Annotated in this window: 52 protein-coding genes (2 of these 52 only partly in view); 32 read left to right on the plus strand and 20 right to left on the minus strand. The window is 72.5% G+C overall.

The window, feature by feature from the left end; all coding sequences use genetic code 11:
* The 3 genes from ABZ490_RS23145 to ABZ490_RS23155 all read left to right on the plus strand — a co-directional run.
* A protein-coding gene (locus ABZ490_RS23145; RefSeq protein WP_358992886.1) for a tetratricopeptide repeat protein crosses the window boundary here: on the plus strand, nt 1–3960 show its 3' portion. Its footprint begins 300 nt before the window's first position; only the last 3960 of its 4260 coding nucleotides appear in the window; its start codon lies beyond the left edge, outside the window; its stop codon occupies nt 3958–3960.
* 620 nt (nt 3961–4580) lie between these two features.
* Nucleotides 4581–5000, plus strand: coding sequence for an aspartate 1-decarboxylase (gene panD, locus ABZ490_RS23150; protein WP_358992888.1), 420 nt, complete (start codon nt 4581–4583; stop codon nt 4998–5000).
* 47 nt (nt 5001–5047) lie between these two features.
* Nucleotides 5048–5395: a GNAT family N-acetyltransferase gene (locus ABZ490_RS23155; protein WP_358992890.1), complete on the plus strand. Its 348-nt coding sequence runs from the start codon at nt 5048–5050 to the stop codon at nt 5393–5395.
* 414 nt (nt 5396–5809) lie between these two features.
* On the opposite strand, the gene gndA is transcribed toward ABZ490_RS23155, so the two are convergent.
* Nucleotides 5810–7249, minus strand: a complete 1440-nt coding sequence (gene gndA, locus ABZ490_RS23160) for an NADP-dependent phosphogluconate dehydrogenase (RefSeq protein WP_358992892.1) — start codon at nt 7247–7249, stop codon at nt 5810–5812.
* A 164-nt stretch (nt 7250–7413) separates the two neighbouring features.
* Here gndA and ABZ490_RS23165 point away from each other — a divergent pair, with 164 nt between their 5' ends.
* The gene (locus ABZ490_RS23165) at nt 7414–8607 is read left to right on the plus strand and encodes a transglycosylase family protein (protein WP_358992894.1); all 1194 of its coding nucleotides are present in this window, start codon (nt 7414–7416) and stop codon (nt 8605–8607) included.
* Here ABZ490_RS23165 and ABZ490_RS23170 read toward each other — a convergent pair.
* The gene (locus ABZ490_RS23170) at nt 8597–9817 is read right to left on the minus strand and encodes a DMT family transporter (protein ID WP_358992896.1); all 1221 of its coding nucleotides are present in this window, start codon (nt 9815–9817) and stop codon (nt 8597–8599) included. The two genes, ABZ490_RS23165 and ABZ490_RS23170, sit on opposite strands and share 11 nt — an antisense overlap.
* 227 nt (nt 9818–10044) lie before the next feature.
* Here ABZ490_RS23170 and ABZ490_RS23175 point away from each other — a divergent pair, with 227 nt between their 5' ends.
* The 5 genes from ABZ490_RS23175 (at nt 10045) to ABZ490_RS23195 (ending at nt 16338) form a co-directional block, all read left to right on the plus strand.
* Nucleotides 10045–10794, plus strand: a complete 750-nt coding sequence (locus ABZ490_RS23175) for a (2Fe-2S)-binding protein (protein ID WP_358992898.1) — start codon at nt 10045–10047, stop codon at nt 10792–10794.
* A 39-nt stretch (nt 10795–10833) separates the two neighbouring features.
* Complete coding sequence (glgA, locus tag ABZ490_RS23180; RefSeq protein WP_358992900.1) at nt 10834–12006, plus strand: glycogen synthase; 1173 nt, start codon at nt 10834–10836, stop codon at nt 12004–12006.
* 54 nt (nt 12007–12060) lie between these two features.
* Entirely contained in the window at nt 12061–13281 is a 1221-nt protein-coding gene (gene glgC / locus ABZ490_RS23185; RefSeq protein ID WP_358992902.1) for a glucose-1-phosphate adenylyltransferase, read from the plus strand.
* Nucleotides 13282–13383: 102 nt separating this feature from the next.
* Complete coding sequence (locus ABZ490_RS23190; RefSeq protein ID WP_358992904.1) at nt 13384–14742, plus strand: wax ester/triacylglycerol synthase family O-acyltransferase; 1359 nt, start codon at nt 13384–13386, stop codon at nt 14740–14742.
* A 102-nt stretch (nt 14743–14844) separates the two neighbouring features.
* A complete protein-coding gene (locus ABZ490_RS23195; RefSeq protein WP_358992906.1) occupies nt 14845–16338 on the plus strand; it encodes an SDR family NAD(P)-dependent oxidoreductase in 1494 nt (497 codons plus the stop codon).
* Here the strand turns inward: ABZ490_RS23195 and ABZ490_RS23200 are convergent.
* On the minus strand, nt 16317–17147 hold the full coding sequence (locus ABZ490_RS23200) for an SDR family oxidoreductase (RefSeq protein WP_358992908.1): 831 nt from the start codon (nt 17145–17147) through the stop codon (nt 16317–16319). The two genes, ABZ490_RS23195 and ABZ490_RS23200, sit on opposite strands and share 22 nt — an antisense overlap.
* A 25-nt stretch (nt 17148–17172) precedes the next feature.
* Entirely contained in the window at nt 17173–17625 is a 453-nt protein-coding gene (locus ABZ490_RS23205; RefSeq protein ID WP_358992910.1) for a hypothetical protein, read from the minus strand.
* Nucleotides 17626–18080: 455 nt separating this feature from the next.
* Here ABZ490_RS23205 and ABZ490_RS23210 point away from each other — a divergent pair, with 455 nt between their 5' ends.
* Complete coding sequence (locus ABZ490_RS23210; protein ID WP_107103433.1) at nt 18081–18254, plus strand: hypothetical protein; 174 nt, start codon at nt 18081–18083, stop codon at nt 18252–18254.
* 87 nt (nt 18255–18341) lie between these two features.
* Here ABZ490_RS23210 and ABZ490_RS23215 read toward each other — a convergent pair whose 3' ends face one another.
* Complete coding sequence (locus ABZ490_RS23215; RefSeq protein ID WP_358992912.1) at nt 18342–19691, minus strand: amidase family protein; 1350 nt, start codon at nt 19689–19691, stop codon at nt 18342–18344.
* Nucleotides 19692–19779: 88 nt separating this feature from the next.
* The gene (locus ABZ490_RS23220) at nt 19780–20496 is read right to left on the minus strand and encodes an FCD domain-containing protein (protein ID WP_358992914.1); all 717 of its coding nucleotides are present in this window, start codon (nt 20494–20496) and stop codon (nt 19780–19782) included.
* A gap of 202 nt (nt 20497–20698) precedes the next feature.
* Between ABZ490_RS23220 and ABZ490_RS23225 the strand changes: the two genes are divergently transcribed.
* Genes ABZ490_RS23225 through ABZ490_RS23245 form a run of 5 tightly spaced genes read left to right on the plus strand, consistent with a single transcriptional unit; the run spans nt 20699 to nt 24894 of the window.
* Nucleotides 20699–22042, plus strand: coding sequence for an enolase C-terminal domain-like protein (locus tag ABZ490_RS23225; protein ID WP_358992916.1), 1344 nt, complete (start codon nt 20699–20701; stop codon nt 22040–22042).
* Nucleotides 22039–22797, plus strand: coding sequence for an SDR family oxidoreductase (locus ABZ490_RS23230; protein ID WP_358992918.1), 759 nt, complete (start codon nt 22039–22041; stop codon nt 22795–22797). The genes ABZ490_RS23225 and ABZ490_RS23230 overlap by 4 nt, the downstream gene beginning before the upstream one ends.
* A complete protein-coding gene (locus ABZ490_RS23235; RefSeq protein WP_358992920.1) occupies nt 22794–23762 on the plus strand; it encodes an aldo/keto reductase in 969 nt (322 codons plus the stop codon). The genes ABZ490_RS23230 and ABZ490_RS23235 overlap by 4 nt, the downstream gene beginning before the upstream one ends.
* On the plus strand, nt 23759–24073 hold the full coding sequence (locus ABZ490_RS23240; RefSeq protein ID WP_358992922.1) for an L-rhamnose mutarotase: 315 nt from the start codon (nt 23759–23761) through the stop codon (nt 24071–24073). Before ABZ490_RS23235 ends, ABZ490_RS23240 begins: the two co-directional genes overlap by 4 nt.
* Nucleotides 24070–24894, plus strand: a complete 825-nt coding sequence (locus ABZ490_RS23245; protein ID WP_358992924.1) for an amidohydrolase family protein — start codon at nt 24070–24072, stop codon at nt 24892–24894. Before ABZ490_RS23240 ends, ABZ490_RS23245 begins: the two co-directional genes overlap by 4 nt.
* On the opposite strand, the gene ABZ490_RS23250 is transcribed toward ABZ490_RS23245, so the two are convergent.
* A complete protein-coding gene (locus tag ABZ490_RS23250) occupies nt 24882–26303 on the minus strand; it encodes a lipase maturation factor family protein (protein ID WP_358993079.1) in 1422 nt (473 codons plus the stop codon). The two genes, ABZ490_RS23245 and ABZ490_RS23250, sit on opposite strands and share 13 nt — an antisense overlap.
* Before the next feature lie 127 nt (nt 26304–26430).
* Between ABZ490_RS23250 and ABZ490_RS23255 the strand changes: the two genes are divergently transcribed.
* The 3 genes from ABZ490_RS23255 (at nt 26431) to ABZ490_RS23265 (ending at nt 29752) form a co-directional block, all read left to right on the plus strand.
* Complete coding sequence (locus tag ABZ490_RS23255; RefSeq protein WP_358992926.1) at nt 26431–26694, plus strand: hypothetical protein; 264 nt, start codon at nt 26431–26433, stop codon at nt 26692–26694.
* 63 nt (nt 26695–26757) lie between these two features.
* Nucleotides 26758–28866, plus strand: coding sequence for a SpoIIE family protein phosphatase (locus tag ABZ490_RS23260; protein WP_358992928.1), 2109 nt, complete (start codon nt 26758–26760; stop codon nt 28864–28866).
* 22 nt (nt 28867–28888) lie between these two features.
* Nucleotides 28889–29752, plus strand: a complete 864-nt coding sequence (locus ABZ490_RS23265) for a DNA-formamidopyrimidine glycosylase family protein (protein WP_358992930.1) — start codon at nt 28889–28891, stop codon at nt 29750–29752.
* 359 nt (nt 29753–30111) lie between these two features.
* Here ABZ490_RS23265 and ABZ490_RS23270 read toward each other — a convergent pair whose 3' ends face one another.
* The 5 genes from ABZ490_RS23270 to ABZ490_RS23290 all read right to left on the minus strand — a co-directional run bounded on the left by ABZ490_RS23270 (nt 30112) and on the right by ABZ490_RS23290 (nt 32651).
* Complete coding sequence (locus tag ABZ490_RS23270) at nt 30112–30273, minus strand: hypothetical protein (RefSeq protein WP_358992932.1); 162 nt, start codon at nt 30271–30273, stop codon at nt 30112–30114.
* 70 nt (nt 30274–30343) lie between these two features.
* On the minus strand, nt 30344–30481 hold the full coding sequence (locus ABZ490_RS23275; RefSeq protein WP_358992934.1) for a hypothetical protein: 138 nt from the start codon (nt 30479–30481) through the stop codon (nt 30344–30346).
* Nucleotides 30482–30629: 148 nt separating this feature from the next.
* Nucleotides 30630–31289, minus strand: a complete 660-nt coding sequence (locus tag ABZ490_RS23280) for a zf-HC2 domain-containing protein (protein ID WP_358992936.1) — start codon at nt 31287–31289, stop codon at nt 30630–30632.
* Between the two features lie 140 nt (nt 31290–31429).
* Entirely contained in the window at nt 31430–31945 is a 516-nt protein-coding gene (locus ABZ490_RS23285) for a hypothetical protein (protein WP_358992938.1), read from the minus strand.
* Between the two features lie 157 nt (nt 31946–32102).
* Complete coding sequence (locus tag ABZ490_RS23290) at nt 32103–32651, minus strand: sigma-70 family RNA polymerase sigma factor (protein WP_358992940.1); 549 nt, start codon at nt 32649–32651, stop codon at nt 32103–32105.
* 215 nt (nt 32652–32866) lie between these two features.
* On the opposite strand from ABZ490_RS23290, the gene ABZ490_RS23295 reads away from it, so the two are divergent.
* Nucleotides 32867–34021, plus strand: a complete 1155-nt coding sequence (locus ABZ490_RS23295; RefSeq protein ID WP_358993081.1) for a CapA family protein — start codon at nt 32867–32869, stop codon at nt 34019–34021.
* Nucleotides 34022–34066: 45 nt separating this feature from the next.
* Here ABZ490_RS23295 and ABZ490_RS23300 read toward each other — a convergent pair whose 3' ends face one another.
* Nucleotides 34067–34543: a MarR family winged helix-turn-helix transcriptional regulator gene (locus tag ABZ490_RS23300; RefSeq protein WP_358993083.1), complete on the minus strand. Its 477-nt coding sequence runs from the start codon at nt 34541–34543 to the stop codon at nt 34067–34069.
* An 80-nt stretch (nt 34544–34623) separates the two neighbouring features.
* Between ABZ490_RS23300 and ABZ490_RS23305 the strand changes: the two genes are divergently transcribed.
* Nucleotides 34624–35439: an alpha/beta hydrolase gene (locus ABZ490_RS23305; protein ID WP_358992942.1), complete on the plus strand. Its 816-nt coding sequence runs from the start codon at nt 34624–34626 to the stop codon at nt 35437–35439.
* A 10-nt stretch (nt 35440–35449) separates the two neighbouring features.
* Here ABZ490_RS23305 and ABZ490_RS23310 read toward each other — a convergent pair whose 3' ends face one another.
* Nucleotides 35450–35935, minus strand: a complete 486-nt coding sequence (locus tag ABZ490_RS23310) for a universal stress protein (protein ID WP_358992944.1) — start codon at nt 35933–35935, stop codon at nt 35450–35452.
* Between the two features lie 513 nt (nt 35936–36448).
* Between ABZ490_RS23310 and lysX the strand changes: the two genes are divergently transcribed.
* Entirely contained in the window at nt 36449–39733 is a 3285-nt protein-coding gene (lysX, locus tag ABZ490_RS23315; RefSeq protein ID WP_358992946.1) for a bifunctional lysylphosphatidylglycerol synthetase/lysine--tRNA ligase LysX, read from the plus strand.
* A gap of 76 nt (nt 39734–39809) precedes the next feature.
* The gene (locus ABZ490_RS23320; protein WP_358992948.1) at nt 39810–40649 is read left to right on the plus strand and encodes a polysaccharide deacetylase family protein; all 840 of its coding nucleotides are present in this window, start codon (nt 39810–39812) and stop codon (nt 40647–40649) included.
* A gap of 28 nt (nt 40650–40677) precedes the next feature.
* Here ABZ490_RS23320 and ABZ490_RS23325 read toward each other — a convergent pair whose 3' ends face one another.
* Nucleotides 40678–41349 carry a class F sortase gene (locus ABZ490_RS23325; protein WP_358992950.1) on the minus strand — a complete coding sequence of 224 codons (672 nt, stop codon included), beginning with the start codon at nt 41347–41349 and terminating at the stop codon, nt 40678–40680.
* Between the two features lie 334 nt (nt 41350–41683).
* On the opposite strand from ABZ490_RS23325, the gene ABZ490_RS23330 reads away from it, so the two are divergent.
* Nucleotides 41684–42199 (plus strand): hypothetical protein, encoded by a 516-nt coding sequence (locus ABZ490_RS23330; protein ID WP_340374390.1) that lies wholly within the window; start codon nt 41684–41686, stop codon nt 42197–42199.
* Between the two features lie 62 nt (nt 42200–42261).
* Here ABZ490_RS23330 and ABZ490_RS23335 read toward each other — a convergent pair whose 3' ends face one another.
* From ABZ490_RS23335 to ABZ490_RS23345, 3 genes are all read right to left on the minus strand, one after another.
* Nucleotides 42262–42792, minus strand: coding sequence for a hypothetical protein (locus tag ABZ490_RS23335; RefSeq protein ID WP_358992953.1), 531 nt, complete (start codon nt 42790–42792; stop codon nt 42262–42264).
* A gap of 212 nt (nt 42793–43004) precedes the next feature.
* Nucleotides 43005–43769: a hypothetical protein gene (locus ABZ490_RS23340; RefSeq protein ID WP_358992955.1), complete on the minus strand. Its 765-nt coding sequence runs from the start codon at nt 43767–43769 to the stop codon at nt 43005–43007.
* A gap of 21 nt (nt 43770–43790) precedes the next feature.
* A complete protein-coding gene (locus ABZ490_RS23345) occupies nt 43791–44432 on the minus strand; it encodes a hypothetical protein (RefSeq protein ID WP_358992957.1) in 642 nt (213 codons plus the stop codon).
* Nucleotides 44433–44742: 310 nt separating this feature from the next.
* On the opposite strand from ABZ490_RS23345, the gene ABZ490_RS23350 reads away from it, so the two are divergent.
* The 4 genes from ABZ490_RS23350 (at nt 44743) to ABZ490_RS23365 (ending at nt 49501) form a co-directional block, all read left to right on the plus strand.
* Complete coding sequence (locus tag ABZ490_RS23350) at nt 44743–45723, plus strand: SCO0930 family lipoprotein (protein WP_358992959.1); 981 nt, start codon at nt 44743–44745, stop codon at nt 45721–45723.
* Between the two features lie 272 nt (nt 45724–45995).
* Nucleotides 45996–46808 (plus strand): SAM-dependent methyltransferase, encoded by an 813-nt coding sequence (locus tag ABZ490_RS23355; RefSeq protein ID WP_358992960.1) that lies wholly within the window; start codon nt 45996–45998, stop codon nt 46806–46808.
* Nucleotides 46805–48943, plus strand: coding sequence for an EAL domain-containing protein (locus ABZ490_RS23360; protein ID WP_358992962.1), 2139 nt, complete (start codon nt 46805–46807; stop codon nt 48941–48943). Before ABZ490_RS23355 ends, ABZ490_RS23360 begins: the two co-directional genes overlap by 4 nt.
* A 405-nt stretch (nt 48944–49348) precedes the next feature.
* A complete protein-coding gene (locus tag ABZ490_RS23365) occupies nt 49349–49501 on the plus strand; it encodes a hypothetical protein (RefSeq protein WP_358992964.1) in 153 nt (50 codons plus the stop codon).
* A 10-nt stretch (nt 49502–49511) separates the two neighbouring features.
* On the opposite strand, the gene ABZ490_RS23370 is transcribed toward ABZ490_RS23365, so the two are convergent.
* Nucleotides 49512–50357: a LysR family transcriptional regulator gene (locus tag ABZ490_RS23370; protein ID WP_358992966.1), complete on the minus strand. Its 846-nt coding sequence runs from the start codon at nt 50355–50357 to the stop codon at nt 49512–49514.
* A gap of 124 nt (nt 50358–50481) precedes the next feature.
* On the opposite strand from ABZ490_RS23370, the gene ABZ490_RS23375 reads away from it, so the two are divergent.
* Nucleotides 50482–51375, plus strand: a complete 894-nt coding sequence (locus ABZ490_RS23375) for an NAD(P)H-binding protein (RefSeq protein WP_358992968.1) — start codon at nt 50482–50484, stop codon at nt 51373–51375.
* 8 nt (nt 51376–51383) lie between these two features.
* Here the strand turns inward: ABZ490_RS23375 and ABZ490_RS23380 are convergent, their stop codons facing one another.
* Nucleotides 51384–52268, minus strand: a complete 885-nt coding sequence (locus ABZ490_RS23380; protein ID WP_358992970.1) for a LysR substrate-binding domain-containing protein — start codon at nt 52266–52268, stop codon at nt 51384–51386.
* A 132-nt stretch (nt 52269–52400) separates the two neighbouring features.
* Between ABZ490_RS23380 and ABZ490_RS23385 the strand changes: the two genes are divergently transcribed.
* The 4 genes from ABZ490_RS23385 to ABZ490_RS23400 form a co-directional block, all read left to right on the plus strand.
* Complete coding sequence (locus ABZ490_RS23385; protein ID WP_358993085.1) at nt 52401–53072, plus strand: succinate dehydrogenase; 672 nt, start codon at nt 52401–52403, stop codon at nt 53070–53072.
* Nucleotides 53073–53074: 2 nt separating this feature from the next.
* Nucleotides 53075–55021, plus strand: coding sequence for a fumarate reductase/succinate dehydrogenase flavoprotein subunit (locus ABZ490_RS23390; RefSeq protein WP_358992972.1), 1947 nt, complete (start codon nt 53075–53077; stop codon nt 55019–55021).
* Nucleotides 55018–55764, plus strand: coding sequence for a succinate dehydrogenase/fumarate reductase iron-sulfur subunit (locus ABZ490_RS23395; protein WP_358992974.1), 747 nt, complete (start codon nt 55018–55020; stop codon nt 55762–55764). Before ABZ490_RS23390 ends, ABZ490_RS23395 begins: the two co-directional genes overlap by 4 nt.
* Nucleotides 55765–55918: 154 nt before the next feature.
* Nucleotides 55919–56659, plus strand: partial view of a GNAT family N-acyltransferase gene (locus ABZ490_RS23400; protein WP_358992976.1) — the 5' portion only. It continues 45 nt past the right edge of the window; the window shows 741 of its 786 coding nt (coding positions 1–741); the start codon lies at nt 55919–55921; the stop codon falls past the right edge of the window.

The raw sequence follows: 56659 nt of genomic DNA on the forward strand, positions 1-56659 counted from the left end.
ACGGAGATCTCCGCTGGCCTCGACGTGCTGCGGCGCGCGGACGGCGGCGGCCGGGCGGCGGTTGTGGTGACCGGGGCTCCTGGCATCGGGAAGAGCGACGTCGCCCTGCGCATGTCCCGGCTGGCCGCGGAGCGGTACCCGGACGGCCAGTTCCACATCAATCTCGCGCTGTCGACCGGCCCCACGGACCTCGTGTCGTCGATACTCCATACGCTCGTTCCGCCTGAGTCTCCCCTGCCGGAACGCCGTGACCAGCAGCTGGCACTGCTACGGACGACGCTCGCCGACAAGCGCGTCCTGCTGCTCGTCGACGACATCGTCTCGGAGGAGGCGCTCCTTGAGATCCTCTCCGTCGACGGCCCGTTCGCGCTGGTGGGGACCAGCCGCGTCAAGCTCAGCGGGCTGAGCGGCCTGGTCCGCCTCATCGACCTCGGTCCACTGCACGCCGCGCCCAGCGAGGAGCTCGTACGGTCGGTCGCCGGCCCCGGCCGACTGACCGGCGAGCAGACGGCCGCGCTGTCCGCGGCGTGTGCCGGTCACCCGCTCGCCCTGCACATCGCCGCGGCGCACCTGGCCCGCCGGCCCCGCGTGAACGTCGACCGCTACCTGTCCGAGATCATGAACCCCGACCGCAGCGTCAAAGCCCTCGTCGCAGGCCAGACCACGCTGCAGCCTGTGTTCCAGCAGAGCTTCGACGCGCTCGAACGCGACCAGGCTCAGGTTTTCTCCGCACTCGGTGCCCTGCCGCACATGTCGTTCACCATCGATGTCGTCGCAGCGGCCATCACACCGCCGCCGCTGGACGAAGTCGACGACGACAACCTCACGGACACGGCCGCGCTCCTCGACTCGCTGGTCGAACTCAGCCTCATCGAGCAGCTCGACGACGACCGATTCGTGATGCACGAAATTCAGCACCGCTTCGCCCGGCTGACGTCCAAGCCGTGGTCGGGGACGCAACGGGCGGATGTCGTTCGTCACGCGTGTGTCGTCACAGCCCTTCGCGTGCGGTCGTCTACCGATGCGATCGGTTTCCTGGACGAGGCGGCGACCGTCCCGGCCGAGAGCAGTACCGAAGCACTGCGGTCGCTGGACGCGGACCGTCCCGGCGCGGTCGCTCTCGTCGAGACGGCCCGACAGTACGAGGCCTGGGACCACCTACTGCTTCTCGCCTCCGCACTCACCGAGCACCTGCGTGTCGCCAGCCACTGGAAGGAGCTGGACCGCGTCTACCAGTGCGTACAGGAGGCCGGGGAGCTGGCCGGAAACGTCAATTGGACGGCCACCGCGCTGTACAACCGGGCTGTGGTTGCCGGGCACCTCGGCGAGAGCCAGGATGCGGTGGATCTGTACGCCCGTTGTGCCGAAACGGCGCGCGCGGCCAACGATGCCGAGCATCTGTTCATGGCGCAGCTCGGTCTGGGGACGTTGCTGATCAACCTGGGTCGGCCCCGCGACGCCATAGAATACCTACGAAGCGGACTGTCCTACTGGCGGACTGTCGGGCATCATCAGGCACTGGCGCTCGCTCTGGGGAACCTGGGCCAGGCGTACCTGGCGGTCGGACAGACCCGCCGGGCCGAGAACTACCTGCGCAACAGCCGCGACCTGAGCCGGAGCAGCGGCTTCGGTGAGACGCTCGCCACCCGCTCGATCGTCACACTGCTGCGCCGCACGGGCCGAGTGGCAGAGGCGGCGGAGGAGTCCGTCCGGGACATCGAACGGGCCCGGGCCATAGGCAGCCGGGAGTGGGAGGCGCGGGCGCTGATGGACCTCGCGGCGGTCCCGGCCAGCGCCCGGCCGGAGTCGGCTCCTGCCGAGCCGCTCGAGGCCGCCCTGTCCATCCATCAGGAGACGGGTGACGTGCAGGGCCAGGTCCGAGCGTTGTTCCGGCTCGGTGAGGATGCCGCGCACCGCGCTGATCTCGACCGGGCCGCGACGTACCTCGCGCAGTGCGCCGACCTCGCCATCAGAATCGGCGACCATCAGCACGCGGCGCGCTCCCTGACCTATCTCGCCTCGTACAGAGGCGGCATCGGGCACCACGACACGGCGGAGTCGCAGTTCGAGGTCGCGTCGGACATGGCCCAAGAGTCCGGCAGCCCGGTTCTTCAGGCAGATGTCCTGCAGAAGCGAGCCCAGTTGCTGTGGCACCGGGGGAGGATCGGAGACGCCGTCCGCCTGCTGACCGAAGCGGAACTGTCTCTCGCCGCCACTGACGAGAGTCGGGCACTCGCCCAAGTGCGGGCGGCCCTGGGTGAAGCCCTGGTCGTTGCGGGGCAGTGGCAGGACGGCGCCCGCATGCTGCGGTCCGTAGTGTCCGACTTCAGCGACGCCGCCTCCCCCGGCACTCGGGCCCGGGCGACGCGTGCATTGGCCGTCCTTCACTCGCGACGCGGCCTGCACACCGAAGCCCTGTCCGCGATCACCAGGGCACTGAACGACTGCGAGCGGCACGACGACGTCGACGGCGTCCTGCACTGCCGGATGGCACTGGGCAACATCCACGCACGGGCCGGGCGGTGGGCCGAAGCAGCCGACCAGTACGAGCAGACCGCGCGAGCCGCTGCCGAGCACAAAGATCTCCATGTTCTCCTCACCGCCCGCGCGCAGGCCGCGACCTGCATGCTGCATACCGGCAACCGGGACGAAGCCGTCGCCCTGATGACCAAGAACATCCCGCTCGCCGAGAAGCTCGGCATGGACACCGTGCTGACATCCCTGCACACCAACCTTGGCGCCTGCCACGCCAAGGCCGGCGACCACCTCGCCGCGGCCGCGTCATTCCGCACGGCCCTGCAGATCAGCGAACGTCTCGACGACGGCCCACTGCGCGCCACCTGCCTGTTCAACCTGGCCCGCGCCGAGAAGGCACTCCATGCATCGGAGGCCGGGCGTTCCCACGCCCGGCAGGCGTTCGCACTCCACCAGGCACTCAGCAACTGGCCGGAGGCAGGCGAGACCCTGGTTTTCCTGGGTGCACTGCACCATGAAATGGACCCGGACGGCACCGTGCCCAGCCCCGTGGAACTCGTGGGCGGTGGTCCAGTCGACCTGTGCGTCCTCGAATCACTCCGCGCTCGTGCTCTTGGGGACGGTGGCGATGACGCGGTGGTGCCGTCCCCTGCCCTGCCCCGGCTGCGCAGCGTGCGGATCTCCGATACCGTGCAGCAGGCGTTGGCGGCATTCGACTTGGAGTCGCTCACTCTTCGGTTCGCCACATCCAGGCAGTACTGCGCTATCTGCAATCTGATCATCGCAGAGTCCGGCCACGCAGAACTCCTTTACCTCCGACACCCGGACGTCCACCACCCGATGCTCCGGCTCGCGCACTCCCACTGCCACCTCTCCGACGTGATCGAACTCAGCGGACCGGCCCCCGATCGCTCCCCGGATCGCTTCGACGCCGAATGCATCCTCTTTGGCGGCGACCGCGTCGGAATCGTCCTCGACTGCCACGGCGGCTGGGGAGCGATCAACGGCAGCCGCCGTATCGAGGACGTCATCCTCCGGCTCTTCCTGGAGTCGGGCTTCACCAACCTGCGCACCCTGTACACCAAAAACGGCGGCAAGCCCCTTGACTTCCGTGACCTGCCGCCCGTCTCCGGCCGGGACCTTCGGGCCCGCCTGGTCGACAACAGAATCACCCTCAGCGGCCCCCACAGCGACCTCCTGTCGGGGCTGCCGCTCAACTTCTTACCTCACTGGTACGAGCGGGCCCACCATGGCTCGCTGATCGTCATCGCAGGCCGGAACCTTCCCGGGATGGTGGCGGACGACCCCACCCACCTTGAGCGCGCCATCCTCCTTGGGCAGGCTGTCGGCGCAGCGGTGCCCCTCGCAGTGGTGCGGCCACGCAGGAATGCGCCATGTCCATGCATGATGCGGCGAGGGCGGAAGTTCAAGCACTGCTGCAGTGGACGGGGCGGGAGGGCGGTGTTGGCGAGCGGGGGGATGTGACTGCCCGACGATGCTTAACTCGTGGTCGTTGCGATCGACGACTGCCGCGAGTTTGATACGGACCTTCGCTGTGACCGGATGGTCCTTGTCCCGCACCCGATAGCTGCCTCGCAGCGCCCGTCCGACAGCTGCAGCCGCCCGTCTCGCGCACTGTATCCGGTCGCCCTCAGGTCGGCCGGACCGGCGTTCATGGGCGCGGCAGCTGGAGGCGAAGAGTTCTCCGCGGGATGGGAGGCCTCCACTGCAGACACCTTCCTTGGCATCAGCCGCGATCGGAGTGCTGTCCGCGGGCGCGCTGTTCATACCGGCCGGGAGTTGCTTTCGCGCATTACCTCGTCAGTTTGCTCCTGGGAGGTGACGTTCAGGTTGCCGATGTTCCGTCAGTTAGGTCAGCGTTTGGTCAGCATCAGTCCTGGCGTATTCCGCGAAGAGTGTCTGAGTAGGGGCACGGTCTGCGATGTCATAACAACCTGATTCGTTCGGAAGCCCAGGCGGGGAGCCTTGTCTCCGGAGAGGAGCGATGTTCCTCACAACAGTCGACTTCGGTGTGTGCCCATGTACAGTGAAGACCGCCCTTGACCTGCACAAAGCAGGCAGGGAGCCGTCTTCCAGGAGTCCAGATGCTGCGCACTCTGTTCAAGTCCAAGATCCACCGCGCCACCGTCACCCAGGCCGACCTGCACTACGTGGGATCGGTGACCATCGACGCCGATCTGCTGGACGCCGCCGATCTGCTGCCCGGTGAGCTGGTCCACATCGTCGACATCACCAATGGGGCGCGGCTCGAGACGTACGTCATCGAGGGCGAGCGCGGCTCGGGGGTGGTCGGGATCAACGGGGCCGCCGCCCATCTCGTCCACCCCGGGGATCTCGTGATCATCATCAGTTACGCTCAGGTCACCGACGCCGAGGCGAGGGCGCTGAAGCCGCGGATCGTGCACGTGGACGGCGACAACCGGATCGTGGCCCTCGGGGCCGACGCCTCGGAGCCGGTACCGGGCTCCGACCAGCGGCGCAGCCCGCAGGCCGTGTCCGTCTGAGCCTCGCGTCGGCCGTACCGACCGCACCCATCGCACCGGGAGTGCCCATGAGCGACATCGAGATCCGTGACGACCGGACGGCGGGCCGTCTCGAAGCCCTCGGTGAGGGGGCCGAGGTCGTGGGCCGTATCGAGTACTTCGTCCTGGAGTCGCCCGCCCGCGCCCTCGTCCCGGTGCACACCATCGTGGAACCGGCCCACGAGGGCCAGGGCATCGCGGGCTCCCTCGCGCGCGAGCTGTACGGCATCGCCGCGCGCGAGGGCGTCCCGGTCGCCCCGCTCTGCCCGTACGTCGTCAAGTGGGCCGCCCGCCACCCGGAGGAGGCCCCGTCGGCCGACCCCGCCCTGCTGGCCGCGGCCAAGGACTGGCTGCGCGCCCATCCCGGCCGTTTCTGACCGCCGGGCGGACCCACCCGGGTGAGTGTCCGGGGCGGTGCCGGGTACGCGGGGGAGTAGTCCAGAGCCGAGCGACACGACTGGCCGGAGGACACGATGACCACCCCACCCCCCGACCCCGCCCCGCCGACGCCGACGCCGGGCCCTCCGGACCCGTACCCCACCCCGGTGCCGACCCCCGAACCCCCACCGGCCCCCCAGCCGCCCCCGATGCCCGGCCCACCCCCGGAGCCGTCACCGTCACCGATCCCCCCGGGCCCGGAACCCGTCCCCCACCCAGAACCGGGCCCTCCGCTGACGTGAGGACAAGGTGGGCGGCACTCAGGAACACCGCCCACCGCAACGCCCTGAGGGGGCGCGGGGAACCGCGCGGCCAGCTCCCACGCACCCGCACTCCCGACCAGGGGCCACGCCCTACGCCCCGACCTCCGACCGATCCCCACCCCACAACGTGTGGAACGCCCCCTCCCGGTCCACCCTCCGGTACGTGTGCGCCCCGAAGAAGTCCCGCTGCCCCTGAGTGAGCGCCGCAGGCAACCGCTCGGCCCGCAGCGCGTCGTAGTACGCCAGCGCCGCCGCGAACCCGGGCGTGGGCACCCCCTGCCGCACCGCGGCGACGACCACCTCACGCCAGTCGTCCTGCGCGGCCCCGATCTCCGCCGCGAACGTCCCGTCCGACAGCAGACTCGGCAGATCCGCCCGCGCGTCGTACGCCTCCCGGATCCGGTCCAGGAACGCCGCCCGGATGATGCACCCGCCCCGCCAGATCGCGGAGACCGCGCCGAGGTCGATGTCCCAGCCGTACTCCTCGCTGCCCGCCGCGATCTCGTGGAAGCCCTGGGTGTACGACACGATCTTCGACGCGTACAGCGCCTGCTCCACCCGGTCGGCGAACGCCGCCGCCTCCGCCTCGCCCAGCGGGGCCGCCTTCGGCCCGGCCAGCCCGCGGGACGCCTCCCGCAGCGCCGCGTGCCCGGACAGCGAGCGGGCGAACACCGCCTCCGCGATCCCCGACACCGGCACGCCCAGGTCGAGGGCGATCTGGACCGTCCAGCGGCCCGTGCCCTTCTGTTCGGCCTGGTCCACGACCACGTCCACGAACGGCTCGCCGGTCGCCGCGTCCACGTGCGACAGCACCTCGGCCGTGATCTCGATCAGGTAGGAGTCGAGCCGGCCCGTGTTCCAGGTGCGGAAGATCTCCGCGATCTGCGCCGGCGTGTACCCGGCGACGTCCCGCAGCAGCTGGTACGCCTCACCGATCAGCTGCATGTCGGCGTACTCGATGCCGTTGTGGACCATCTTCACGAAGTGCCCGGCGCCGTCCGGCCCGACGTGCGTGACGCAGGGCGCCCCGTCCGCGGCCTTCGCGGAGATCTTCTCCAGCATCGGGCCGAGGGAGCCGTACGACTCCGTGGAGCCGCCCGGCATGATGCTCGGGCCGTGCAGCGCGCCCTCCTCGCCGCCGGAGATGCCCGTGCCGACGAAGTGCAGGCCCTGCTCGCGCAGTTCGCGCTCCCGGCGCCGGGTGTCCGCGAAGTGCGCGTTGCCGCCGTCGATGATCATGTCGCCGGGTTCGAGGAGCGGGGCGAACTCCCGGATGACCGCGTCGGTCGGCTCCCCGGCCTTCACCATGATCACCAGTCGGCGGGGCCGCTCCAGCGCCGCCACGAAGTCCTTGGCGCTCTCCGCCGCCACGAACGTTCCCTCGTGCCCGAACTCCTCCACCAGCGCGTGGGTGCGCGCCGCCGTCCGGTTGTGCAGCGCCACCGTGTAACCGTTGCGCGCGAAGTTGCGGGCGAGATTGCGGCCCATGACCGCGAGTCCCGTCACACCGATCTGCGCTGTAGTGCTCATAGGGCTGGCTCCTAGGGGTGGTGCCGGTCAGTTTCGTCCTGGAGCCCATCCTTGCGGGTTTCCCGCTCCCCTGCGCGCACCGCGAGCGGCTGATTGCGGTCTTGTCACGGGCTGTGAACGGCCCGTACTTTTGCCCCTCCTGACGCTTGTCGAGGGGGAACTCCATGGCCGTACGCGGCCGGCACCGCCGGTACCAGCCGAACAGGATCAACCGGGCCTCACTCACGGTCACCGCGGGCGGCGCCGGTATGGCGATACCGCTCATCGGAGCCGGCGCGGCCCAGGCGGCCGACGTGGACACCTGGAACAAGGTCGCCGCGTGCGAGTCCAGCAACAACTGGCACATCAACACGGGCAACGGCTTCTACGGCGGCCTCCAGTTCACCCGGTCGACCTGGGAGGCGTACGGCGGCAAGCGGTACGCCCAGCGCGCCGACCTGGCCACCAGGGACCAGCAGATCGCCGTCGCGGAGAAGGTCCTGGAAGGCCAGGGGCCCGGTGCCTGGCCGGTGTGCTCGGTGCGGGCCGGACTGGCCCGGGGCGGCGACACCCCCGACATCCACCCGAACGGCACCTCCGGCAAGGAGGCCGAGGACGCCAAGCAATCCAAGGCCGCCAAGTCCGCCAAGTCCGCGAAGTCGGCCAAGACGTCCCTGAAGGACGTACAGCCGCAGGCCACGCCCCAGTCCCGGGCCGGTACCGCCGAGATGTACACCGTCGTCCGCGGCGACACCCTCTCCGGCATCGCCGACACCGAGGACGTCAAGGGCGGCTGGCGGCGGCTCTACGCCGCGAACCGGACCACGATCGGCGCCGATCCCGACCTGATCCTGCCGGGCCAGCGGCTGAAACTGCGCGCCCCGGCCGACACGAAGGCCCCCCGGACGAGCCCGAGCACGTCCAGATCGCGCACCGAGAAGGAATCCGACGCCGACGACAAGGCGCAGACCGGCCATTCCCTGGTCGCCCCCGTCGCCGCGGCCACCGGGACCCCGTACCACGCGACCGGCTCCTCCTGGTCGAAGGGCTACCACACCGGCGTCGACTTCCCCGTCCCCACCGGGACCTCCGTGAAGGCGGTCGCCTCGGGCACGGTCGTCAGCGCGGGCTGGGGCGGGTCCTTCGGCTACCAGGTGGTCATCCGGCACGCCGACGGCCGCTACACCCAGTACGCCCATCTGTCCGCGATCTCCGTCCGGGACGGGCAGTCGGTGGGCGGCGGGCAGCGCATCGGGCGCTCCGGCTCCACCGGCAACAGCACGGGCCCGCATCTGCACTTCGAGGTGCGGACGGGGCCCGGTTTCGGTTCGGATGTCGACCCGCTGGCGTATCTGCGGGCCGGCGGCGTCAGGATTTGACCCGCACCCGATGCCGGTCGACGGCCGGCATCGGGATGTACGTCGCGCTCCAGAGCGGGCTCTGGAGGAACACCACCGGCCGGTCGGCCGGGTCCGGGGCCTCACCGAGGTCGTCGAGGCCGTCCACGCCGTCCACGCCGTCCAGGCCGTCGAGCGGCTCCCCGGCCTGGACCGGCACGAGCGGCTTCTCCCGACCGTCCCGACCGTCCCGCCGCTCCTGCCGCATGCCGTCCCGCATCTCCACGGCGGCCAGCAGTTCCTCCGGCAGGTCCGCCATGAGCGGCGCCGAGGCGGCGTCCGCAGCCGTCAGAGCCGGCTCCGCCGGTTCCGTTGCCTCCGCCGTCTCCACCGGTGCGGCCACAGCCCCGGCCACAGCGGATCCTCCTTGAAGACGCTCGGTGGTCAGCAGGATGAGCCCGCCCGCCGCCACCACTCCACAGCCCAGGGCGAGCACGGTGCCCGTCGTGCCGTACCGGAACGTCTCGCCGAACATCGTGATGCCGACCGCGGCCGCCACCACCGGGTTGACCACGGTCAGCGTGGCCAGCGGGGCCGCGAGGCCCGCGCCGCGGTAGGAGGCCTGCGACAGCAGCATGCCCGCGGTGGCCAGCACGCCGATCACCGCGAGGGAGGGCACGTCGGCCGTCGAGACACCGTCGGTCCAGTCGACCGCGACGGTCTTGGTGAACACGGACGACATGCCGAAGGCTATGCCGGACGCGGTCGCCAGCAGCATGCTGCGCACCGCGGGATGCCGGTGCGCGGCCCGCCCGGCCACCATCAGGGCCGCCACCGCGCCGCCGGTCACCACGGCCACGCTCACCCGCTGCGCGGTGCTGAGCGACTGCGCGTCGGAGGCGCCGACCAGGGAGAGCAGACCGGCCAGACCCACCGTCGCCATGATCGCGCCCCGCCAGGCCGTCGCCCCGGCCCTGCGGCCGACGAACAGCGCGGCCATCGGCAGCGCGAACACGATGGTCAGCGCGCCCAGCGGCTGCACCAGGCTCAACGGGCCGTAGGCCAGCGCCACCACGTGCAGCAGCCCGCCGAGGCCGTTCAGCACGACCGCCGCCCACCAGCCGGGGCGGCGCAGCGGCGCGTACTCCCCGTCCGGCGAGGACACCGCGACCTGCTCCTGCACGATCGCGCCGGAGGCGTACGCCACGGCGGAGACCAGCGACAGGACCACGGACAACGCGAGGGCGCTCATGAGCTGCTCCTCTGCGTGAGGCCGGGGCCCGGGACCCGGCGCGGCGAACGGTGGGCTCTCATAACCAACACGATGCCTTGTCGATCTGTTCCCGTCGTCGTACCTGAGCACTCAATGGGTCCTACTGCCGATGGAGTACGAGGGGACCACCGTCCTCCCTCAGACGGGTGACGTGTGAGGGATCCCCCTGATCTCGATCCCCGACCTCCTTGGTACTACTGCACTTCGTGGACCTCGACCCCCAACTCGCCGCGCTGCGCCCGCTCGGCGGCTTCTTCCTCCTACGCGTGGCAGGAGAGCCGCCCCGCCCCCTGCCGACGCTCGCACGGGCCTACGCGAACCAGTCGTCGGATGTTTACGGAAATCCCCTGACTTTCCGTGTCCGGAAGGTGAGCCGGGCGCTCCGGGCCCCCGAGGAGCGGATCGGCGCCTCCGTGGCCCAGCAGGGGCTCGCGGCCCGGCTGTGGTCGGCGGCCCTCGGCTGCGCCGTCCTGTACGGCGCGATCCCCGACCTGGATCCGCGGCTGCTGCGCTGGGACCCGGACGGCGGCGCCCCCGACGATCTCTGGCTGACCGAGGTCAGGGAGCTGCCCGGGGACGCCGCGACGCTCGCCGCCGCCGTACTGGACGGGCATCTCGTACCGCTGTCGGCGGCCCTGCGCGCCCACCACCGCCTCGCGCCCGGTCTGCTGCGGGGCAACGCCGCCTCCGCGCTGGCCGGGGCCGCCCGGCAGCTGGAGCAGTGGGCGCGGGCGCACGGGCGCCCCGGGACCGCCGCACGCGCGCGTGCCCTCACCGCCGAACTGTTCGCCCACCCCCTCCTCGCGGACACCGGCGTCCGCACCGACGGCCCGGCCGGCACGGACTTCCGCCGCCGCAGCTGCTGTCTGTACTACCGGGTGCCCGGCGGCGGAGTCTGCGGCGACTGTTGCTTCACACGACCCCCGCGCTCTTCCCCGCGCGCCCCGTCTGGGTGACCATGAAGGGAACCAGCCGCTGAGAATGGGGGGTTCCGGGTGCGTGTGGGACTGCTGACCCGGGAGTACCCCCCGGACGTGTACGGCGGCGCGGGCGTCCATGTCGAGTTCCTCGCGCGGGAGTTGCGCCGCCTCGTCGACCTCGACGTGCACTGCTGGGGCGAGAGCTCCCTGCGGGAACGCGCGGAGGGCGTCCGGCGCCACCGGCCCTGGTCCGCGCTGGACGACGCCAACGACGCGCTGCGCACCTTCTCCGTGGACCTCGCGATGGCCGCCGCCCTCGAAGGCCGTGAACTCGTCCACTCCCACACCTGGTACGCCAATCTCGCCGGCCATCTCGCCCAGCGGCTGTACGGCGTCCCGCACGTGGTGACCGCGCACTCGCTGGAGCCCCTGCGCCCGTGGAAGGCCGAGCAACTCGGCGGCGGCTACGCCCTGTCGAGCTGGGCCGAGCGGTCCGCGCTGGAGGCCGCCGACGCGGTGATCGCCGTGTCGGCGGCGATGCGTGAGGACATCCTCACCTGTTATCCCGCGCTCCCCCCGGAGCGGGTGCACGTGGTGCACAACGGCATCGACACCGGCCTCTACCGCCCGGACCCCGGCACGGACGCCCTGGTCAGGATCGGACTGGACCCGGACCGCCCCTACGTGCTGTTCGTCGGCCGCATCACCCGCCAGAAGGGCGTGCCCCATCTCCTGCGCGCCGTACGGGACATCGACCCGGCCGCCCAGGTGGTGCTCTGCGCGGGCGCCCCCGACACCCCGGAGATCGACCAGGAGTTCCGCGACCTGTTCGAGGGCCTGAGCCGTGCCCGCGACGGCGTGCACTGGATCCCGCGCATGCTCCCGCGCCCCGAGGTGATCCAACTCCTCACGCACGCGGCCGTGTTCGTCTGCCCTTCGGTGTACGAGCCGCTCGGCATCGTCAACCTGGAGGCGATGGCCTGCGGCACCCCCGTGGTCGCCTCCCGGGTCGGCGGGATACCGGAGGTCGTCGAGGACGGGGTGACCGGCCTCCTCGTCCCGGTCGACGAGGAGGCCGCCGTGTTCGAGGCCGGGCTCGCCCGGGCGCTGGACGCGGTCCTCGGGGATCCGGCCGCCGGCCGCCGGATGGGTGAAGCCGGGCGGGTCCGCGCGGTGGACGAGTTCGGCTGGGACGCCGTGGCCCGGCGGACCGTCCGGCTGTACCAGGAGATCGTCAAACAGGCGTAGCGGGCCCCGCTGCGGGGCATCCATGGGTTCCAACCAGGGTGAGGGGAGCGGCCAATGCGTCGTGGTGGACCTTCTGTGCTCGGCATCGTGCTGGCGGGCGGCGAGGGCAAGCGCCTGATGCCCCTGACCGCGGACCGGGCCAAACCGGCCGTCACGTTCGGCGGCACCTACCGGCTCGTCGACTTCGTGCTGTCCAACCTCGTCAACGCCGACATCCTGCGCATCTGTGTGCTCACGCAGTACAAGTCGCACTCGCTGGACCGGCACATCACCACCACCTGGCGGATGTCCAGCCTGCTGGGCAACTACGTCACCCCGGTCCCCGCCCAGCAGCGCCTCGGCAAGCGCTGGTACCTGGGCAGCGCCGACGCGATCCTGCAGTCGCTGAACCTGGTCTACGACGAGCGGCCGGAGTACGTCGCCGTCTTCGGCGCCGACCACGTGTACCGCATGGACCCGCGCCAGATGCTCACCCAGCACATCGACAGCGGGGCCGGGGTCACGGTGGCCGGGATCCGGGTCCCGCGCGGCGAGTCGTCCTCCTTCGGGGTGATCACCCCCGGCTCGGACGGCCAGTCGATCGAGAACTTCCTGGAGAAGCCCGCCGACCCGCCCGGTCTGCGCGACGACCCCGACAGCGTGTTCGCCTCGATGGGCAACTACCTCTTCACCACCAAGGCCCTCATCGAGGCCCTCCAGCGGGACGCCGAGGAGGAGGACTCCGTGCACGACATGGGCGGCTCGATCCTGCCCCAGCTCACCCGGCGCGGCGAGGCACAGCTCTACGACTTCAGCTCCAACCACGTCCCCGGCGAGACCAGCCGCGACCAGGGCTACTGGCGGGACGTCGGCACGCTCGACGCGTACTACGACGCCCATATGGACTTGATCGCCGAGCGCCCCGCCTTCAACCTGTACAACCGCAGCTGGCCCATCTACACCCACTCCAACCAGCTCTCCCCGGCCCGTTTCAACGCGGGCGGCATGGCCAGCGAGTCGATCATCAGTGCGGGCTGTCTGATCCGCGGCCAGGTCAGCCGGTCCGTGCTCTCGCCCGGTGTCCGGGTCGACCCGGGGGCGGTCGTCCAGGGCTCGATCCTGCACGACAACGTCCACATCGGCCGGGGCGCGGTGGTGCGCGGCGCGGTCCTGGACAAGAACGTGGAGGTCCCGCCGGGCGCGACCATCGGAGTCAACCCCGAGCGCGACGGAGAGCTGTACACCGTGTCCGAGAACGGGGTCATCGGCCTCGGAAAGGGACAACAGGTGTCATGAACTTAATCGGCTGTTAACTGTGCGTAGCCTGAACCTGCTTGACCGTAATCGCTTCCAAGGGGTTGACTGCTGCCTCACCCGTCGTCGACGCGAGGCAAGCCCTTGTCTGCTGATGATCTCCTGGCACCCCTCGACCTGGCGTTCTGGAACATCGAGTCCCCCGAGCACCCGATGCACCTCGGCGCCCTCGGTGTCTTCGCCGCGCAGTCGCCCACCGCGGGCGCCCACGCGGCCGATCTGCTCGCCGCGCGCGCGGCGGCCGTCCCCGGGCTGCGCATGCGCATCCGGGACGTGTGGCGGCCCTTCGACCCCGTCCTGCCCCTCGACCTGCGCCGCCCGCTCGCCATAGGCGGTGCGGTACGCGAGAGCGACCCCGACTTCGACCCCCACCGGCACGTCCGGCTGCACGCCCCCACGGCCGACTTCCAGACCGCGGCCGGCCGGCTCATGGAGCGCCCCCTGGAGCGCGACCGCCCGCCCTGGGAGGCGCACGTCCTGCCGGGCGAGGACGGCCTGTCCTTCGCCGTGCTGTTCAAGTTCCACCACGCCCTCGCCGACGGACTGCGTGCCCTGACGCTCGCCGCCGCCGTCCTGGACCCCATGGACCTGCCCGCGGCCCGGCCGCGCCCCGCCGAGCCCGCCCGGGGCCTGATCCCCGGTGTGCGCAGACTCCCCGAGCTGCTGCGCGGCGCCGTCTCGGACGTGGGGCGCGCGCTCGACATCGGCGCCTCCGTCGCCGTGTCGCGGCTGGGCGTACGGTCCACCCCCGCGCTCGCCGCCCCGCCCACCGGCACCCGCCGTACCGCCGGGGTGGTCCTCGACCTCGACGACGTGCACCGCGTCCGCAAGGTGGTCGGCGGCACCGTCAACGACGTCCTGATCGCCGTCGTGGCCGGTGCCCTGCGCAGCTGGCTGGACGAGCGCGGCGACGGCAGCGAGGGCGTACGCCCCCGGGCGCTGATCCCCGTCTCCAAGCGCCGCCCGCGCACCGCGCACCCGCAGGGCAATCGGCTCTCCGGGTACCTGATACGGCTTCCGGTCGACGACCCCGACCCGCTCGGCCGGCTCGCCCAGGTCCGCACCGCCATGGACGCCAACAAGGACGCCGGGCCCGGCCGGGGCGCGGGCGCCGTCGCCCTGCTCGCCGACCACGTGCCGGCGCTCGGCCACCGGCTCGGCGGACCGCTGGTCAGCCAGGCCGCCCGGCTCTGGTTCGACATCCTCGTCACCAGCGTCCCGCTGCCCAGCCTCGGGCTGAAGCTCGGCGGGAACCCGGTCACCGAGGTGTTCCCGTACGCGCCGCTGGCCCGCGGCCAGTCCCTGGCGGTCGCCGTCTCGACGTACCGCGGCCGGGTCCACTACGGGCTGGTCGCCGACGGTGAGGCCGTCCCCGATCTCGACCGGTTCGCGCACGCGCTGATCACCGAGGTGGAGACACTCATCACGGCCTGCGGTTCCTGACCGGAACGGGTTTGGAGGAGAGGCCCGGCGCTCCGTAGACTTCCCCGTTCGAAAGCGGGCGCGGTCGGAGCGCCGCACTTCTCAGCAGGGAACAGCAGCGCGATGACGGTGACAGAGGACGGCTCGGCCGCCACCGAGGAGACGGCCCACGGCCCCGGCATCGACCCCGAGCGGCTGGCCGTCTGCCTCGGTGTGCTCGAGGAACTCGACAAGCTGGAGGTCGACCACCCGGACGCGATCGCCGTGCGCCGGGCCACCGCCGGCATCTACCGCACGGTGAAGCAGCGCCGCCGCCAGGAGCGCCGGGCCTCCAAGACCGCCCACGACAAGGCGGTCACCGAGTCCACCGCGACCGGCTCCGCGCAGCGCATCGACGACGAGACCGAGGGCATCCTGCCGTCGTCCGTCACCGAGGCGGGCCGGATCGCCGGGATACTCCAGCGCCCGCGCTCCTGCTACACCTGCAAGACCCGGTACGTCGAGGTCGACTACTTCTACCACCAGCTCTGTCCGGACTGTGCCCGGCTGAACCGTGACAAGCGCGACGCCCGCGCCGACCTCACCGGCAAGCGGGCCCTGCTCACCGGCGGCCGCGCCAAGATCGGCATGTACATCGCGCTGCGGCTGCTGCGTGACGGCGCGCACACCACCATCACCACCCGCTTCCCCAAGGACGCCATCCGCCGCTTCAAGGCCATGGACGACTCCGCCGACTGGATCCACCGGCTGGAGGTCGTCGGCATCGACCTGCGCGACCCGGCGCAGGCCGTGGCCCTCGCCGAGCAGGTGTCCGCGGCGGGTCCGCTGGACGTCCTGGTCAACAACGCCACGCAGACCGTACGGCGCCTGCCGACCGCCTACGCCGCGCTGGTCGACGGCGAGAGCGCCCCGCTGCCCGCCGGTGAGCTGCCCGCCCACCACGTCATCGGCGCCTTCAACTCCGGCGCGGTCGACGGACTGGCCGCGCTGCCCCTCGGCACCAGCGGGCTGGACGCGCAGAAGGTCGCCGACCTCGCCCTGGTCGCGGGCAACGCCAGCGTCGCCCGGCACCTCGACGGCACCGCCATCGACGCGGGCGGGCTCGTCCCCGACGTCGTCGAGTCCAACACCTGGGTGCAGACCATCGAGCAGATCTCCCCGGTGGAGCTGCTGGAGACCCAGCTCTGCAACTACACCTCGCCGTTCATCCTGATCAGCAAGCTGCGGCCGGCGATGGCCGAGGCGGCCCGGCGGGCGGCCAGCGGGCGGTCGTACGTCGTGAACGTGTCGGCGATGGAGGGGGTCTTCGGCCGGGGCTACAAGGGCGCGGGGCACCCGAACACCAACGCCGCCAAGGCCGCGATGAACATGGTCACGCGGACCAGCGCGCAGGAGATGTTCCAGACCGACGGCATCCTGATGACCTCCGTCGACACCGGGTGGATCACCGACGAGCGGCCGCACTTCGACAAGCTGCGGCTGGCGGAGGAGGGGTTCCACGCGCCGTTGGATCTTGTCGACGGGGCGGCCCGGGTGTACGACCCGGTGGTGCGGGGTGAGGCCGGTGAGGATGTGTACGGGGTCTTTTTGAAGGATTACTCGCCGGGTAAGTGGTGAGTTCCTCGGGTGCGGGTCGTGGGGGGTTGCTCGCGCAGTTCCCCGCGCCCCCGACGTGCGACACGTGCCCTTCGTACCTTCGTACCGCCGTCCACCAGTAGGTCCGCCCCTGTGATCCACTCCGCCTGGTCGGAGCACAGCCACAGCACGGCCCTTGCCACGTCCTCCGGCTCGCCGATCCGTTCCAGCGGGAGGCTCGACGCGATGTCCGCCTCCCCCGGCTCCCACACGAACCGTGCCATCTCCGTGCGTACCAGGCCGGGGGAGACCGAGTTCACGCGGACGCCGGGGCCGAGTTCGCCCGCCAGCTGCTGGGTGAGGTGGAGGAGCGCCGCCTTGCTGGTGCCGTAGGCGCCGACGCCGGGGCCCACATGGCCCGCGCCCTCCGTGCAGACGTTGATCACGCTGCCGCCGTGCTCGCGCATCCAGCCGTGCCAGGCGCACTGCGCGAGGCGCAGCGGGGCCTCGACGTTGACGGTGAAGGCCTCGCGCCACAGGGCCGGGTCGGCGTCCATGAGGGGGCCGTACGGCTGGTTCGTCGCCGCGTTGTTGACCAGGACGTCCAGGCGGCCGAACGCGCGCAGGCACAGATCGGTGAGCTCCTCCGGGTGTCCGGGGTCCGCCACGCTCCCGGGCAGGCCCACCCCGCCCAGCTCACGGGCGGTCCGCCGGACCTCGTCGGGATCGCGGGCGCTCACGCACACCCGCGCCCCCGCCTCCGCCAGGATCCGTGCCACCGCCCGGCCGATGCCCCGGGTGGCGCCCGTGACGACGGCGGCCCTGCCGTGCAAACCGTACGACGAGGTCATCGGCGTACGGTCTCACGGTGTGCGCTCAATCGACAGCCCCGAGACGGGAGTTGCGGGCCGCGATCAGCTCCAGGACGGTGCGCCAGTCCTCCAGGACCCCCGCGTCGACGCCGGGGGAGCGGCCGTCCTCGTCGGCCTGGTGGAGACGGGCGAGATCGTCGTCGGTGCCGCGCCAGGGGTGCAGCCGGAGCAGGTGGGCGACGCGGGGGCCGAGCAGGGGGCGTACGGCCTCGGCGGTGCGCTCGGCGCGGCCGGTGGGGTCGGCGGGGTCGGCGGGGCGCAGGAGGCGGCCGATCGGGTGGACCAGGCCGGTCAGCTGCAGCTCCTTGTCCGCCGGGCGGCTGCGGCGCAGCAGCGCCGCCGTCTGGAGCGCGTGATCGTGCAGGTCGACCCCGTGGCCCGGACCGCCCGGGGACTCGGGCACGCCCCGGCAGGCGTAGAGCAGGTCCATCAGCTCCTCGACGCTGCGCAGCTCCATGCGTCAGTCCTCCCGCGAGACAGCCGTTCGGTACCTCAGCAGATCATGGCGTGCTTGCGACGGGGCGAACGGCACTTGAACGACGCGGCCGACCGTCGCCCGGACGGGTCCATATACGCCGGACGGGTGAACTCGACCGGCGCGAAACCACCGAAAAGGGTTCAATTCACCTACGTAGAGCCGTAGGTGACACGCCATGGTTACCTCAAATTTTCGGCGCTATCGAGCGGTACCCCGCTCATTTGGTTAGTCTGTAGCGACGGACAGCAGGACGGAGTGCCACCCACACCCACCGTCCGTCCGGGGCAAGCCGGTTCACAACGGCCAGCTCTCCTGGGAGTCACCGGCACCACCGCGTCGCCATCGGCTCCAGCCCGACCCGAGGGAGCGTTAAGCGCCGGACCGCAGACTGGCCGGCACGCCCCGCGGGTGACCCGACACATAAGGAGTGCGCGGTGACACCGGAGAAGACGAATCGCGAACAACGCCCCAAGGAACGCACGGAGCGCGCCGGCCGCAGGCCCGGCGAGATCGGCAGCCTCGACGTGTGGGCGCGCTCCGCCCCGATCCGCCTGGCCGGCTACGAGGACGACCTCGCCGAGGACCACATCCTGCCCAGCGTGGACTGAGCCGCCCGGCCCACCCCTCGCGGCCCTCCGCCCGCATGGACGTGGCACCCCCAGGCCACGCCCATGCGGTCCTCCGAGCGCTCGCGCTCAGTCGAGCGGCGCCGTCCGCGTCCAGGGCCGCAGCCCCTCCAACTGCTCGGCGACCCGCAGCAGTTCCGCCTCGGACCCCGGCCGCCCCACCAGCTGGACGGCGGCCGGCGCCCCCGAGGGCAGCGTGCCGAACGGCACCGCCATCGCGGGCCACCCGGTCAGGTTCCACGGCGGGGTGAGCGGCGAGTAGTTCGTGTTGACCAGCACATTGCGCAGCCAGCCCCGCTCGTGCCACGCCTGCGACCTCGGCGAACGCCGCGCCAGCGCCGGCGTGAGCAGGACGTCGTACTCCTCGAAGAACGGCTCCAGGCGCCGGCGCAGCTCCTCCCGGGCCGAGCCGCCCCGCACCCCGTTCAGGAACCGCCGGCCGAGGGCCGCGTGCACCCGGGTGCGCCGGGTCAGCAGCCGGGCGTCCAGCGGGGCCGCGTCCACGGCCGTGCCCGCCGTCCAGTGGGCCAGCGAGGTCACGCCCAGCGACAGCGGGAAGCTCGGGTCGGCCCGCCGTACCTGATGGCCCGCCTTCATCAGCACCCCGGCGGCGTCCCGCGCCGCCTCCGCGTACGGGGCGCTCACCGTGACCCCCGCCAGCGGGCTGCGCACCGACACCGCGATCCGCAGCGCACCGGGCTCGCCGTCCTGCCGTACGGCCCCCGTGTCGTCCGCCAGGACCGACAGCATCAGCCGGGCGTCCTCCACCGTCGTGGCCAGCGGGCCGTTCTCCGACATGCCGAACCAGTCGCCGTCGCCTATCCCCGCCGGCACCACCCCGTGCCCCGGCTTGATGGTCACCAGCCCGCAGTTGGCGGCGGGTATGCGCAGGGAGCCCATGCCGTCGTTGCCGAGCGCGATCGGCACCATCCCCGCGGCCACCGCCGCCGCGCTGCCGCCGGAGGAGCCGCCCGCCGTGCGCGAGGTGTCCCAGGGGTTGCGGGCCGTGCCGTGCACACCCTCCGTGGTGCCGAAGACACACAGCTCCGGCACGTTTGTCAGCCCCACGACCACCGCACCGGCCTCCCGCAGCCGGGCCACCGTCACATGGTCGGCGCCGGCCGGGGTGTCCGGGGTCGCGGCCGACCCCACCCGCGTCGACTCGCCCCGCACCGCCAGATTGTCCTTGACCGCCACCGGCACCCCGGCCAGCGGCAGCCCGGCCAGATCCGAGCGGGCCGCCACCTCGTCCGCCTCGGCGAGCGCGGCCTCGGCCCGCACCACCCGGAACGCCCCGATCCGGCCGTCCAGGCGTGCGATGCGCGCGAGGTGCTCCGCCACCACCTCCCGCGGGGTGACCCGCTTCTCCCGCACGGCGGCGGCGATCTCGACGGCGGTCCGGCCGACCCAGGTGGTCACGGCGACTCCTTGGTGCTACTGGTGAGTACGTAAGGGGAAACCATGCCCGGCCGGGCGGCCCGCGTCGAGAGGCCGCCGGGGAAATCGGTCAGGGACCCACCTGCGCCCGGAGCCACTCCTCCACCTCGCCGACATGCGCGGCCGCCGCCGCGCGGGCCGCCTCCGGATCGTGCGCGGCGAGCGCGCGGTGGATCGCGGCGTGCTCGCGCCGGGTGCGCTCGAACGCGCCCTCCTCGCGGTAGCCGCGCCACACCCGGGCCCGGAACGTGCGCGAGGACAGGCCCTCCAGGATCGCCGCCATCGTCTCGTTGCCCGCGGCCGCGGCGATCGCCCGGTGGAAGGCGAGATCGTGGGCGAGGATCTCCTCCGGGTCGTCGGTGGCGTTCATCGCCGCCAAGTGGCCCTCCACCGCGGCCAGTTGGTCCGCAGTGATCCGGGCGGCGGCCAGCGCGGCCGCCGTCGACTCCAGGATCCGCCGCACCTCCAGCAGCTCCACCAGACGCGGCCCGCGCGAGAGATCGGCGACCACCCCGAACGTCTCCAGCAGATCACCGGCCTGGAGCCGGGTGACGTAGATGCCGGAACCGTGCCGCGCCTCCAGCACGCCGAGGACCGTCAGCGCCCGGATCGCCTCCCGCATCGAACTGCGGGAGATGCCCAGCTGGGCCGCGAGATCACGCTCGGTCGGCAGGCGCTGGCCCGGCTCCAGCAGCCCCTCGCCGATCATCGCCTTGATCCGCTCGATGGCGCGCTGCGTCACCGTGCCCTTGGGGGCGGCGCTCCCGCCCTGCCGAGGCTCGTCCACGTGCTCTCTCCTCCTCGCCGGTGCCGCGCAGTCTAGCCACAGATGTGGTCGGACCACTTGGGTCGATATCACCGCTGGATGGCACACTGGGGCTGTCGCGGGATCGAAGTGGTCTGATAAATATGCGGCTGCCGCACTCCACGCGGCAACCGCCGTCGTACGCAGCACGTCAGCTGCGGCACGTCAGATGAGGAGCCGGCCGATGGCCCCGCCGACCACCGCCCGCGTCACCGCGGTCGAGACCCACGACATCCGCTTCCCCACCTCCCGCGAGCTCGACGGCTCCGACGCGATGAACCCGGACCCCGACTACTCGGCCGCCTACGTCGTGCTGCGCACGGACGCCGCCGACGGCCTCGAGGGCCACGGCTTCACCTTCACCATCGGCCGGGGGAACGAGGTGCAGGTCGCCGCCATCGACGCCCTGCGCGCCCACGTCGTCGGCCGGTCCGTCGACGCGCTCTGCGCCGACCCCGGCACGCTCAGCCGCGACCTGATCGGCGACAGCCAGCTCCGCTGGCTCGGCCCCGAGAAGGGCGTGATGCACATGGCGATCGGCGCGGTCGTCAACGCCGCCTGGGACCTCGCCGCCAAGCGCGCGGACAAGCCGCTGTGGCGGCTGCTCGCCGAGGCCGACCCCGCCTGGCTCGTGAGCCAGGTCGACTTCCGCTACCTCACCGACGCCCTCACCCCCGACGAGGCCCTCGCCCTGCTGGTGCGCGGCCGGGAGGGCGCCGCCGGGCGCACCGCGCACCTCATGGACCACGGCTACCCCGCCTACACCACCTCCGCCGGCTGGCTCGGCTACGACGACGAGAAGCTGACCCGGCTCGCCGTCGGGGCCGTCGCCGACGGCTTCCGGCAGATCAAACTGAAGGTCGGCGCGGACCTCGCCGACGACATACGGCGCTGCCGTGCCGCCCGCGCCGCCGTCGGCCCCGGCATCCGGCTCGCGATCGACGCCAACCAGCGCTGGGACGTCGACGAGGCGATCCGCTGGACCCGCGCCCTCGCCGAGTTCGACCCCTACTGGATCGAGGAGCCCACCAGCCCCGACGACATCCTGGGCCACGCCGCCGTCCGCCGGGCCGTCGCCCCGGTCAAGGTGGCCACCGGCGAACACGTCCAGAACCGCGTCGTCTTCAAACAGCTCCTCCAGGCCGGCGCCCTCGACATCCTCCAGCTCGACGCCGCCCGTGTCGGCGGCGTCAACGAGAACCTCGCGATCCTGCTGCTCGCCGCCAAGTTCGGCGTCCCGGTCTGCCCGCACGCCGGCGGCGTCGGCCTGTGCGAACTCGTCCAGCACCTGTCGATGTTCGACTACGCCGCCCTCACCGGCACCACCGAGGACCGCGTCATCGAGTACGTCGACCATCTGCACGACCACTTCCTCGACCCCGTGGTGCTGCGAGCGGGGCAATACACGGCGCCCACCGCGCCGGGCTTCTCGGCGGCCATGCGCCCCGAGTCGATCGAGCGCTACACCTACCCGGGCGGCACCTTCTGGGCCGCCGACCTCGCCGGACGGAAGGAGAACGAGGCGTGAGCGACTTCGCGGGGCTGAGGGCCCTGGTGACCGGTGGCGGGTCCGGCATCGGCCGGGCCACCGCCCTGCTGCTGGCCGAGCGCGGCGCCCGGGTCGCCGTTCTCGACCTGGACCCCTCCGGCGTCGAGAAGCCGGTCCTCGGGTACCGCGCCGACGTCACCGACGACACCTCCGTCCGGGAGGCGGTCGCGGCGGCCGTCGCCGACCTCGGCGGCCTGGACGTCCTGGTCAACAACGCGGGCATCGGCGCCCAGGGCACCGTCGAGGACAACGACGACGCCACCTGGCACCGCGTGCTCGACGTCAACGTGGTCGGCATGGTCCGGGTGGCCCGCGCCGCCCTGCCCCACCTCCGGCGGTCGGCACACGCCGCGATCGTCAACACCTGCTCCATCGCCGCCACCGCGGGCCTGCCCCAACGGGCGCTCTACAGCGCGACCAAGGGGGCCGTCCTCTCGCTCACCCTCGCCATGGCCGCCGACCACGTCCGCGAGGGCGTCCGGGTCAACTGCGTCAACCCCGGCACCGCCGACACCCCGTGGGTCGGCCGGCTGCTGGACGCGGCCGACGACCCGGCCGCCGAACGCGCCGCCCTGGAGGCCCGCCAGCCCACCGGCCGCCTCGTCAGCGCCGCCGAGGTCGCCGGGGCCATCGCCTACCTGGCGAGCCCCCTCTCCGGCGCCACCACCGGCACCGCCCTCGCCGTGGACGGCGGCATGCAGGGCCTGCGCCTGCGCCCGGCGGCGACCCGGTGACCGCCCTCGGCCGCAGCCCCGTCCAGGTCACCGGCCTGGCCCTGGGCACCGCACCCCTCGCCAACCTCTTCACCGAGGTCACCGACGAACAGGCCCACGACACCGTCGCCGCCGCCTGGCGCCACGGCGTGCGCTACTTCGACACCGCGCCGCACTACGGACTGGGCCTGGCCGAACGCCGCCTCGGCGCCGCCCTGCGCGACCACCCACGCGCGGCGTACACCGTCTCGACCAAGGTGGGACGTCTCCTGGAACCCTCCGCGGACGGCGGCGACGACCTCGCCGACGGCTTCGCCGTGCCCGCCACCCACCGCCGCGTCTGGGACTTCAGCGCCGACGGCGTACGGCGCTCCCTGGACGCCTCCCTCGAACGCCTCGGCCTCGACCGCGTCGACGTCGTCTATCTGCACGACCCCGACGACCACGCCGAACAGGCCTTCCGCGAGGGCTACCCCGCCCTGGAGAAGCTGCGCTCCGAGGGCGTGGTCGGGGCCATCGGCGCGGGCATGAACCAGGCCGAGATGCTCACCCGGTTCGTCCGCGACACCGACGTCGACGTGGTGCTCTGCGCGGGCCGCCACACCCTGCTCGACCAGCGGGCCGCCGCCGAGCTGCTGCCGGCGGCCGTCGAACGGGGCGTGTCCGTCGTCATCGGCGGCGCCTTCAACTCCGGGCTGCTCGCCGACCCCGGCCCCTCCGCCACGTACAACTACGCACCCGCCCCGCCCGAACTGCTCGACAGGGCCCTGCGGATGAAGGCGGTGGCCGGCCGGCACGGCATCACGCTGCGTGCCGCCGCCCTGGCCTTCTGCGCGGCCCATCCGGCGGTCGCGAGCGTCCTGGTCGGCGCCCGCTCGGCGGCGGAGGCCGACGACTGCGCGGAACAGTTCGCCACCCCCGTCCCCGACGCGTTCTGGCAGGAGCTGCGGGACACCGGACTGCTGCCGCCCGAGGAGCCCTCATGAGGATCGCCCTGCACACCAAGGTCCGCGCCGACCGGATCGACGCCTACGAGGCCGCCCACCGCGAGGTGCCCGAGGAGCTGACCGACGCCATCCGGGCCGCCGGAGCCTCCTCCTGGACCATCTGGCGCAGCGGCACCGACCTCTTCCACGTCCTGGAGTGCGAGGACTACGCCCGGCTCCTCGCCGAGCTGGAGAAACTGCCCGTCAACGTGGCCTGGCAGGCCCGGATGGCCGACCTCCTCGACGTGGTCCACGACTACTCCGACGGGGGCGCCGACGCCGGCCTGCCCGTCGTATGGGAGCTGCCGTGACCGTGGACGCCCACCACCACGTGTGGGACCTGTCCGTACGGGACCAGGACTGGATCGAGGCGGGCAGCCCGCTCCGCCGCGACTTCACCCTCGCCGACCTGGAACCCGGGGCCCGCGCGGCCGGCGTCGACCGCACGGTCCTCGTCCAGACCGTCACCGTCGCCGAGGAGACCCCCGAGTTCCTCGCGCTCGCCGCCGCGCACGAGCTGATCGCGGGCGTCGTCGGCTGGACCGACCTCACCCGCCCGGACACCGCCGACGCACTCGCCCGGCTGCGCGCACTCCCCGGCGGCCGGTACCTCAAGGGCGTCCGCCATCAGGTCCAGGGCGAGTCCGACCCCGGCTGGCTGCTGCGCCCCGACGTCCGGCGGGGCCTGGCCGCCGTGGCGGCGGCCGGCCTGGTCTACGACCTCGTCGTCCTCCCGCACCAGCTCCCCGCGTGCACCGAGGCCGCCGCCGCCCTGCCGCAGCTCACCTTCGTCCTCGACCACCTCGGCAAACCCCCCGTCGCCTCCGGCGCCCTGGAACCCTGGGCCTCCGACGTGCGCGCCCTGGCCGCCCTCCCCAACACCGTCTGCAAGCTCTCCGGCCTGCTCACCGAGGCCGACCCCGCCCACCGGAGCGCGGACGACCTGCGCCCGTACGCCGACACCGTCCTCGACGCCTTCGGCCCGGACCGCCTGATGTTCGGCTCGGACTGGCCGGTCTGCACGCTCGCGGCCCCGTACGAGGACGTCGTCGCCCGCACGGCACAGCTGGTGAGCCCGTCCGAACACGGGCAGCTCCTCGAGAGCACCGCCGTCCGCGTCTACGGCCTGTGAGCCGCCGTCGTCAGCCGGGTCGGGGGGAGGTACTCCCGTACGTAGGCCCGGTCCCAGCACGCGCCCGTCTCCCGGAGTTCCCGCCAGGTGGTGTACCGGTAGCGGAAGAGCCGGGCGCGGACGTACCGCGGCGGCTCGCCCGGCGGGAACGGCGAGCGGCGCAGCAGTCTCAGCGTGTCGCGGTCCTCCGCCAGCAGCCGTTCCACCAGAGCGCCGAACCACGGTCCGGCGTACGCCGGGGAGAGCGCCGCGAACCACATCAGCCAGTCCAGCCGCAGATGGTAGGGGGCGAACGGGCGCGGCCAGTACCGGGGATCGCCCGGCTTGCCCTTGAACTCGTACTCCCGCCACTCCGAGTCCTCGCGGGGTACGTCGTCCCGGGTGCCCTCGACCACCACCTCGTAGCGGATCCGGCTCACGCTGCCGAACGCGCCGTAGGTGTTGACCAGGTGCAGCGGATCGAACGAGCGGTTCATCACCTGGCGGCGGGAGAGCATGTTGACCACCGGGCGGTGGCTCAGGAAGACGATCAGCGCCGCCGCGGCGAGGACCACCGCCTCGTACCAGAGCGGTGGGCCGGCGAGCCGCCGGTGGTCCGTGGGCAGGTCCAGCGCGGGCACGGCCAGTACCACCGTGATCCAGTTCAGCCAGGCGAAGTTCCCGGACAGGATCAGCCACAGCTGGGTCAGGATCATCAGCGCCGCGGCCGCCGTGGCCACCGGCCGCGGCGCGAACAGCAGGAACGGCACCACGAGTTGGGTGACATGGTTGGCGGCCGCCTCCACCCGGTGCAGCGGCCTCGGCAGATGATGGAAGAACCAGCTCAGCGGGCCGGGCATCGGCTGGGTCTCGTGGTGGTGGTAGAGACAGGTGAGCTGCCGCCAGCAGGCGTCGCCCCGCATCTTGATCAGCCCCGCCCCGAACTCCACCCGGAACAGCAGCCAGCGCACCAGGAAGAGCACCACGACCGGCGGGTCCACCTCGTCGTTGCCGAGGAACACCGCGAGGAAGCCGGTCTCCAGCAGCAGCGACTCCCAGCCGAAGGAGTACCAGGTCTGGCCGACGTTCACGATCGACAGATACAGCGCCCACGGCACCAGCCACAGCAGCATCCCCGCCCACAGCGGGAGCAGCCCGTCGACCCCCGCCAGCAGCGCCGCCGCCACCGCGCACCCCGCCCAGGCGCAGCCCGCGAACAGCCGGTCGGAGTAACGCCACTGGAACAGGCTCGGCGCCGCCCGGAACGGCACCCGTTCGACGTAACGGGGGACCGGCAGCATCCCGCGCTCGCCCAGCAGCGCACGGAACTGCAGGGCCGCCGTCAGGAACGCCACCAGATACACACCGGCCAGCGCCCGCTGGAACAGCAGCCGGCTCAGCCAGTAGTCGGGCGCGGTGAACCAGTCCACGGTGGTGCGCTCCTTCGCGTTCGTTCCGGCCATCGTGACGGGGTGTGATCCGTCCCTCCGTTTGCGTCACCCACGTGAGTGAAGCAGACAATGAGGGCGAACGATCCGGATCCTTCGGGAGGCAGAGGTGCGAGTACCCGTTGCGACCATGACCGCCTGCGCCCTGGCGGCGGTGCTCCTCGTGGCCGGCCGCAGTGGCGCGGAGGAGAACGGCACCCCACCGGAGACCGGGGCCGTCCTCCCGGCGACCGAGGACCAGGGCCTCTCCGAGGACCTCGGTCCCGAGACCGTCCCCGAGATCCCCGACCTCCCCGACGGCGGCGGGCTGGTCCCGGACGGGCCCGACGAGTCCGACACCACCGAGCTGGTCGACGGCGTCGCCCTGAACTGACCGGGCCGCCCGGCCCGCCCCTCCCCGGTCGAAGAATCGGACGAATCCTGGCAAGGTGGCCCCATGGTTGATCGGGGAGCGAGCGCCCTGTCACTCCCGGACGACTGGCCGGCCCACCCGGATCCGATCCTGGCGCTCAACCGTATGGGCAGCTTCGACTGGGACCTGGACTCGGGCCTGTTCCACATGGACGTCCGGGCCCACGAGATCTTCGATCTGCGGCCCGACGAATACGACGACGACCCCGCCTCCCTCGCGGTCCGGGTCCCCCCGAACGAGGCCATCCGGCTGGACGAGCTGGTCTCCCAGGCCATCAAGGACGGCAGCGAGAACTACGGCGCCTACTTCCGGATGCGGCTGCGCGACGGCACCCTGCGCTGGACCCACACCCAGGGCTACATCCGCCGCGACGGCACCGGCCGCCCCCGCCGGATCGTGGGGATCGTCCGCGACGCCACCGACGAGCTGAGCGACCTCGCCGCCCGCGAGGAGGCGGCCGGACTCGACGACGCCCGCCGCGAGCAGACCAACGTCGTCCAGCTCACCACGGCCGCCCTCGCCCACGCCCGGACCGTGCAGGACGTCATCGACGTCCTCAAGGACACCCAGGGCCTCACCCACCTCGGCGCCACCAGCCTCGTCATGGGCCTGGTCGAGGCCGGGCGGATCCGGCTGGTCGCCGAGGGCCCCGAGGGCAGCTTCGTCCCCGGCACCCTGGTCACCCGGATCGACGAGCCGTACCCGATGAGCGAGGTCGTGCGCACCCTCACCCCCCGCTTCATCGAGTCGGCGGACGAGTTCGCGGCCGGCTACCCCGTGCTGTGGCCGCACATCACCGACCTGCGGATCACCTCGGCGGCCTATCTCCCGCTGATCGTCCAGGCCCGCCCGATCGGCGCCATGGGCCTGCTCTACAGCAACCGCGAGGGCTTCACCCAGGAGGAGCGCAACATCCTCGTCGCCCTCGGCAGCAGCATCGCCCAGAGCCTCCAGCGCGCGATGTTCTACGAGCAGGAGAAGGACATCGCCCAGGGCCTCCAGCAGGCCATGCTGCCCCGCACCATCCCCAGCGTGCCCGGCGCCGACGTCGCCGTCCGCTACCGGGCCGCCACCATCGGCGGCACCCAGGGCCGGGACATCGGCGGCGACTGGTACGACCTGATCCCGCTGCCCGGGGGCACCCCCTTCGGCGGGGGCCGGGTCGGCGCCGTCATCGGCGACGTCCAGGGCCACGACACGCACGCCGCCGCCGTCATGGGCCAGCTCCGCATCGTTCTCAAGGCCTACGCCGCCGAGGGCCACACCCCGGCCACCGTCATGGCCCGCGCCTCCGTCTTCCTGCACGAACTCGACACCGACCGCTTCGCCACCTGCCTGTACGCCGAGGCCGACCTGTCCACCGGAGTCGTCCAGCTGGTGCGCGCCGGGCACATCGACCCGCTGCTGCGCGCCGCCGACGGCACCTGCCGGCGCGTGCACGTCCCCGGAGGGCTGCCGCTCGGGCTGTCCGCCGAGTTCGGCAGCCTCGAATACCCGGTCGGCACCATCGAGCTCGACCCCGGCCACACCCTGCTGCTGTGCACCGACGGCCTGGTCGAACAGCCCGGGACCGACCTCGACGACGGCATGCGGGGCCTCGCCGCCCTCGTCGCCGCCGGCCCCGACGACGTCCGCAGACTCGCCGACCAGCTCATCGACGTCGCCGAGGAGCGCGGCGGGGACGACGACGTGGCGCTGCTCCTGCTGCGTCGGCGCGGACTCGACACCCCGCAGACCGGCGGCCGGCTCCAGCAGCACGTCGCGCCCGGCGACCCCGAGGCCCTCACCGCCGCCCGGCACATGATCCGGGCCGCCGTGCGCGCCTGGGGCGCCCGGGACCGCGCCGACGACGTCGAACTCGTCGCCGACGAACTGATCACCAACGCCCTCATGCACACCGAGGGCGCCGCGATCGTCACCCTGCGGGTCCTCAGCGGCGGCGGCGACCGGCGGCTGCGCGTCGAGGTCGAGGACTCCTCCAGCGCCCTGCCGCGCCGCCGCGAGGCCGGCGAGAACGGGGTCTCCGGACGCGGGCTGCTCCTGGTGGACCTGCTGGCCGACGTGTGGGGCGTCGAGGCGCGTGGCGGCGGCAAGTGCGTGTGGTGCGAGTTCGCGGTGCGCGAGCGCGACTGACCTCCCGTGGCACCCTGGACCCATGCCGGAACTTCCCGAGGTCGAAGCGCTGAAGGACTTCCTGAAGGAGCACGTCGTCGGCCATGAGATCGTGCGCGTCCTGCCGGTCGCCATCAGCGTCCTGAAGACGTACGACCCTCCCGTCACCGCCGTCGAGGGGCACGAGGTCACCGCCGTGCACCGGTACGGCAAGTTCCTCGGCCTGGAGACGGACGCCGGCCTCCAGCTCGTCACCCATCTCGCCCGGGCCGGCTGGCTGCACTGGAAGGACCGCCTCCCCGACGGCCCGCCCAAGCCCGGCAAGGGCCCCCTCGCCCTGCGGGTCGCCCTGGAGACGGGCGAGGGCTTCGACCTCACCGAGGCCGGCACCCAGAAGCGGCTCGCGGTGTACGTCGTCCACGACCCGCAGGAGGTCCCCGGAGTCGCCCGGCTGGGCCCCGACCCGCTCGCCGCCGACTTCGACGAACCCCGCCTCGCCGGGCTCCTCACGGGTGAACGCCGGCAGCTCAAGGGCGCGTTGCTTGACCAGAGCCTGCTCGCGGGCGTCGGCAACGCCTACAGCGACGAGATCCTGCACGCGGCGCGGATGTCCCCGTTCAAACTCGCCGCCTCCCTGACCCCGCCGGAGATCCACACCCTGTACGAGGCCCTGCGCACCACCCTCACCGAGGCGGTCGAGCGGTCGCGGGGGCTGGCCGCCGGGCGGCTGAAGGCCGAGAAGAAGAGCGGGCTGCGGGTCCACGGCCGGACGGGCGAGGCCTGTCCGGTGTGCGGCGACACCATCCGCGAGGTCTCCTTCAGCGACTCCTCGCTCCAGTACTGCCCCACCTGCCAGACCGGCGGCAAGCCGCTCGCCGACCGGCGGATGTCACGGCTGCTGAAGTGACCATCGGCCGGCTCACCGGATGCTGTTGGTGATCGGGTACGCGATCGCCATGACCACGCCCACGACCAGCGCCGGTACGGCGAGCAGCCGCGCCGTCCGGACCACGGAGGTCGTGGTGCTCGCCACCGCCGCCGTGACCAGCGAGACGACGAGTGACGTCGTGCAGCGCCTGTACGGCCGTCTTCGCCTTGGACACGGCCCGCGCCGCGGTGCCCACCGACGCGACGGCGCCGGCTGTGGGCGAGGTACATGTCGCCCTGCATGGTGCGGGCTCTGCTGCCGGACATGGTCGAAGACGTACGCGTACAGCTCGTCCAGGGACACCTCGCCGTCCGCGTCGAGGTCGGCGTCCCCGGTGGTCAGGCCGCCCAGCCCCGTCCGCCGCCGAGCTTCTCCCCGGCGAACGACTCCAGCACATGGACGTCCCCCGCGGCCCGCACCGAGGACGAACCCCGGGAGAACGCGCCGCCGTAGCAGCAGTCCAGGAACAGCACGGTCCGCTTGGCCCGGGTGCGGAACATGCAGTGCCGGACGGGCCGCGAAATACAGGGATCCGGAATCGCTTTTCAGGCCGTGGCACGAGAGGTGGCATCAGCGTGTCCTCGCGCCCGCTCTCGGAAAAGAAACGCTCGATGCCGCGCCGGATGGCGTCCACCCCCGCAATTGTCCGAGGCCCTCGTCGTCGTAGCGGTCGTTGGCGATGATCAGCGCATGCCGGGTGGTGGTCATGGCTCACGCCTCGATGCTCCGATCGTGGTGATGTCCACGGCGCGGGCGCCCGGCGGGAGCGCCTCCTCGCCGGTCACCGGCGCAGGCACTGTCCGGGGACGAGGTTGAATTCGACACTGAAGTGACCTGAACTCACTTCGGGCCGGACTCAGCCGGTGGGCAGCGTGACCAGGTGCTCGCCCTCGGCGGTGCGCAGCTCGTAGCGGGCGACCTCCTCGGGGTGGTAGGCGGTGCCGCCCTTCATGGTGTTGGGCCGGGCGTCGTGCAGCGGAACGTTCCAGCTCGTGACGGTCTGCTCGGAGCCGTCGTGGCCGACGGCGATCAGCCGGCAGTCCCGGGGGCCCGCGCCGTCCTTCACCTTGAGCTCGATGTCGCTGCCCCAGGCCTCGTCCTCGATGGTGACCTGCGCCCACACGCCCGACTTCTCGTCGGTGGCCGTGACCCGTACCGCGTCCTCGGCGTCGTCACCGCCGCCCGCCATCATCGCGACCGCGGGACCGACGAGCGCGATCACCACGGAGGCCGCCAGGGCGAACATGACCCGCCGGCGGGCGGCCCGGTGCCGGACCGCCACCTCGGCGAGCAGCTTGTCCAGCATCCGCGGTCCGGGGCCGGCGAACGGGTGGACGGTGCGCGGGGTGGCCCGCCGGTAGAGCATCATCTGCCGAGCGGTGGGGCCGAACTCGGTGACCTGTGCCGCGCATTGAGGACACTCCATGAGGTGGTCCTCGAAGCGGAAGGCCTCCGCCTCGTCCAGCACGCCGAGCGCGTACGCGCCGACGTCGCGATGCCTCTCCAGGGACCTCATGCCGAAACCTCGTGCCGTTGAGTGCCAGTGGGGTTACTCCTTGCTCCCACCGGTACGGACCAGCCACACGAATCACTCAGGCGCGTACCGAATCGTGACCCAGATGTTCGGAGCGGTCGGGCTCGCGGATTGGTCGGATTCTAAAAAAGATGGATCGCGAGGTGTCCGAGGGGCAGTCCGAGCTGCCACGCGGGCGTCCAGACCTTGGGTCCCTCGTCCTCACCGATCCCCGGAGTGCCGCCCGGGACCGCGTTGAGGTCGGGGGCGAGCAGCTCGGTCTCCTCCAGCCAGCGCCAGGCGGCCTCGGCCAGTTCGAGATCGGGCGAGGGGCCGTCCGACTGCTTCGCCTCGGCCCTCAGTTGGGACATACGTTCGTCGACCCACTCCTGCCACGGCTGGTCGTACGCCGTGAGCGAAAGCCAGGTCTCGAGTTGGGTCACGACCCGGATGCCGGGGAGTTCGCCGTCGGTGTCGGACAGGAAGATGGTGAGCGCCAGGGCGTCGCGCCCGGCGCGGAACTCGAAGGACGTCGGCGGCATGAGATCGCCGGTCCGCAGCAGTTCGTCGGCGATGTACTCGGCGTACAACCAGGCCATGGGGACGGTGAGTTCGCCGCCGCCGGCGCCGTCCGTGCTCTGATGACCTCTGTGCAGCATCCCTTCCTGCCTTCCTCCGGTGCGTGCGCGCAGCCCGTCGCCGGGCCCCTGGAGTCCGGTGGCCGGCCCCCAGACCGGAACACGGATAAGGACACCCGATTACTCAACCGGGGTCCTCGGCAAGGCGCTTTGCGAAGGCTTGACTCGACCGTTGGTTTCAGCCCAGGTCGGGCGCGTATCCCGGAAGCACCCGGCGCAGGGCGCGCAGCGCGTAGTACGCGCGGGACTTCACGGTACCGGCAGGGATGCCGAGGGCCTCGGCGGCCTCCGCCACACTGGCCCCCTGGAAGTACACGAGCACCAGGACTTCACGGTGCTCGGGAGTGAGTGTCTTCACAGCCTCGCGCACGTCGAGGGCCGCGGCGGCCCGTTCGGCGTGGTCGCCACAGATCTGCGCGTTCTCCAGCACCGCGTCCCCGACCTCCGGGGGCCGCGCCTGCCGGGCCCGCCGCGCGTCGATCGCGAGCCGCCGGCCGACGGTGAGCAGCCAGGGCCGTGCGGAGTCGAACGCGTCGGTGCGCAGGGCCTCGGGATGCTGCCAGGCGCGGACGAGGGTCTCCTGGACGAGGTCCTCGGCGCGCTGGCGGTCGCCGTCGCAGAGCCGCAGCAGCAGCGCGAAGAGCGGCCGGCCGTGTTCCCGCTGGAGCGCGGCGAGTTCATGTTCGGCGGTCGTCTTCGTGGCGGCGAGGGCGGTTCCGGCGGTCATGGGCGTATGGCACCGCAAGGCACCGGTTCGGGACAGGCCGCGGACACGGCTCTGCGGCGGACGGTCGATCGCGTCGACGAACGGTTCGACGAACGGTCGGGGGCTACGCCGATCGGGCGGCCCGTAGGGAGCGGCGGAGCGGTCCGTCCGAGGGCATGCGCTAGGAGTGGGGCGTGCGTAAATATGACAATCCATCAGAAATGGGGTGACCCATGATCGTCGCACGCAGGCACGCGGTGGCCCTGGCCGTGACCGCCCTCCTCGCCGCCGGCGCCGCATGCCAGGCCCAGGAGCGCGAGAGCCGGCAGCCTCAGCGGCCCGGGCCGCCGGCCGCCTCCGCCGCCCGCGGCTTCACCCTGGTGGCCTCCGGCGACATCCTGCCGCACAGCTCGGTCATCGAACGCGCCCAGTTCGACGCGGGCGGCACCGGTTACGACTTCCGCCCCATGCTCGCGGACATCGCACCCGTCGTCTCCCGGGCCGGGCTGGCCCTGTGTCACATGGACACCGTGTACGGCGCGAACGGCCTCTACGGCGGCGCCCCCGCCTTCAGGTCCCCGCCCGAGATCGCCCAGGCCCTCGCCGCCACCGGCTACGACGGCTGCTCCACCGCCTCCGGCCACAGCCTCGACGACGGTGCCGCCGGAGTACAGCGCACCCTGGACGCCCTCGACGGCGCCGGCGTACGGCACACGGGTACCGCCCGCTCCCAGGCCGAGGCCGACGCGCTCCCGCTGCTGCACGCCGGCTCCGCCGAGGTCGCCCACCTCTCCTACACCTACGGCACGGACTTCCCGGTGCCCGCGGAGCAGCCCTGGAGCGTCGACCTCGCCGACGAGCACCGCATCCTCGCCGACGCCCGGGCCGCCCGGAAGGCGGGCGCCGACGTGGTCGTCGTCTCCGTGGACGGGGGCACGGAATGGCAGGACGCCCCGGACGAGCGCCAGCTCGCCCTGGCCCGCGCCCTCACCGCCTCCCGTACGGGGGGCCGCCCCGACATCGACCTCGTCCTCGGCACCCACGCCCATGTCCCGCAGGCGTACGAGAAGGTCAACGGCACCTGGGTCGTGTACGGCCTGGGCGACCAGATCGCCGGTGAGATGTTCAACGGCCAGGGCGTCGAGGACCCGCGCGGCAACGAGTCCACCGTCGCCCGCTTCACCTTCGCCCCGCCCGCGAAGCCCGGCGGCCGCTGGGAGGTGGCCAGGGCGGAGTTCCTACCACAGATGTTCGACGTCGACGCGGGCCGGGTGGTGGACCTCGGCAAGGCGCTCGCCCAGGGCGCCGGCGTCCAGGGCGTGCGCGACCGGATCCGGGACGTCGTCCTCAGCCGGGGCGCGGCCAAGGACGGGCTGGTGATGGGGGAGTAGGGGGAGCCGCCCGCCGAGGCGGAGCGCCCGCCGGGGCGGCCGGGGTCAGTCCTCGACGTCGACGTGGTCGAAGGTCTTCAGCATCTCCCGCAGCACCCGCACGCAGGCCCGTACCTCGGCCTCGGTGAGGTCCCCGCCGACCTGGCGGTTCAGCATGTGCTCGCGGCCGAGGACGAGGGTGACGAGCCGGTGGCCCTCCTCGGTGAGCCGGATCAGGGACGAGCGCTGGTGCGCGGGGTTCGGGACGCTCTCCACCCACCCCCGCTCCGCCGCGTCGTTGACCGTGCGCTGGACGAACTGCCGGCTGAGCGCCATGACGCGGGCCATCTGCGGGACGGTCAGGTCCCCTTTCCGGCGCAGCAGGTCCAGCACCGAGCGCACCCCCACGGACGCCCCCTCCACCGCCTCGCCCTGCTCCACCTTGCGCAGGGCGCGCCGGTAGAGCGGTCCCACGAGGTCGAAGACCTCGGTGAGGCGGTGGCCGAGTTCGTCGGGCGGGAGCGGGGCGTCGTTCACCCCCACATCATGCACGCACGCTCATTCCGCACGGCGACATGACAACCAGGTTGTCAAAGTCTTGAGAAGATGACACCTTGGTTGTCATGACTGCTGCTGCGGAAATGAAGTTCTTCACCTCCTCCGACGGCGACCTCGCCTACCGCGAGGCGGGCTCCGGGGACCCCGTCGTCCTCCTCCACTCCGGATTCGTCGACCACCACGTCTTCGACGACCACATCCCGGCGCTCGCCGAGACCCACCGGGTGATCGCCGCCGACATCCGCGGGCACGGCGCCTCCGCCAACGCGAGCAGGCCGTTCCGCTGGACCGACGACCTCGCCGAGCTGCTGGACCACCTCGACGCGGGCCCCGCGGTGCTGGTCGGCGTCTCGATGGGCGGTCTCGTCGTCAGCGACACCCTGCTGGAGCACCCGGAACTGGTCCGGGCGGCCGTCGTCTGCGGCGCCTCCACCGGTGAGTTCCAGGACTCCGACCCCTGGCACCGGGGGATCCAGGCCGAGACCGCCCGCACCCTCGCGGCCGGGGACCTCGAAGGCTGGCTGAAGGCGTTCCTCCGCTATGTGCCCGGTCCGCACCGCACGCTCGACGACATCGACCCGGACATCCCGCGCCGGCTGCGCGAGATGGCCCTGGGCACCCTCGCGAAGCACACGCCCGGCGAGCGGGACCGGCTGGTGCGGGTGACCGACACCTGGCCCCGCCTCCCGAAGGTCGACGTACCGGTGCTCACCCTGAACGGTGCCCTCGACACCCCCGACGTGATCGCCGCGGCACGGCGGCTGGCCGACTCCGTGCAGCACGGGCGCGCCGAACTCATCGACGGCACGGGCCACTACCTGAACATGGAGAAGCCGGCGGAGTTCACCGCGGCGATCAGGACCTTCCTGAAGTCCCTCTGAGCCGGACCGCCTACGGCACCACCGTCACCGGCCACCGCCCGGCCTTCACCAGCCGCACCGCGACCGAGCCCACGATCCGGTGCCCCGCCTGCTCGGAGGCGCCCACCACCACCGCGTCGGCCTTCAGCTCGTCCGCGGCCCGCACCAGACCCGTGTACGGATCGCCGTGGAAGGTGTGGAACTCCCAGCGCACGTCGAATATCCCGCGCACGCGTTCGGTGGACTCCCGGATCTGCGCGACCAGGTCCTCGGCGATCTGCCCGGTCGTCTCCGCGACCGGCACCCCGAAGGCCGCACCCGCCGCCATCACCGGCTGCACGTACACCACGGCGAGCAGCGCGTGCTGGCGGCGGGCCAGACCGCCCGCGTAGGCCGCGGCCCGCAGGGAGGAGTCCGAGCCGTCGACCCCCACCACGATCACCTTCGGGCCGTCCGTGCCCCGCTCGAACCGCTGCGAGGGCTCCCGCGAAGGCTGCTGCGCATGCTGTTCCGTCACGGCCCGAGGCTATCGGAAGCCACCGGAACCCCCGGCCCCGCCCACCGCCCGGCTCCCCCCGCTGCCCGGTCCCGCCCGCTGCCCGGCTCCGCCCACTGCTCGGCCCGCCTTCCGCCCGCTCGACGGGCGGCTCCGCCCGCTGCCCGGCTCCGCCCGCTGCCCGGTCCCGCCCACCGCCCGGTCCCGCCCACCGCCCGGCTCCGCCCGCTGCCCGGCTCCGCCGGCTGCTCGGCTCCGCCCACCGCCCGCCCGCTGCCCGGTCCCGCCCACTGCTCGGCTCCGCCCACCGCCCGGTCCCGCCCACTGCTCGGCCCGCCTTCCGCCCGCTCGACGGGCGGCCCCGCCCACTGCTCGGCCCCGCCCACTGCTCGGCCCCGCCCGCTGCCCGGTCCCGCCCATCGCCCGGCTCCGCCCACAGTCCGGCTCCGCCCACTGCTCGGCTCCGCCCACCGCTTGGCCCGCGCTCCGCCCGCTCGACGGGCGGCTCCGCCCGGGTCTTCCTACAGTCGGTACATGAGTGCCACCGTGGACAGCGCCACGGCCAAGGACTCCGCGGGCCCGATACGACGGCCCGCGGACCGCTTCCTCGGCCGGGTGCCCGAAGGCTTCGCGACCTTCTTCGGCGCCCTCGCCCTGCTCTGCCTGCTGCTGGCCCTCGTCCCCCCGCTGCGCCGTCTGCTGCGCCCGGTCGTCCGCTTCCTGGACCTGGTGATCGTCCCGGTCAGCGCCAACCTCGCCTACGCGGTCTTCCTCCTCCTCCTCGCCGCCGCCACCGCCGCCCGCAAGAAGATCGCCTGGTGGCTGGTCGTCGTCTACCTGGGCCTGGTCGTCCTCACCGACGTCCTCGGCGTCGCCGTCGGCCTGTACGCCGCGTCCCTGCCCTCCCTCGTCGTCTGCGCCCTCGCCCTGGCCCTGCTGGTCGTGGCCCGCCGCGAGTTCTACGCCGCCTCCCGCCACGGCGCGGTCCGCCGCGCCCTCGCCGTCCTCGCCGCCGGACTGGTCCTCGCGATCCTCGTCGGCTGGGGCCTGGTCGTGCTCTTCCCGGGCACCCTGCCGGAGGGCCAGCGCCTCGGCTGGGCCGCCAACCGGGTCCTCGGCGGCCTGGTCTCCACCCGCTCCTTCGACGGCCGGCCCCCGCACGCCCTGTACTTCCTCCTCGGCCTCTTCGGCGCCCTCGCCCTCCTCAACGCCGCCGCCGCCCTCTTCCGCTCCCAGCGCCTCGAAGCCGCCCTGCACGGCGACGACGAACCCCGCGTCCGCGCCCTCCTGCACACCTACGGCGGTCAGGACTCCCTCGGCTACTTCGCCACCCGGCGCGACAAGGCCGTCGTCTTCTCCCCGAGCGGCAAGGCCGCCGTCACCTACCGCGTCGAGGCCGGGGTCTGCCTCGCCAGCGGCGACCCCGTGGGCGACCGCGAGGCCTGGCCGCACGCCATCGCCGCATGGCTGGAGACCGCCCGGCTGCACGCCTGGGCGCCCGCCGTCATGGGCGCCTCCGAGGAGGGCGCCAAGGCCTACGCCCGGGCCGGCCTCGGCGCCCTGCAACTCGGCGACGAGGCGATCCTGCACGTCCCCGGCTTCGACCTCGCCGGCCGGGACATGCGGGTCACCCGCCAGGCCGCCAACCGGGTCCGCCGCACCGGCGCCGTCTGCCGCATCCGCCGCCACGCCGACCTCACCGACCAGGAGATGGAGGAGGTCGTCGACCGGGCCGACGCCTGGCGCGACACCGAGACCGAACGCGGCTTCTCGATGGCCCTGGACCGCCTCGGCGACCCCGCCGACGGCGACTGCCTCCTCGTCGAGGCGCAGAGCGAGGACGGACGCCTCCTCGCCCTCCTCTCCTTCGTCCCCTGGGGCGCCGAGGGCATCTCCCTGGACCTCATGCGCCGCGACCGCGCGGCACCCAACGGCGTCATGGAGTTCATGGTCGCCGACCTGTGCGCCGCCGCCCCGAAGCTCGGCGTGCACCGGATCTCCCTCAACTTCGCCGTCTTCCGCTCCGCCTTCGAGGAGGGCGCCCGCATCGGCGCCGGACCGGTCCTGCGGCTCTGGCGCCGGCTGCTGCTGTTCTTCTCCCGCTGGTGGCAGCTGGAGGCCCTCTACCGCTCCAACGCCAAGTACCACCCCGAGTGGTACCCCCGCTTCCTCTGCTACGGCGACGCCGGCTCCCTCGCCCGGGTCGGCCTCGCCTCCGGCATCGCCGAGGGCTTCGTCTCCGTACCCTCGCTGCGCACCCTCTGGGGCCGGCGGCGCCCGAGGAGCGGGCCCCGGCCCACCGCCACCGAAGGCCCGCCGCCCCCGGCGGCGCTCGGCCTCGACGGAGGGGACGAGGCCGGGGGCCCCGGTCCGGACGCGGACCTGCCCGAACAGGTCCGCGTCCGGCACCACACCCTCGACCGGCTGCGCGCCGCCGGCACCGACCCCTACCCGGTGGGCCTCCCGCCCCGCACCCACACCCTCGCCGGGATCCCCGCCACCGGGACCGTCACCGTCGCGGGCCGCATCATGCGGGTCCGCGACTTCGGCGGCATCGTCTTCGTGACCCTGCGCGACTGGTCCGGCGACCACCAGCTCGCCCTCACCCGCTCCGCAGGCGGCCTGGACCGCTTCCGCGCCGACACGGACCTCGGCGACCACATCCTCGTCACCGGCCGGGCGGGCACCAGCGACCGGGGCGAGGCGACCGTCTTCGTCACCTCCTGGCAGCTGACCGCCAAATGCCTGCGCCCGCTGCCCGACAAACGCCGCGGCCTCACCGACCCCGAGACCAGGGTCCGCATGCGCCACCTCGACCTCATCGCCTCCCCGGGCGCCCGCGACGTCGTCCGCGCCCGCTCCACCGCCGTCCAGGCCCTGCGCGGGGGACTGCTGGACCGCGGCTACCTCGAGGTCGAGACCCCGATGCTCCAGCGGATCCACGGCGGCGCCAACGCCCGCCCCTTCACCACCCACATCAACGCCTACGACCTCGACCTCTATCTGCGCATCGCCCCCGAGCTCTATCTGAAGCGGCTCTGCGTCGGCGGCCTGGAGAAGGTCTTCGAACTGGGCCGCACCTTCCGCAACGAGGGCGTCTCGCCCAAGCACAACCCCGAGTTCACCATGCTGGAGGCCTACCAGGCCTACGCCGACTACGACGTGATGCTCGACCTGGCCCGCGACCTGATCCAGGGCGCCGCGCGCGCCGTCCACGGCACGCCCGTCGTGCACCGGGACGGCGAGCGCCACGACATCTCCGGAACCTGGCCCGTGCGCACGGTCCACGGCGCGATCTCCGAGGCCCTCGGCGAGGAGATCGACGCCGGCACCCCGCTGGCCCTCCTGCAGCGCCACTGCGACCGCGCGGGCGTTCCCTACACCCCGGACGACGGCCCCGGCGACATCGTCCTGGAGATGTACGAACGCCTCGTCGAGGAACGCACCCGCCTCCCCACCTTCTACAAGGACTTCCCCACGGACGTCTCCCCGCTCACCCGGCAGCACCGCACCGACCCCCGCCTCGCCGAACGCTGGGACCTGGTCGCCTTCGGCACCGAACTGGGCACCGCCTACTCCGAACTGACCGACCCCGTCGAACAGCGCCGCCGGCTCACCGCCCAGTCCCTGCTCGCGGCGGGCGGCGACCCCGAGGCGATGGAACTCGACGAGGACTTCCTCGACGCCCTCGACCACGCCATGCCCCCCACCGGCGGCCTGGGCATCGGCGTCGACCGGCTCGTCATGTTCCTCACCGGCCTGACGATCCGCGAGACGCTCCCCTTCCCGCTGGTGCGCCACCGCAACGCCCGGGACTGACCGGCGCTTGCGCCGGAGGGTGGAATCGTGTGACCGGTGCGGTGCGCGGGGGGCCGGACGGGCGACTGATGACTGCATGAAGAAGGATCAGTTGTTCACCCGGCGCCGGATCCTGCTCGTCGGCGCCACCGCCGCGGCCGGGGCGGCCGGAGCCGCCGGACTGCTCGCCAGCGGGGACGACGAACCGGCCGACGGTGCCGCGGGCCCGGCCGCCGGCGCCCCGGGCCGCTCCGCGATGAAGGCCTCCGCCTACCGCCTCCAGCCCCTCACCGGCTACGGCCCCCCGCGCGCCGCCCCCGACCGGGTCCCGGTCCGCAGCGAACCACTGATGAGCCTCACCGGGCGCGGCCGCAGCATGGTGCTGTCCTTCGACGACGGCCCCGACCCCCGCTACACGCCGCAGATCCTCGACACCCTGGCCCGCTACGACGTCCGCGCGATGTTCTTCGTGTGCGGGGAGATGGCCGTCGACCACCAGGACCTGCTGGCCCGGATGGCCGACGAGGGCCATGTCGTGGGCAACCACACCTGGTCCCACCCCCTGCTCACCACCCTCTCCCGCCGCAAGATCCGCTCCGAGATGACGCGCACCAGCGACGTCATCGAGACCGGCTACGGAGAGCGCCCCCGCTGGTTCCGCGCCCCCTACGGCGCCTGGAACCGCGCCGCCTTCCAACTGGGCTCCGAACTCGGCATGGAACCCCTCGCCTGGACCGTCGACACCCTCGACTGGACCACCCCCGGCACCCGCAGCATCGTCGACCGGGTCGAGGAGGGCGCCGCCCCCGGGGTCGTGATCCTCTCGCACGACGCCGGCGGCGACCGCTCCCAGAGCGTCAAGGCCCTGCGCACCTATCTGCCCCGGCTGCTGGACTCCGGCTACCAGATCACCGTCCCCCGGCGGCAGCACGGCTGAACCGGGCCGCCCGCCCGGCCGGGACCGCTCAGCGGACCTCGACCAGGCGGGCGAAGGCGACGACGTTCCCGTCGTACCCGTTCGCCTTCGAGAAGCCGCCCCCGCAGGTGATGACCCGCAGTTCGGGGGCGCCCTTGGAGGCGTAGACACGGTCGCCGGGGAAGTTGTTCTTCGCGAAGACCTCGATGCCGTAGATCTCGAAGACCGCCGTCTTCCCGTCCTGGCGTGCCACCTCGACGCGATTCCCCTTCTTCAGGGCGCCCAGTCCGTAGAAGACGGCCGGGCCCAGCTTGTTGTCGACATGGCCGACCACGACCGCCGTCCCCTTCTCCCCGGGCGACACGCCCCCGGTGAACCAGCCCGCCAGATTGGGGTCCTCCGGTGGCGGCGCCCCCACCCAGCCGTCCGCGTCCAGTCCCACCGGCATCACCGGGGCGTTCACCGAGATGGCGGGGATCATCACCCGGTCCGGCTGGGCGAACGGCAGCGCGGCCGGGGCCCGGCCGAAGGCGCCGGCGGAGCTGCGGCTGTCCGGCGCCGCCGCCGCGGCGGGCTGCGGCGGGCCGATGTCGAACTCCCCGGAACCGTTGCGGATGAGCGCGAGACCGGTCAGCAGCACCAGCGCTATCACTCCCCAGGGGGCACGCTTGCGCTGCCGTTCCTCCTCTTCCGCCCGCTCGGACAGGTCGTAACCGGACATGCGGCAATCCCCTTTCGACACGGCCGTCGCCGCGTCCCTTTCGCGCATATCAGAACGCTAAGTCCGGTACCGGGAACCGGCGACGGCTCACGGGCGAACGGGTGGCCGGCGCGTCGATCGGTGCGCCATCCGAGTCGCCGCCCGAAGGATTTTTCTGACGGTCCGTGACCTGCGGTGATGGTGATCACGCGCGCGTCCCCCGGCGTGTCCGCTCACCAGGACGGACCATTCCCGAAATGCGGGCGCGTGCACGGCATCTGAGGGTCGTTCCGGGAGGCGTTCTCTCGCCGACAGACCGGGGACGGGACCCGGGGCGCCTTCCGCGGAGGATCACATGCGCACCACAAGTCTTCGGAGAGTCTCGACGGCCTCGGCGGTCTCGGCCGCCGCGGTCGCCGCCCTGGGCCTCGCCGCCCCCGTGGCCGTCGCGCGCGACGGCATGAACGTCAGCCCGAGCAACATCGTCGTGCAGCCCAGCGTGATCGCCCGGGGCGGCCAGATCACGGTGACCGTCGACGGCTGCCCGCAGGGCGGCACCATGACCTCGGACGCCTTCGGGACGGCCACCCTCACCGCGATCAGCGGCACCAACCAGAGCGCCCGGGGCACCGCCACCATCAGCAACAACGCCCGCCCCGGCAGCTACGACCTCACCGTGACCTGCTCCGGCCGCACCCTGGTCAGCCCGCGCGCCTTCACCGTGCTCGGCGGTGTCCGCGGCGGACTCGGCGGCAGCAGCTCCACCGGCGCCACGCCCACCGACATCGCCATCGGCGGCGGGCTGGTCGCCGCCGCGGTGGCCGGTGGCGGGCTGTTCTGGATGCGCCGCCGGGCCGAGCGCCGGATCTGAGGCACGCCCACCCGCCGCGGCGCACAGGGTCCCTGACGGCACCGCCCACCCGGGCGGTGCCGTCAGACCGTGTCCGCGCCCCTGCGCCGACGGGCGAGGTGGTACGCCGTCCCGACCGAGCCCGCGATCAGCGCGGCCCCCAGCCCGATCTGCTTCAGGTCGAACCCGGCGACGGTGCCGCCCTCGCCGGCCTGCACGCCGTGGGGGAGCGGGAAGGGCGTCGGAAGGGGCCCGTGACCGGCGGCGATGGTCAGCTCCTTGACGGCGCTGAGACCGCCGCAGGTGAACGTCACCCGGTACACCGCCCCGGGCTTGGCGTCCCGGTCGACCAGCGTCACCGCCGACGAGGACCCCCGGGGGACGGTGACCGCGTCGAACACGCCCGAGGTGACCGTCACCGAGCCCTTGCAGCCGCTGACCTCACGGTCCACCAGCAGCGTGACCTGGCCGCCCGCCGCGACGGTGGAGGGCAGCACCCGGTATCCCTCGGACATGACGTAGTGGCCGTCGTCGCTCGCGACGGCCACCGGGGCGGTGAGGGTCAGGGCGGTGATGCCCAGCAGGGCGGCCGAGACGACGCGTATCGCGGGCATGGTGGTTCCTCCGGTCTTCGAGGAGCCGCGGCGGACCTGTTCCGCTCGTGCCGTGAATGCACCTCGATGACCGAAACGCTAGGAACGGGTGTGCGCCCGCGCGATCGCAGTAGCGCGAACGGGGCACGGATGTGGGCCGCCCGGGGGAGGGCGTTCCCGCGAACGGGGGACGGCCCCGGCGTGGCGGCCCGGTCCGTCCCCCCGTCGGTGCGTCAGCCCCCGGCGTTCGGGAACAGGTGCAGGAAGGGTTCGGCGGAGGCCGCGATACCCCGGCTGTAGGGCGCGTCGAAGTCCCAGATGAGGAAGAGCAGGAAGGCGATCAGGGCCGAGAACAACCCGGCGAGGATCAGCTCCCGGGCCGTCCGTCTGATCTGGAGCGCGAAGACCATCCCGATGGTGATGACCGCGCCCGCCAGCAGCCCGAACCACACCACTCCGGGCATGGTCGCCCCGGTCGAGCCGGCCCGGGCGTTGCGCGCCTGGTCCGCGGCGGCCATCTGGTCCAGGACCGGCTGGTAGGCCTGCGCCTGGAAGTCGTTCGCGGGCTGGTAGTCGGTGACGTCCACCCGGACCTTCTGCAGGAGCTCGTCCCCGCGCTCGGTCACCTCGCCCCGGTCGGCCATCGCCTTCCACTCCGTGGTGACGACGTGTCCGACATAGGCGTCGACGTCCGCCCGGATCCGGTCGCGGACCTCGGGCGGGTACACCCGCACCCGCTCCGAGATCTCGTGCAGCGCCTGGGCCTCCGCCTGGACGTGGTCCTCGGCGCCGCCCCGCGCGTCCCAGACCCCGGCGATGGCCAGGCCCAGGACGATGGCGTACACCACGCCGATCCACATCGTCATGTACTCGATGACGTCCGGGGTCTCGGACGGGTCCTCGTCCTCGGCGGCCGAGCGGTGCCGCAGAAAGGTCACGGCGACGACGACCGCGCAGGCGGCGAGCATCGCGAACGTGAGAACAAGCCATTCCGGCAAGACATGCCTCCTGGATCGGCGCTAGCGGGGCCGCAGTGCGGCGACGGCGGCCAGCGCGGGCACGGTGATGAGCAGGACGTACGTGACCGGAGGGGTGCGCTCACCGGCCGGTCGGGGGCGTGGCTTGGAGTGGTACTCCGGGTAGGTCACGGGGGTCACCGACGGCCGCGGACGGGGCTTCGGCGGTGTCGGTTCCGGCGTCGGCCTCGGTGTGGCGGCCGGCCGGGGCGGAGGCGCCGCGGGTGCGGGCGGCGGGGGCGTCGGCGCGGGTCTCGGCCTGAGGCTCGGCTTCGGGGGCGGGGCGGGCCGCAGGGTCGGTTTCGGCGGCGGGGTGGGCCGGGGCTTCGGCGGCGGGGGTGGCGGGGGCGTCGGCGTCGGCGTCGGGACCTGGCAGGCCGTGGGCATCACGGGCTTCGGGAACTTCGGTGCCTTCGGGAAGTCCGGCGGGTCCGGGAAGTCCGGTGACGTCGGCGGCGTCGGCCAGGAGTGGTCCCGGCCTCCCGCCACCGCCACCGCCGAGGTGCCGCCCTGGCCCGTGGAGGCGTACGCGCACGCGTCGGCCGCGGCCACCCCGGCCGGCGCGGCCGCGAGCATCCAGGCCGCCGCCATCAGGGACAACGCCCGGGTGACGAGGGCGGATCGGGTCGGTTCGGGTCCATGCACGACCGAGATCATGCGGCCCGTCGCGTCCCTCTACGCCCCCGATGGCCCCGATTGCCCCGAACGGGGGAAGTCCGCGCCCCGAGGTTTCGCCGGCGCGGGGGCGCGCGTCCCCCTCGGGTACAGGTGTACGACCCCGGGACCGGCGCCCGCGCCCGGCGCGAAGAGGCCCCCGGACCCCCCGGCCACAGGCCTCGGAAAGTTTTTTGTGCCGCGTTTGAACACAACGACCGCCGCCATGCGTACCCAGTGCCGTGCGGCGGCGCAGCAGGGCGCTGCGAACACCCTTAGGACTATCGGGGAGTTGTTGACGATGAAGACCTCCTGGCGGAGCGCCTCACTCGTGGCGAGCGCTGTGGGCGTTCTGGTGCTGACGACGGCGTGCGGTCAGGAAAGCGGCACGTCCGCGTCCAGCCAGAACGTGGGTGCGACGGCCCAGGCCGGCGGCATCGCCGGTGTCGGCAGCGGTATCGGCGGTGTCGGTACCGGTACGGGTGCCTCGGCGAGCGCGAGTGCGACCGGTGGCGGTACGGGTACCGGTGCCCAGGGCGCCACCGCGGGCGAGCTGGCGATCAGCACGAACGCCGAACTCGGCAATATCCTGACCGACTCGAAGGGGATGACCCTCTACCGCTTCGACGCGGACACCGCCGAGCCGCCGAAGTCGAACTGTGACGGCGACTGCGCCACCACCTGGCCGCCGGTCTCCGCCGACGACGTCTCCGCGGGCGACGGCATCGACAAGTCGCTGCTCGGCGAGGTCACCCGCTCCGACGGCACCAAGCAGCTCACCGTCGACGGCTGGCCCGCGTACTACTACGCCAAGGACGCCAACGCCGGTGACACCACCGGCCAGGGCGTGGGCAACAAGTGGTTCGCGCTGGCCCCCGACGGCAAGAAGGCCAAGGCGGACTCGGCGTCGGCGACGGCGGGTCTCTCCGTCCGCAACGACCCCAACCTCGGCAAGATCGTCGTCGACAAGAACGGCATGACGGTCTACCGCTTCATCAACGACAAGGCGTGGCCCAAGCCGGTCTCGAACTGCAACGACGCCTGCCGTGACAAGTGGCCCATCGTCGACCCGGTCGACTTCTCCCAGACCAAGGGGATCCAGGAGAAGGGCTACATGAACTTCACCCGGTCCGACGGCGACAAGCAGCAGACCATCAACTGCTTCCCGATCTACACCTTCTCCGGTGACAAGTCCCCCGGTGACATCAACGGTCAGGGCGTCGGCGGCACCTGGTACGCCGTGTCCCCGAAGGGTGAACTGGTCGGCGCGCCCAAGCAGTAGGGATCACCTCCCCAGGGCTGATCCCCGCACCTGCTGAACGAGCGCGTCCGACCACTGGTCCGCCCCCTCCACGCCGCACGGAGGGGGCGGATCGCCGTTTCCCGGTTCATGCCGCGTATGCATAGACTTTCTCCGCCCTTCAGGCGACTTTCGGCACGTGCCGCAGGCAGTGACCGGGAACGGACGGTCAATTTCCGTTTCCACTCGCCCGTTTGGCGGGCGATCAGTAGCCTCAGCTCGAACACCGGATCGCCTACGCCTTGGAGAGAGAGATGGAGCGTCCCGCCTGGGCCCCTCGGAGCATCGACATCTCGGTGCCGAGCGTCTCGCGGATCTACGACTACTTCCTGGGCGGTTCGCACAACTTCGAGGTCGACCGGGAAGCGGCCCGCAAGGCCATGGAGTTCACCCCCGGGCTGCCGAAGATCATGCAGGCCAACCGGGCGTTCATGCGCCGCGCGGTGCGCTGGGCGGCGGGCGAGGGCATCACCCAGTTCCTCGACGTCGGCTCGGGCATACCCACCTTCGGCAACGTCCACGAGGTCGCCCAGGCCGCGAGCCCCGGCGCCCGGGTGGTCTACGTCGACCACGACCCGGTGGCCGTCTCGCACAGCCAGGCCGTGCTGGAGGGCAACGGGGACGCGGGCGTGGTCGCCGCCGACCTGCGCAAGCCGCTGGAGATCCTGGGCAGTTCCGAGGTGCAGAGCCTGATCGACCTGGACCGGCCGGTGGCGCTGCTGCTGGTTGCGATACTGCACTTCGTGGAGGACGCGGACGACCCGTACGCGGCGGTGGCCGAGCTGACCGAGGCGCTCGCGCCCGGCAGTGCGCTCGTCCTCACGCATGCCTCGTACGAGGGAATGCCGGTGGCCCGGGAACAGACCGAGGCGATGGTGGACGTGTACAAGGACATCCGCCTCCCGTTGATCATGCGCACGCGTGACGAGGTCGCGCGGTTCTTCGAGGGGTACGACATGGTGGAACCGGGATTGGTGCCGATGCCACGCTGGCGGCCGGAGACGGACCCCCAGGACGAGGATCCGTACGCGTTCTGCGGGTTCGCCGGCGTGGGGCGTACCGCGTGACGGCCGCGCCGGACGGGCCGGAGGACAGACTGCGCCGCTTCGCGACGATCTGGAGCCGGGCCGTGTTCCCGGTGACGTCGACGTCGCTGACCCGGCCGGAGTTCGAGGAGCAACTCCTGCCGTCGGCCCGGCGGTTGCGGGAGGCGCTGCTCGCGAGGACCTTCGACGCGGACACCGGCAGAGCGGTCGGCGCGGCCCTCGTCGAGGCCCACTGCACCGACCCCGAGGCGCTCAGCCGCGCCCTCGACTGCGTCGACGCCTATCTGGTGCTCTACTGCGGCGAGGACGGCCCCCAGGAGGAGCTGCGCACCCGGGCCTCCCGGCTCCAGCACGCCATGGCCGCCGGGTACGCGCAGGCCCTGCGCGAGCGCACGCTCGCCGAGCAGGAGGCCATCGCCCGGGCCGCGCTCCAGGCCCAAGGGGTGGTGGCTCAGGCGCTGCACGCGAGCGAGGCCCGCTTCCGCGCGGTCTTCGAGGGCGCCGCGATAGGGATCGGCATGGCCGACCTCGACGGCAACATCCTCCAGGTCAACGGCGCGCTGCTGCGTATGTTCGGTATCTCCGAGCAGACCATGCACGGCCGTAACGTCAGGGAGTGGACCCATCCCGACGACGCCCCGCAGACCTGGAAGCTCTACGACGAGCTCGTCCGCGGCGAACGCGAGCACTACCACCTGGAAAAGGCGTTCTACCGCCCCGACGGGACGGTCCTGTGGACCAACCTCACGGTGTCCCTGCTGCGGGACGCCGACGGGGCGCCGCAGTACCAGCTGGCCCTGATGGAGGACACCACCGAGCGCCGGCTGCTCAACCTGCGGCTGCGCTACGAGGCCACCCACGACGCGCTCACCGGCCTGCCCAACCGGACGCTGTTCTTCGAACGCCTGGAGAAGGTGCTGGGCGGGGGCGAGAAGCAGGGCTTCGGGCTGTGCTACCTCGACCTGGACGGCTTCAAGACCATCAACGACAGCCTCGGCCACGCGGCCGGCGACCAGCTGCTCGTCGAGGTCGCCGACCGGCTCCAGTCCTGCGCGACCGCGCCCGGTGAGATGGTGGCCCGCCTCGGCGGCGACGAGTTCGTGGCGCTCACCACCGGCACCGAGAACCGCGACGAGGTCGACGAACTCGCCACCCGCATCCAGAACGCCCTGGTCGCGCCGGTGCGCATCGACGGCCGCGAGCTGACCGTGCGCGGCAGCATCGGCATCGTGGAAGGGCGGGCGGGGGAGCACAACGCGGCGGAGGTGCTGCGCAGCGCCGACATCACCATGTACCGGGCCAAGTCGGCGGGCGGCAACCGCTTCGAGCTCGCCGACCCCGAGGCCGACGCCCGCGCGATCACTCGCCACGGGCTGACCACCGCGCTGCCGGCCGCCCTGGAGCGCGGTGAGTTCTTCATCGAGTACCAGCCGCTGGTCCACCTCGGCGACGGCAGCGTCCGCGGCGCGGAGGCCCTCGTCCGCTGGCTCCACCCGCAGCACGGTGTGCTCGGCCCCGACCGGTTCATCCCGCTCGCCGAGCACACCGGGCTGATCGTGCCTCTCGGCCGCTGGGTCCTGGAACAGTCCGTACGGCAGGCCCGCGCCTGGCGGGAACTCGACGGCGACTCGGCGACGCCCCTCCGCATCAACGTCAACCTCTCGCCCTGCCAGCTCACCCATCCCGGGCTGGTCCAGGACACGGTCGACATCCTGGAACGCACGGGCGTCGCACCACAGGCCCTGTGCCTGGAGGTCACCGAGTCCGCCCTGATCGGGGCCGACGACGACCTGCTCAAACCGCTGCGTCGGCTCGCCGAGATGGGCATCGACATCGCCCTGGACGACTTCGGCACCGGCTACTCCAACCTCGCCAATCTGCGCCGGCTGCCGGTGAGCGTGCTCAAGCTGGACCGCTCCTTCACCCAGGGCATGCAGCAGTTCCCGGCCGACCCCGTCGACCTCAAGATCGTCGAGGGGATCGTCTCGCTCGCCCACAGCCTCGACCTCGCGGTCACGGTCGAGGGCGTGGAGACGGGCGCCCAGGCCGAACAACTGCGCATACTCGGCTGCGACACCGCCCAGGGCTGGTACTACGCCCGCCCGGGCCCACCGGAACGCCTCCACGACCTGACGCTGGCCGACGCGACAGGCTGACCGCCGACTGGGGGAGGGGCACGGGCTCCGGCGAGGGCGCGGGCTCCGGTGGGGCACGGACTTCGACGGGGGTGCGGGCTCCGGTGGGGGCGCGGGTCTGGTGGGGTGCGGGCTCCGATCGGGGCTCGGATTCCGGTGGGGCGCGGACACAGGTGGAGCACAGACCTCGGCGGGTACGGGATCACCGACGGGGTTGAGATCGCTGACGGGAGCGAGGGGGCTGACGGGGCGAGATCGCTGACGGGGCGGGGGTGCCGACGGGGCCGAGATCGCTGACGGGTACGGGATCGCCGGTGGGGCGGGGGTGCCGACGGGGCCGAGATCGCTGACGGGTACGGGATCGCCGGTGGGGCGAGGGCTCCGACGGGTACGGGATCGCCGACGGGGGCGAAGGCGTCGACCGCAGTGGATGCCCGTCGGCTCCTGCTCACCCACCTCGGGCCGGGCACCGACCTCGACCGGGCCCGGGCAACCGTCGCCGAGGTGTGGGCGTCCCCCGTAGGCGCCCCGGCGGATCTGGTCACCGAGGGCGGTGCCGAGCCGGAGGACGCCCCCTGAGGGACCCCGCTCAGCCCGCCGCCCGCGCCCGGCGCTCGTCGGCCACCGCCACCGCCGCCCGGACCAGCGCGGCCGTCGCCGTGGACCGGGACTGCTGGGGCCAGGCGACGGCGAGGACGGCCGGGGGCGCGTCCCGGACCGGGCGGTAGACGACGCCGGGGCGCGGGTAGCGGCCCGCGACCGACGCGGGCAGCAGGGGGACGGCCTCGCCGAGGGCGACGAGCGTGAGGAGCTGGGCGAGGTCGGCGCCTCTGCCCCGGACCGCGTCGATGTACCCGTGCACCGTGTCGGCGCGCAGCCCCAGGTCGGCCAGGCACAGTCCGGCCCGCCCGGCCAGCGGATGGCTCACGGCCAGGGCGGCGATACGCGGTTCGACGGCCAGCTCCTCCGCGTCGAGACCGACGCGGTCGTACGGCTCGTAGACCAGCGCGGCATCGGCCTCGCCCCGCCGCAGCAGCCGGGACTGCTCGTGCCAGGCGCACAGCCGGACGGAGACCGGCACCGCGGCCGACTCGGCGGCGTACCGCGCGAGGATCGCCTCCAGCAGCCCGCCGTCGCCGTCGGCCTTCACGGCCAGCGTCAGCTCCGGCGCGGCGGCGGCCGCCCGTCGGGCCCGCCGCCCGGCGGCCTCCAGCGCCTCCAGCGCGAACCGGGCCTCCGGCAGCAGGACCTCCCCCGCCGGTGTCAACGTCACGCTGTGCGTGGTGCGTTCGAGGAGTACGGCCCCCAGCTCCTCCTCCAGCGCGCGGATCGCCCGCGACAGCGGCGGCGGCGAGATGCCCAGACGCTCCGCGGCACGGGCGAAGTTGAGCTCCTCCGCGACGGCGACGAAGTAGCGCAGCGGACGGGACTCCACGGGCCTGACCTCCCCTTGGTATTGCCCTGAGGGTAACAAGCGCGAGCCAACCGGACCTTCAGTTCCCCGGACCGTGGCGGCAGGCTCATGGATGTCCCAACAGGCTTTGTTCCAGGAGCAGTTCATGATTGTGGTCACCACTCCGACCGGGCAGATCGGCCGTGAGGTCGTCGCCCGCCTCCTCGACGCCCCCGAGGGCTCCGCACCGGTCCGGGTGATCGTCCGCGACCCCGCCGCCCTCGCCCCCGAGGTGCGCGAGCGCGTGCAGGTCGTCCAGGGGTCGCACGCGGACCCGGCGGTGCTGAAGGAGGCCTGCCAGGGCGCCGACCGGGTGTTCTGGCTGGTCCCGCCGAACCCCCGCGCCGACAGTGTCGAAGGGCATTTCCGGGCCTTCACCGAGCCGCTGTGCGAGGTCGTCGGGGCGCAGGGCCCGGAGCGGGTCGTGGCCGTCTCCACCCTGGGCCGCGGTGTCGCCCGGAACGCCGGGCTGATCTCCGCGGGGCTGGCCATGGACGACGCGATCACCGCGACGGGCGTCCACTACCGGGCCCTGTGCCCGCCCTCACTGATGGAGAACGAGCTCCGCCAGCTGGTCCCGATCCGCGACGCGGGTGTCTTCTCCACATCGCTCGTTCCCGACCGGGTGCTGCGCCTGTGCGCCACGCGCGACCTCGGTGCCGCGGCCGCCCGCCTGCTCCTCGACGACTCCTGGACCGGGCAGGAGGACGTTCCGCTGGTCAGCCCCGACGACCTGACCCCCGAAGGCATGGCCGCCGTCCTCGCCGAGGTGCTCGACCGGCCCGTCCGCGTCGAGTTCACCACCCCCGCGCAGCTCGCGGAGCGGTGGACCCGGCTCGGCGCGACCCCGGCATGGGTGAAGGGCTTCGCCGACATGGTCGAGGCCCAGAACACCCAGGGCTTCTACGGCGCCGTACAGCCCAGCACGCCCGACACCGCGCCCACGACCTTCCGCCAGTGGTGCGAGGAGGTGTTCCAGCCGGCCGCCCTCCGGGGCTGACCCGGGAGTCACCGCTCCAGCAGCATCCGCTGCAGCTCCCGCGCGGCCCGCGGCGGTGCCACGTCGCTGCGGTGCGCGAGGGCGATCGTCCGGTGCAGGCCGGGCCGGGCGAGCGGGGTGACCCGCAGGCCCCGGCCGGAGCGGGCGGCCACCATCCGGGGCACGACGGCCACCCCGAGCCCGGCCCGGACGAAGCCGAGGACCGCGTCCATCTCCCCGCCCTCGACCGCGAAGTCCGGCTCGAAGCCCTCCGCCCGGCAGGCGGCCACGGTGAGTTCCCGCAGGTCGTAGCCGTGCCGGAACATCACCAGACGCTCGCCCTCCAGATCGGCGATCCTGACCGTGCGCCGACCGTCGCCCGGTTTCGCCGCCTCGGGGGAGGACACCACGACCAGGTCCTCGCGCAGCAGCTCGACCGTGGTCAGCGCGGGGGAGGGCGTCGGCAGCGGCAGCACGACCAGGGCCAGGTCCAGGGCGCCGCGGGCGAGCTGCCGTACGAGATCGTGCGAACCGCCTTCCTCGATCAGCAGCCGGATGCCCGGGTAGCGGTCGTGGAAGGCGCGCAGCACGTCCGGCAGCAGACCGGTGCACAGACTCGGGGTGGCCCCGAGCCGCACCCGGCCGCTGCGCAGCTGCACCAGCTCCTGCACCTCGTACCGCGCGGTCTCGGTGTCCGCGAGGATCCGCCGGGCCAGCGGCAGCAGCGCCTCGCCCGCGTCGGTGAGCGTGATGTTGCCGCGCGCCCGCAGGAACAGATCCGCCCCCAACTCCCGCTCCAGCGCCCTGATCTGCTGCGACAGCGAGGGCTGTGCGACATGGACCAGCTCGGCGGCCCGGGTGAAGTGCCGGGTCTCGGCCACCGCCACGAAGTACTGGAGCTGCTGGAACTGCATGCCTCCAGGATAGGCCGGTCGATAGAGACCGCCTATCGAAACAAGCTGTTTCATGTCTTGGACCGATGGGGCCGAACGGCCCTAGCGTCTGGAGACATGGCTCTGGCAACGCGGACGGACCGACGGCCGTCGATGGCGCGTACCGTGTGGGACTCCTCCGTCGGCAAGAAGACGGTGATGGCCGTCAGCGGACTGATCATGCTGCTGTACCTGGTCGTCCACATGATCGGGAACCTGAAGATCTTCTTCGGGCCGGGCGAGTTCAACCACTACGCACACTGGCTGCGCACCGTCGGCGAACCGTTCATGCACTACGAGTGGACGCTCTGGCTGGTCCGCGTGGTGCTGGTCGTCGCCGTGATCGCGCACGCCACCTCCGCCTACCAGCTCAGCCGGCGGGACATCAAGGCCCGCCCCAGCAAGTACGTGCACCGCAAGGCCCGTGCGAGCTACGCGACCCGCACCATGCGCTGGGGCGGGATCATCCTCGGCCTCTTCATCGTCTGGCACCTCCTGGACCTGACCACCGGCACCGTGCACAGCGGCGGCTTCCAGGAGGGCCACCCGTACCAGAACGTCGTCGACACCTTCTCCACCTGGTACGGCAACGTCGTCTACATCGTCGCCATGCTCGCCCTCGGCCTGCACGTCCGGCACGGCTTCTGGAGCGCCGCCCAGACCCTGGGCGCCGGCAGCCGCACCCGCGACCGAGCCCTGAAGGCCACGGCGAACGTCCTCGCACTGCTGCTCACGGCCGGCTTCCTCGCCGTACCCGTGGGCGTCATGACCGGAGTGGTGAGCTGACCATGACCTACACCGACTACACGACCGGCGACCCCCTCGCCGACACCGTGGCCCCCGCGGGCCCCGTCGCCGAGCGCTGGGACCGGCGCCGCTTCGAGGCCAAGCTGGTCAACCCCGCCAACCGGCGCAAGCACACGGTGATCGTCGTCGGCACCGGCCTGGCCGGCGGTTCGGCCGGCGCCACCCTCGCCGAACAGGGCTACCACGTCGTCCAGTTCTGCTACCAGGACTCCCCGCGCCGCGCCCACTCGATCGCCGCCCAGGGCGGCATCAACGCGGCGAAGAACTACCGCAACGACGGGGACTCGGTCCACCGGCTGTTCTACGACACCGTCAAGGGCGGCGACTTCCGGGCGCGCGAGTCCAACGTCCACCGCCTCGCCCAGATCTCCGTCGAGATCATCGACCAGTGCGTGGCCCAGGGCGTGCCCTTCGCCCGCGAGTACGGCGGACTGCTCGACACCCGCTCCTTCGGCGGCGTCCAGGTCTCCCGGACCTTCTACGCCCGCGGCCAGACGGGCCAGCAGCTGCTCCTCGGCGCCTACCAGGCGCTGTCGCGGCAGATCGCCGCCGGGAACGTGGAGATGCATCCGCGCACCGAGATGCTCGACCTGATCGTCGTCGACGGACGGGCGCGCGGGATCGTGGCCCGGGACCTGATCACCGGGAAGATCGGCACCTACTTCGCGGACGCCGTCGTCCTCGCCAGCGGCGGCTACGGCAACGTCTTCTACCTGTCGACGAACGCCATGAACTCCAACGCCACCGCGATCTGGCGGGCGCACCGGCGCGGCGCCTACTTCGCCAACCCCTGCTTCACCCAGATCCACCCCACCTGCATCCCGCGCACCGGCGACCACCAGTCCAAGCTGACGCTGATGAGCGAGTCGCTGCGCAACGACGGCCGGATCTGGGTGCCCCGGGCCAAGGGCGACACCCGGCCCGCCGCCGAGATCCCCGAGGACGAGCGCGACTACTACCTGGAGCGCATCTACCCGTCCTTCGGCAACCTGGTCCCCCGGGACATCGCCTCCCGCGCCGCGAAGAACGTCTGCGACGAGGGCAGGGGCGTCGGACCCGGCGGACAGGGCGTGTATCTCGACTTCGCGGACGCGATCAAGCGCATGGGGCGCAAGGCCGTCGAGGCCAGGTACGGCAACCTCTTCGACATGTACCAGCGGATCACCGACGAGGATCCGTACCGGGTGCCGATGCGGATCTACCCGGCCGTGCACTACACGATGGGCGGCCTCTGGGTCGACTACGACCTCCAGACCACGATCCCGGGCCTGTTCGCGATCGGCGAGGCCAACTTCTCCGACCACGGGGCGAACCGGCTCGGCGCCTCCGCGCTGATGCAGGGCCTGGCCGACGGTTACTTCGTCCTCCCGGCCACCGTCAACGACTACCTCGCCCGCCACCCGAAGCAGGACGAGGTGACCGACGACCACCCGGTCGTCCAGGAGGTGCTGGCCGAGACCCAGGACCGGCTCAACCTGCTGCTGTCCGTGGACGGCGACCGCACCCCCGACTCCTTCCACCGCGAGGTGGGCGAGCTGATGTGGGAGTTCTGCGGCATGGCCCGCACCGACGCCGGACTGCGCAAGGCACTGGAGCGGATCCCGCAGATCCGCGAGGAGTTCTGGCGCCGCGTCAAGGTCCCCGGCACCGGCGAGGAGTTCAACCAGTCCCTGGAGAAGGCCAACCGGGTCGTCGACTACCTGGAGCTCGCCGAGCTGATGTGCCTCGACGCCCTGCACCGCGCCGAGTCCTGCGGCGGCCACTTCCGCGAGGAGTCCCAGACCCCGGACGGTGAGGCCGCCCGCCGGGACCAGGAGTTCGCCTACGCCGCCGCCTGGGAGTTCACCGGCACCGGCGAGGCTCCCGCCCTGCACAAGGAAGACCTGGTCTTCGAGTACGTCCACCCCACCCAGCGGAGCTACGCATGAAGCTCACCCTGCGCGTCTGGCGACAGCGCACCGCCGAAGCCGACGGCGCCATGTCCACGTACGAGGTGGACGGCGTCTCGCCCGACATGTCGTTCCTGGAGATGCTCGACACCCTCAACGAGGACCTCATCCTGCGCGGCGAGGACCCGGTCGCCTTCGACCACGACTGCCGCGAGGGCATCTGCGGCGCCTGCTCCCTCGTGATCAACGGCGATGCGCACGGACCCGAGCGCACCACCACCTGTCAGCTGCACATGCGGTCCTTCGCGGACGGCGACACGATCGACGTCGAGCCGTGGCGGGCGTCCGCGTTCCCGGTGATCAAGGACCTGGTGGTCGACCGGAGCGCCTTCGACCGGATCATCCAGGCCGGCGGCTACATCACCGCCCCGACCGGGGCCGCGCCCGAGGCGCACGCCACGCCGGTGCCGAAGCCGGACGCCGACTTCGCGTTCGAGCACGCGGAGTGCATCGGCTGCGGGGCGTGCGTCGCCGCGTGTCCCAACGGGGCCGCGATGCTGTTCACCTCCGCCAAGATCAACCATCTCAACGTGCTGCCGCAGGGGGCGCCCGAGCGGGAGACCCGGGTGCTGGACATGGTGGCGCAGATGGACGAGGAGGGGTTCGGGGGGTGCACGCTCGCCGGGGAGTGCGCCACCGCCTGTCCCAAGGGGATTCCCCTGGTGTCCATCACCGGCATGAACAAGGAGTGGCTGCGGGCGGCCCGCAGGGCGAAGCGGTAGTGCCGTAGGGAAACCGTCGGCATCGGTCGAAAGCCTGGCATTCAACATTCCCACATCCCCGCTCCCGGCACCGGACACGTACACGCCAACCGGGGTCGGGAGAAACAGGGGGAGCGCCACCGTCCCCGATGTGGCCCGTGCCCAGGAGTGAGCCATGACCGGCGTTTCCACCCTCGACCGTCCCCAGCAGTCCACGGCACCCGTCCGCTACACCGTCACCCTGGCCCGCGACGAGGCCGACGTACGGGCCGCGCAGCGCCTGCGGCACGAGGTGTTCGCCGGTGAGATGGGCGCCCTGCTGTCCTCCCCGCAGCCGGGCCTCGACGTCGACCCGTTCGACGCCTACTGCGACCACCTGCTGGTGCGCGACGCGGAGACCGGCCAGGTCGTCGGCACCTACCGGCTGCTGCCCCCGGAGCGCGCCTCGGTCGCCGGACGGCTCTACTCGGACGGCGAGTTCGACCTGAGCCGGCTCGACGCGATCCGCCCCGGCCTGGTCGAGGTCGGCCGCTCCTGCGTCCACCCCGACCACCGCGACGGCACGGTCATCGGCCTGATCTGGGCCGGCATCGCCCGCTACATGGTGGACCGCGGCCACGAGTGGCTGGCCGGCTGCTGCTCGGTCCCGCTCGCCGACGGCGGCACCCTCGCGGCCGCCACCTGGGACCGCGCCCGCGAGAAGCACCTGGCCCCCGAGGAGTTCCGGGTGCGCCCGCTGCGCCCGTGGACCCCGAAGGAGGCGGCCGCCGCCGCGGCCCCGGCCGCCCGCACCGAACTCCCCGCCCTGCTGCGCGGTTACGTCCGTCTCGGCGCCTGGGTGTGCGGCGAGCCCGCGCACGACCCGGACTTCGGGGTCGCCGACCTGTTCGTGCTGCTGTCGATGCGCCGGGTCAAC

Origin of the sequence: Streptomyces sp. NPDC005811, assembly GCF_040630405.1 — a bacterium.
Classification (GTDB): Bacteria; Actinomycetota; Actinomycetes; order Streptomycetales; family Streptomycetaceae; genus Streptomyces.

Coding starts and splice junctions, on each gene's coding strand:
- panD (WP_358992888.1), top strand. CDS start 4,581: ATGCTGCGCACTCTGTTCAAGTCCAAGATCCACCGCGCCACCGTCACC.
- ABZ490_RS23155 (WP_358992890.1), top strand. CDS start 5,048: ATGAGCGACATCGAGATCCGTGACGACCGGACGGCGGGCCGTCTCGAA.
- gndA (WP_358992892.1), bottom strand. CDS start 7,249: ATGAGCACTACAGCGCAGATCGGTGTGACGGGACTCGCGGTCATGGGC.
- ABZ490_RS23165 (WP_358992894.1), top strand. CDS start 7,414: ATGGCCGTACGCGGCCGGCACCGCCGGTACCAGCCGAACAGGATCAAC.
- ABZ490_RS23170 (WP_358992896.1), bottom strand. CDS start 9,817: ATGAGCGCCCTCGCGTTGTCCGTGGTCCTGTCGCTGGTCTCCGCCGTG.
- glgC (WP_358992902.1), top strand. CDS start 12,061: ATGCGTCGTGGTGGACCTTCTGTGCTCGGCATCGTGCTGGCGGGCGGC.
- ABZ490_RS23195 (WP_358992906.1), top strand. CDS start 14,845: ATGACGGTGACAGAGGACGGCTCGGCCGCCACCGAGGAGACGGCCCAC.
- ABZ490_RS23200 (WP_358992908.1), bottom strand. CDS start 17,147: ATGACCTCGTCGTACGGTTTGCACGGCAGGGCCGCCGTCGTCACGGGC.
- ABZ490_RS23205 (WP_358992910.1), bottom strand. CDS start 17,625: ATGGAGCTGCGCAGCGTCGAGGAGCTGATGGACCTGCTCTACGCCTGC.
- ABZ490_RS23225 (WP_358992916.1), top strand. CDS start 20,699: ATGGCCCCGCCGACCACCGCCCGCGTCACCGCGGTCGAGACCCACGAC.
- ABZ490_RS23240 (WP_358992922.1), top strand. CDS start 23,759: ATGAGGATCGCCCTGCACACCAAGGTCCGCGCCGACCGGATCGACGCC.
- ABZ490_RS23260 (WP_358992928.1), top strand. CDS start 26,758: ATGGTTGATCGGGGAGCGAGCGCCCTGTCACTCCCGGACGACTGGCCG.
- ABZ490_RS23265 (WP_358992930.1), top strand. CDS start 28,889: ATGCCGGAACTTCCCGAGGTCGAAGCGCTGAAGGACTTCCTGAAGGAG.
- ABZ490_RS23270 (WP_358992932.1), bottom strand. CDS start 30,273: ATGTTCCGCACCCGGGCCAAGCGGACCGTGCTGTTCCTGGACTGCTGC.
- ABZ490_RS23275 (WP_358992934.1), bottom strand. CDS start 30,481: ATGACCACCACCCGGCATGCGCTGATCATCGCCAACGACCGCTACGAC.
- ABZ490_RS23280 (WP_358992936.1), bottom strand. CDS start 31,289: ATGAGGTCCCTGGAGAGGCATCGCGACGTCGGCGCGTACGCGCTCGGC.
- ABZ490_RS23285 (WP_358992938.1), bottom strand. CDS start 31,945: ATGCTGCACAGAGGTCATCAGAGCACGGACGGCGCCGGCGGCGGCGAA.
- ABZ490_RS23290 (WP_358992940.1), bottom strand. CDS start 32,651: ATGACCGCCGGAACCGCCCTCGCCGCCACGAAGACGACCGCCGAACAT.
- ABZ490_RS23305 (WP_358992942.1), top strand. CDS start 34,624: ATGACTGCTGCTGCGGAAATGAAGTTCTTCACCTCCTCCGACGGCGAC.
- lysX (WP_358992946.1), top strand. CDS start 36,449: ATGAGTGCCACCGTGGACAGCGCCACGGCCAAGGACTCCGCGGGCCCG.
- ABZ490_RS23320 (WP_358992948.1), top strand. CDS start 39,810: ATGAAGAAGGATCAGTTGTTCACCCGGCGCCGGATCCTGCTCGTCGGC.
- ABZ490_RS23325 (WP_358992950.1), bottom strand. CDS start 41,349: ATGTCCGGTTACGACCTGTCCGAGCGGGCGGAAGAGGAGGAACGGCAG.
- ABZ490_RS23330 (WP_340374390.1), top strand. CDS start 41,684: ATGCGCACCACAAGTCTTCGGAGAGTCTCGACGGCCTCGGCGGTCTCG.
- ABZ490_RS23335 (WP_358992953.1), bottom strand. CDS start 42,792: ATGCCCGCGATACGCGTCGTCTCGGCCGCCCTGCTGGGCATCACCGCC.
- ABZ490_RS23350 (WP_358992959.1), top strand. CDS start 44,743: ATGAAGACCTCCTGGCGGAGCGCCTCACTCGTGGCGAGCGCTGTGGGC.
- ABZ490_RS23355 (WP_358992960.1), top strand. CDS start 45,996: ATGGAGCGTCCCGCCTGGGCCCCTCGGAGCATCGACATCTCGGTGCCG.
- ABZ490_RS23375 (WP_358992968.1), top strand. CDS start 50,482: ATGATTGTGGTCACCACTCCGACCGGGCAGATCGGCCGTGAGGTCGTC.
- ABZ490_RS23380 (WP_358992970.1), bottom strand. CDS start 52,268: ATGCAGTTCCAGCAGCTCCAGTACTTCGTGGCGGTGGCCGAGACCCGG.
- ABZ490_RS23385 (WP_358993085.1), top strand. CDS start 52,401: ATGGCGCGTACCGTGTGGGACTCCTCCGTCGGCAAGAAGACGGTGATG.
- ABZ490_RS23390 (WP_358992972.1), top strand. CDS start 53,075: ATGACCTACACCGACTACACGACCGGCGACCCCCTCGCCGACACCGTG.
- ABZ490_RS23395 (WP_358992974.1), top strand. CDS start 55,018: ATGAAGCTCACCCTGCGCGTCTGGCGACAGCGCACCGCCGAAGCCGAC.